This window comes from Chromobacterium indicum (assembly GCF_039708975.1).
Lineage (GTDB): Bacteria > Pseudomonadota > Gammaproteobacteria > Burkholderiales > Chromobacteriaceae > Chromobacterium > Chromobacterium piscinae.
The window spans coordinates 166,558-222,370 of sequence record NZ_JAYFSJ010000003.1 but is presented as its reverse complement, the minus strand read 5'-3'; the positions used below and the strand labels follow the sequence as shown (position 1 = coordinate 222,370).

Sequence of the window (55,813 nt, the reverse complement as noted above, 5' to 3'; positions counted from 1 at the left end):
CAGAGCGGCCGCCGAGGCCAGGTTGAGACAACCACGCCGCTTCCTCCCGCCGAGGTCGGCGAGGAGGATGGGAGTGGCCGCGCCGCTGAGAAAGGATGTGCTGGTATTCGTCGGGGCCTCTACCGGAGGAACCGAGGCGATCAAGGACTTTCTGATGGGCATGCCGGCCGATGGACCGCCCATTCTGATCGTTCAGCACATGCCCGAGCATTTCACTTTCACTTTCGCGATGCGCCTGGACAGGCTATGCCCGATACGGGTGAAGGAGGCTGAGGAGGGCGAGGCGGTGCGGCCCGGGGTCGCCTACATCGCGCCGGGCCACTCCCACATGCGGGTGGCCCCGGCCGCCGGCGGCGGTTACCGGATCGCGCTGGACCAGGGGGAGAGGGTCAACCGCCATCGCCCGGCGGTGGATCCCTTGTTCGAATCCGCGGCCAGGCTGTTGGGCAAGAAGGCCATCGGCGTGATCCTCACCGGCATGGGCAAGGACGGCGCGGAAGGCTTGTTGCAGATGCGCCACGCCGGCGCCGCCACCTTCGGGCAGGATGAGGCCAGCTGCGTGGTATACGGCATGCCGCGCGAGGCGTTCAAGATAGGCGCGGTGATGCATGTGCATCCTTTGAGCCGGTTGGCGGAAAAGGTGGTCGAGTGCCTGCAGGGCCACGCCGAAGGGGCGATTACATGAGCCATGCCGATCCGGCGCCCAGCTACAGCCACCAGTACTACGACAAGCATTTCCAGATCATGGCGGTCAAGGTGTTTCCCGGCGAGTTCCACGCCACCAACCAACCCAGGCTGCTGGTGACGCTGCTGGGTTCTTGCGTATCGGTATGCCTGAGCGACCGCCTCTCCGGCGTGGCCGGCATGAACCACTTTTTGTTGCCCGAAGGCTCGCTGGAGCTGGGTTCCGGCGCGTCTGCCGCCCGCTTCGGCGTCAACGCGATGGAGTTGCTGATCACCGACATGCAAAAGCTCGGCGCGATGCGCAACCGGTTGGAGGCCAAGATTTTCGGAGCCGGCAATGTGCTGGACGGCATGACGATGGTCAGGGTGGGGGAGCGCAACAGCCATTTCATCCGCACCTACCTGGCCAACGAGCAGATTCCCATCTTGGCCGAGGATTTATTGGGGGAGTACGCGCGCAAGGTGTATTTCTTCACGGAGACGGGCAAGGTGCTGATCAAGAAATTGAAGCGCACCAGCGCGGCGATCAAGCAAGAGCAGCCGTATCGCGGCCGCATCGTGGATCAGAACGAAGGAGCCAGGACCGGCGACATCGATCTGTTCATCTGAGCCGGCGAGCGGGCCCGGAACGAAAAAGGCGGCCGGAAGGCCGCCTCTGGTTTTGAGCGGAATGCGGGTTAGCGTTCCAGATGGGGCAGCTTGTCCTTCACGTCGGCCCAGTCCGCGTGGTCGGGCAGCGGATCGATGCGCTCGACGATGCTAGGCCAGTTCTTGGCCAGTTCCGCGTTGAGCGCGATGAATCCTTGCTGGTCCTTGGGCACGTCGTCTTCAGCGTAGATGGCGCTGACAGGGCATTCAGGCACGCACAGCGAGCAGTCGATGCACTCGTCCGGGTCTATCGCCAGGAAGTTGGGGCCTTCGCGGAAGCAGTCGACCGGGCAGACCTCGACGCAGTCGGTGTATTTGCATTTGATACAGGCATCGGTTACAACGTACGCCATTCGTGTATCCTCAGTAAGGCTGGATCGTGATTCGGGATAATCGTCATTTTAGCGGTAAATTTCCTTTCTGACGCTCCGGCAAATTCCTCAAGATGTCCAATGCGATCTACCGGGGCCGTTTCGCCCCCAGTCCCACCGGCCTGCTGCACGCGGGCTCGCTCAGCACCGCCGTCGGCAGCTACCTGGAAGCGCGCAGCCGCGGCGGCGAATGGCTGCTGCGGATGGAGGATCTGGATCCGCCACGCGAGGTGCCGGGCGCGGCCGACGACATCCTGCGCACGCTGGAGGCTTTCGGCTTCGAGTGGGACGGCGAGGTGGCGTACCAGAGCCGCCGCCATGGCTTGTACCGCGCCGCGCTGGAACGGTTGGCCGCCTCCGGCCAAGCTTACGCCTGCTGCTGCACCCGCAAGGAAATCGCCGCGCATGCCCGGCGCGGCTTGGATGGCTATGTTTACCCGGGCACCTGCCGGCGCGGCTGCCCCGGCGGCCGCGAGGGCCGGGCCTGGCGTTTGGCCGTGGCCGAAGGGGAGCGGGTGGTGGACGACAGGCTGCAGGGCGCGTACCGGCAGGACCTGGCGCGCGACATCGGCGATTTCGTGTTGCTGCGCGCCGACGGCTTCTGGGCCTATCAACTCGCGGTGGTGGTGGATGACGCGGAGCAGGGCGTCACCGACATCGTCCGCGGCGCCGATCTGCTGGTGTCCACGCCGCGCCAGCTGGCGGTTTACGACGCGCTCGGCCTGCCCGCGCCAGGTTATTGCCACCTGCCGGTGCTGACCAACGCAGCCGGCGAGAAATTGTCCAAGCAGACGCTGGCGCCGGCGATATCGACTGGCGATGCCGCGCGGCAGTTGCGCGCGGCGCTTGAGCTGCTGGGCCATGTCCCGCCGGCGGGTTGCGAGAGCCTGGACGATCTGTGGCGCTGGGCGGCGGCGAATTGGTCATTGAGCCGCGTGCCGGCCGGCCCCTTGCAACTTCCTCATTCCTGACGATTTTCCACGTTAATGACATAAGCATCTGCCTGCTAACGGTTTTTTGATGAAAAAAATCGTCAATGCGACATGTTTTTACGTCAAAACTGTGTTTTAATGCGCCCTTTTTTTGGCGCGGCGGCAGGCCGCACCCGGTTGCGGCGCAGCCGAGCGTTCTGGCTTCGGCTATCTTGAAGCCATGGCCCATAGGCCTGTCGATGCGGTTTTGACCTTTTCCGCATGTCTGACGCCGGGTGTGACTATCCCGGCGCGCGATGCTTTCGTTCCCACGGAGAGTCAGGTTTGAACGAAAACAGTTCCACTCAAAAGAAGGGCTCGCTCGGAGTCTGGATGTGCACCGCCCTGGTGGTGGGCAATATGATAGGCTCCGGCGTTTTCCTGCTACCGGCCTCGTTGGCGCCGTTCGGCGGCGTGTCGATGCTGGGCTGGCTGCTGACCTCCTGCGGCGCCATCTGCCTGGCGCTGGTGTTCGCCCGCCTGTCGGCCATTCTGCCGCGCGAGGGCGGACCTTACGCCTACATCCACGCGGGCTTCGGCGATTTCGCCGGCTTTTGGATCGCCTGGGGCTACTGGATCGCGCTATGGGCCGGCAACGCCGCGCTGGCGGTGGCGGCCACCAGCTATATGCAGGTGTTTTTCCCGGTATTGGGGCACAACGAGCCGCTGGCGGGGGCGGTCGCCATCGGCCTGATCTGGATCGTCACCTGGATCAACAGCCGCGGCGCGCGCAGCTCCGGCGTGGTGGCGGTGGTGACCACGCTGCTGAAGCTGCTGCCGTTGGCGGCGGTCACCTTCATCGGCTTCTTCCATTTCCAGCCGGAAAACCTGGCATTCAATCCGCACAACAAGCCGCTGCTGTCTTCGTTGTCCGCGACAATGGCGCTGACCTTGTGGGCCTTCCTCGGCCTGGAGTCGGCATCGGTGCCGGCCGGCGACGTGGTGGAGCCGGAGAAGACCATCCCACGCGCCACCGTGATCGGCACTTTGCTGGCCACCGTGCTTTATATCTTGTCCACGGTGTCGTTGATGGGCCTGATGCCGGCGGATACGTTGGCGGCTTCGCAGGCGCCGTTCGCCGACGCGGCCAAACTGATGTGGGGCGACTGGGGCTACTGGCTGGTGGGCTTCGGCGCGGTGGTGTCCTGCTTCGGCGCGCTCAACGGCTGGAGCCTGATGCAGGCGCACGTGCCGGCGGCCGCGGCCAAGGATGGCCTGTTCCCCAGCCGTTTCGACCAGCGCAACGCGGCCGGCGTGCCCATCTTCGGCCTGGTGCTGTCCAGCGCGCTGGTCACCATTCTGATGGCGATGAAGTATGCCGGCGGCGACAGCGGCGTGAAGATCTTCGAGTTCATCATCCTGCTGGCCACCGCCACCACGCTGTTGCCGTATGCCTTCTGCTCGATGGCGCTGATCGCGATCATGCTGATGCGCGGCAAGGAGTTCTCGCCCAAGGATTACGTCGCGCCCGGCTTCTTCGCCGGCATCGGCTTCGTCTATTCGCTGTGGGCGCTGTACGGCTCCGGCGCCGACATCGTGATGTGGGGCATGCTGCTGTTGCTGATGGGTCTGCCCATCTATGTCTGGCAGTTGAAGGAGCGGTTCGCTGGAGATTGACCGGTGTCCCGATGAGCGAAAAAGCGCAGCGCGATAGCCTGCGCTTTTTTCGTTTTCGAACCATTTTGATGCATGAAAATGAGCGGTTTTTTTCCTTGAAAAACATTTATCCAGACTGTTTGATATAGAAATAATATTGGCTTGCCAAGGCCCGGATATTGACACCATAATCGCCGGATCATACAGGAGAGAGCGGCTTTTCGGCCGCCGCCGAAGGCGCAAGCGCACCCGCAATCGCTCAGGCAAAAGGACTGTATCATCGGGCCGGCGGCAGCCGGTTCGCGCAATCTGGAGAGCGGCGCCCGCGCGGCGTCCACCGAAGGGGCTAACGGCTTATCCGGCCGGAAAATCTCAGGTGCAGGGACAGAGGGGTGTGGTTGATAGAGGATATCCACACTTTGCTCGAAGGAACCGCGCCATGACGGCCCCGAAACGTACTCCGCTGTATGAAGCCCACCTCGCCGCCGGCGCCAAGATGGTCGATTTCGCCGGTTGGGAAATGCCCATCCATTATGGTTCCCAGCTGAAAGAGCATGAGATTGTCCGCACCGACGCGGGCATGTTCGACGTTTCCCACATGACGGTGGTCGACATCACCGGCTCCGACGCCAAAGCCTGGCTGCAAAAACTGATCGCCAACGACGTTGCCAAGCTCGGCTTCGAGGGCAAGGCGCTGTATTCCGGCATGCTGACCCCGGAAGGCACCGTCGTCGACGACCTGATCGTCTATCTCACTTCCTACGGCTACCGCATGGTGGTCAACGCCGGCACCACCGAAAAAGACTTGGCCTGGATGGAGAGCCAGAAGGCCGGCTTCGACGTGGCGCTGAAGGTGCGCCGCGATCTGGCGATGCTGGCGGTGCAGGGCCCGCAAGCCATAGACAAAGTCTGCGCCGTGAAGCCGGAACTGGCCGACGCCATCCGCGCGCTGAAAGTGTTCCAGGGTCTGCCGCAGGATGAATGGTTCTATGCCCGCACCGGCTATACCGGCGAAGACGGCCTGGAAATCATGGTTCCGGCCGACCAGGCCATCGCTTTCTTCAATCAACTGCAAGCCGCCGGCGTTTCTCCCATCGGCCTGGGCGCGCGCGACACGCTGCGCCTGGAGGCCGGCATGAATCTGTACGGCCACGACATGGACGAGACCGTGTCGCCGCTGGAAGCCGGCATGGGCTGGACCATCGCCTGGGAGCCGGCCGAGCGCAAGTTCAACGGCCGCGAGGCGCTGGAGGCGCAAAAGGCCGCCGGCGTGAAGATGAAGCAGGTGGGCTTGGTGCTGGAAGGCCGCGGCGTGCTGCGCGAAGGCCTGAAGGTGGTGGTGGAGGGCGTGGGCGAAGGCGTGATCACCAGCGGCACCTTCTCGCCGACGCTGAAGCATTCCGTCGCCATCGCCCGCGTGCCGGCCGCCACCGGCGCCGCCGCCCAGGTGGATCTGCGCGGCACGCTGACCGATGTGCGCGTGGTGAAGATGCCTTTCGTGCGCAACGGCAAGAAAGTTTTCGAATAATCGGGCAGCGCCTTGAGGCGACTGCCGTCACCATTGATCTGATCTTAAGCTGGAGAACTTCAAGATGAGCAACATTCCCGCCGAACTGAAATACGTCGACAGCCACGAGTGGCTGCGCCTGGAAGCCGACGGTTCCGTCACCGTGGGCATCACCGCGCACGCGCAGGAATTGCTGGGCGACATCGTCTTCGTCGAGCTGCCGAAAGCCGGCGAGAATCTGGCAAAGGATGAGCAGGCCGGCGTGGTGGAGTCGGTGAAGGCCGCTTCCGACGTCTACTGTCCGATCGCCGGCGAAGTGCTCGCCGTCAACGAGGAGCTGGAAGGCGAGCCGGAGCTGGCCAACAGCGATCCGTACGGCGACGGCTGGTTCTTCAAGATCAAGCCGGCCAACGCCGCGGATCTGGACGGCCTGATGGACGCCGCCGCCTACGCCAAGGAAATCGGCGCCTGATGTGATACGCCCCTGGTCGTCAGACAGGGGCTTTTTTTTGGCTACGAAAACCACGGAAAACACGAAACAGGCAAACGTGCGATATTGCTTCTTTGACGGGGCTCTGCGCGCTTGACGCCATGCAGTTCGTGTTCTTTCGTGGTTTTCGTGGCAAAAGAAAGGTTTTGTATGTCTCTTGCTGCACTCTTCAATCGCCACGAATTCATCGCCCGCCACATTGGCCCGTCCGACGCCGAGCGCGCCGAGATGCTGGCCGCCGTCGGCCTGCCGTCCATCGACGCGCTGGTCGACCAGACCCTGCCGGCCGACATCCGCCTGAACCGCCGCCTGGATCTGCCCTCGCCGCAGCCGGAAGCCGAGGCGCTGGCCGCGCTGAAGGCGGTAGCGTCCAAGAACGTGGTCAACAAATCCTTCATCGGCCTGGGCTACTATCCGGTGCTGACGCCCACCGTCATCCTGCGCAATGTGCTGGAGAACCCGGGCTGGTACACCGCTTACACCCCGTACCAGGCCGAGATCGCACAGGGCCGTCTGGAAGCATTGCTGAACTTCCAGCAGATGGTGATAGACCTGACCGGCCTGGAAATGGCCAACGCGTCGCTGCTGGACGAGGCTACCGCCGCCGCCGAGGCGATGGCGATGGCCAAGCGCGTGTCCAAGTCCAAATCCGTCAGCTTCTTCGTCGATAGCCGCGTGTTGCCGCAGACGCTGGACGTGATGAAGACCCGCGCCAAGTACTTCGGCTTCGAGCTGGTGCAGGGCCATCCGGAAGAGGCCGGCAACGGCGACTACTTCGGCGCGCTGTTCCAGTATCCGGGCGAAGCGGGCGATCTGATCGACCTGACCCCGCACATCGCTGCTATCAAGTCCAAGGGCGGCGTGGTCGCCGTCGCCGCCGACGTGATGGCGCTGGTGGCGCTGAAGTCGCCGGCGGAAATGGGCGCCGACATCGCCCTGGGCAATACCCAGCGCTTCGGCGTGCCGATGGGCTTCGGCGGCCCGCACGCAGCTTACTTCGCGTTCAAGGACGAGATGAAGCGCTCGGCGCCGGGCCGCATCATCGGCGTGTCCATCGACGCCAAGGGCAAGACCGCGCTGCGCATGGCGTTGCAAACCCGCGAGCAGCACATCCGCCGCGAGAAGGCCAATTCCAACATCTGCACCAGCCAGGTGTTGCTGGCCAATATCGCCGGCCTGTACGCCGTTTACCACGGCGCGGAAGGCGTGCAGCGCATCGCCGCCCGCATCCATCGCCTGGCCGCCATCTTCGCCCACGCGGTGAAAGAGGCCGGCGGCAAGCTGGTCTTCGACCGCTTCTTCGACACCGTGCAGGTGGACGCCCCCAAGGCCGACGCCATCTACGCCGCCGCGTTGGCCGCCGGCTACAACCTGCGCCGCGTCGGCAAGACCGTGCTGGGCGTGGCCTTCCATGAGGCCGCCACCGAAGCCGACTTGGCCAAGCTGATCGAGCTGTTCACCGGCAAGCCGGCGGATATCGCCGCCTTGGACGCCGCTGCCCAGGACGCCATCCCGGCGGCGCTGAAGCGCGAATCTGCCATCCTGACCCACCCGGTGTTCAACACCCACCATAGCGAGCACGAGATGCTGCGCTATATGAAGAAGCTGGAAAACCGCGACCTGGCGATGAACCACTCGATGATCTCGCTGGGCAGCTGCACCATGAAGCTGAACGCCACCAGCGAGATGATCCCGATCACCTGGCCGGAATTCGCCAATATGCACCCGTTCGCGCCGCGCGAGCAGACCGTCGGCTATCTGCAGCTGATCGAAGGTCTGCAAACGCAGCTGAAGGCGATCACCGGCTTCGACGCGATCTCGATGCAGCCCAACTCCGGCGCCCAGGGCGAATACGCCGGCCTGTTGGCGATCAGCCGCTACCATGAGTCGCGCGGCGAAGGCCACCGCGACATCTGCCTGATCCCGCAGTCGGCGCATGGCACCAATCCGGCCACCGCGCAGATGATGAATATGCAGGTGGTGGTGGTGAAGTGCGACGATGCCGGCAACGTCGACGTGGCCGATCTGAAGGCCAAGGCCGAGCAGCACGCCGCCAATCTGGCCGCGCTGATGATCACCTATCCGTCCACCCACGGCGTGTTCGAGCAGGGCATCAAACAGATCTGCGAGATCGTTCACGCCCACGGCGGCCAGGTCTACATGGACGGCGCCAACCTGAACGCCCAAGTGGGCCTGACCCGTCCGGCCGACATCGGCGCCGACGTGTCGCACATGAATCTGCACAAGACCTTCTGCATCCCGCACGGCGGCGGCGGACCGGGCATGGGGCCTATCGGCCTGAAAGCCCACTTGGCGCCGTTCATCGCCAACCACGTGGTGGCACCGGTGCCGGGCGCGGTGGAAGGCCAGACCGCGGTGTCGGCCGCGCCGTTCGGCTCGGCCTCCATCCTGCCGATCTCCTATATGTACATCGCGATGATGGGCGCCGAGGGCATGAAACAGGCCACCGAGAACGCGCTGCTGTCGGCCAACTACCTGGCCACCCGCCTGGCCGAGCACTTCCCGGTGCTGTACACCGGCGCCAATGGCCGCGTCGCGCACGAGTGCATCATCGACCTGCGCCCGCTGAAGGCCGCCTCCGGCGTGACCGAAGTGGACGTGGCCAAGCGCCTGATGGACTACGGCTTCCACGCGCCGACCATGAGCTTCCCGGTGCCAGGCACGCTGATGATCGAGCCGACTGAGTCCGAGCCCAAGGCCGAGCTGGACCGCTTCATCGCGGCGATGGCTTCCATTCGCGCCGAGATCGACCAGGTGCAAAGCGGCGCATGGCCGGCGGACAACAATCCGCTCTGCAACGCGCCGCACAGCAAGGCCGACATCGCCGGCGACTGGAACCGCCCGTACAGCCGCGAGCAGGGCCTGTTCCCGCTGCCTTATGTGCTGGAAAACAAGTTCTGGCCGAGCGTGAACCGAATCGACGACGTCTACGGCGACCGCAACGTGGTATGCAGTTGCCCGGGCATGGAAAACTACGCGTAACCGCCTGCCGGCCTCGTCGGTTCAGCCTCAACCCGCCGGTTTTAGCCGGTGGGTTTTTTTATGTCTGATAAATGTGTAAGGGTAAATACTTAGAAATAATAACTAAGTAGTCATACGTTCGTGTGCGAACTATCACTAAGGGGGATGCAAAGCGGCCTGCGGGGATGGCGCGCAGGCGCATATCTGGGGCAAGAGACAAGCGGGAGTGAGTGGAAATGTGTGTCGCTAATTTTGATGCTTTCTATCGCGGAAACGACTCCTTTTACGGTGACAGGCCGGCGCTGTCGCTGATGTATTTCCTGGAGAAGTACGGCGTGGGCGGAGGCGGCAGGGGGCTGGACCTAGCTTGCGGCCAGGGACGCAACGCGCTGTACCTGGCGAACCGGGGATTCTCCATGTTCGGCGTGGACGAGTCGTCCGAGGCCGTGTCCAAGATGGGCGAGCAGGCCGATAGGCGGCGCCTGGATGTCAGCGGCAAGGTGGTCAATCTGACTGAGCTGGAAATCGAGCCGCAGCGTTACCGCATCATTGTCGCCTATACCGCGCTGGACCATGTCGACGCCGCCGCCGGCGAGCGGCTGGCCCAGGCGATGATGGAAGGGCTGGAGCCGGGCGGCTATCTGTTCGCCGCGGTGTTCATGGTGGACGACCCCGGCTGCGCCGGAACGGGCGGGGACGTCAGCGAGACCGCGGCTTATGTCCGCCACTACTACCAGCCGGGCGAGTTGCGCGACCAGTTTTCCGGATTGACGCCTCTGGCTTACCAGGAGGAGTTCGCGCTGGATCTCAGCCATGGGCATCCGCACCATCACAGCATGGCCAGGCTGTTCGCTCATAAGCAGGCCGCCTGAGCGCGCGATCGCAAACCAAGAAAACAGGGCGTCAGCCCTGTTTCTCATTGCGGGAATGCATAGCGGGAATGCGCATCGGGCCTGGATCGCCCGAGCCTGATTCCCCGATGAGCAAAAAACGCGTCAGGAAATGAGACGTGTTTGTTACAATGGCAAGCGCCCGCGATGGCAGTCGCGCGGCGCTTTTTTGATGAATAAATAAAAGGTTAGCGGCGGACATGCCGATAAGAAGCGTACTTTCCTGGCAGGGGGGCGACCTGGAACTGCTGGAGGCCTTGAGCCTGCCGGTATGGATTTTCGATATCGACCACAAGCGGGTGTTCTGGGCCAACGAGGCCGGGCTGCAGGTGTGGGGAGCGGCCAGCCTGCTGGAATTGCAGGCGCGCGACATGTCGCAGGACATGTCGGTGTCGGTGGCGCAAAGGCTGGCCCAGTATCAGCAGGACTTCGAACGCGAAGGCGCTTGTTTCGTGGAAAGCTGGACGCTGTATCCCAACGGCCGGCCCAGCGTGCTCAAGGTGAAGTTCCGCGGCATACGGGTGAATGGCCGGATGCTGATGTTCTGCGAGGCGCAGAACAGCCTCAGCGCCGACCCGGCGTCCCTGCGCAGCACGGAAGCGCTATTGCATACCTCGGTGCTGATCACGCTTTACGACGGCAACGGCGGCGCGCTGTATCGCAACCCCGCCTCGCGCGAGCAGGTGGCGGTGGCTGGCGAAGGCTGGCGCCAGCATTTCGTCCACGACAGCGACTGGCAGCAGTTGCGGCAAGGCGTGGCCGCGTGCGGCGAATCGCGGCTGCTGGCGCGGGTGAATACGCGGGAAGGCATGCGCTGGCACGAAGTGTCGGCCCGAGCCTGCCGCGACGCGGTCACCGGGCAAGACGCGCTGCTGGTCAGCGAGGTGGACATCACCGATCTCAAGCACGCCGAGGCGCGCGCCAGCTTCCTGGCCAATCACGACGTGCTGACCGGCTTGCCCAACCGCAACGGCATCCGCAGCGAGTTGCTGCCGCATCTGCAGCAGGCGCTGCGCAATGGCCGCCAGGTGGCGTTGATGTTCATCGACCTGGACCGCTTCAAGAACGTCAACGATTCGCTGGGCCACGCCTGCGGCGACGAGCTGCTGATCCGGATGGCCGGGCGGCTGGTCGGCTTGCTTGGCCATGACGAGAAGGCGGCGCGGCTGGGCGGCGACGAGTTCCTGGTGATGCTGAGCGCGCCGCAGGTGGCGGAGCGGGCCGAGGCGCTGGGGCGCCGCATCCTGCAGGCGCTGGCGGTGCCGATGCGGCTGGAGGGCATGGACGTCGGCGTGTCGGCGTCCATCGGCGTCAGCGTGTGCGAGGGCCGGACGCTGGACCTGGAGCAGATGATGCGCCACGCCGACCTGGCGATGTACGCCGCCAAGGACGCGGGGCGCAACAACCTGATGTTCTTCACGCCGGCGCTGGAGGCGCGCAGCCAGGCGCAATTGGCGCTGGAGAACGACATCCGCCGGGGCCTGGAGCAAGGCGAATTCATCGCCTATTTCCAGCCGCGGGTGGACATCGCCAGCGGGCAGGTGGTCGGCGCCGAGGCCTTGGCGCGCTGGCGCCATCCCTTGCGCGGCCTGTTGATGCCGGACAGCTTCATTCCCATTTGCGAGGACTGCGGCATGGTGATGGAGCTGGGCCGGCAGATTCTGGTTCAGGCCGCGCGCCAGCAGCGCCTGTGGCGCGACCGCGGGCTGGACTTGCTGGTGTCGGTCAACCTGTCCGCCAGCCAGTTTGTCGATCCCGGCCTGCCTGGCCTGGTGGAGCAGATACTCGCCGACAGCGGCTGCCAGCCGGACAAGCTGGAGCTGGAGATCACCGAATCGGTATTGCTGGGGCACGATGAGCAAACCATGCACACCTTGCAGGCCTTGCGCGCGCTGGGGCTGCGCATCGCGGTGGACGATTTCGGCACCGGCTATTCCAATCTGGCCTACCTGCAGCGCTATCCGCTTACCTCGCTGAAGATAGACCGTTCCTTCATCGCCGATCTGGACGACAAGCCGGCCATCACCGAACTGATCACGACTCTGTGCCGGATGATGGGGCTGAACATGGTGGCGGAAGGCGTGGAGACCGAAGCGCAGCTGGCCTGGCTGGCCGAGCGCGGCTGCCAGGAATACCAGGGCTATTTGTGCAGCCCGGCGCTGTCGGCGCAGGAATTTCTGCAGCGCTTGTTCTAGCGCTATCGATAGCGGGGGAGGCGAGAGCGGCCCCCGATTATTGTTTCCCCTGCATGGCCGCCGGGTGCCATGGACGGCGTCTTTATATCAATATGTGGATTAAATCGTTGGATTCGCGGCATTCTTCGCTTACCCTATGCCGGTAATGCAGGCGGCATGTTCCGGCCTGCGGCAAGGAGAATGAGATGAAGACATTGAGCGCCGCCACGCTGGCGGCCCTGCTGCCGATGGCCGCTTTCGCGGCCAAGCCCCTGACCGTATGCACCGACGCCAATCCGGAAGGCTTTGACGTGGTGCAGTACAACTCGCTGGTCACCACCAACGCTTCCGCCGACGTATTGATGAACCGCCTGGTGGAGTACGACGCCGCCGCCGGCAAGCTGCAGCCGGGGCTGGCCAGCAGCTGGGAAGTGAGCGCGGATGGCCTGAGCTACACCTTCCACCTGCGGCCCAACGTCGGCTTCCACAGCACCGACTACTTCAAGCCGACGCGCAAGCTGAACGCCGACGACGTGGCGCTCACCTTCGACCGGATGCTGAATCCGGACAATCCCTGGTACAAGACCGCGCCGGCCGGCTATCCGCATGCGCAGGCGATGCAGTTTCCCAAGCTGATCAAGGCGGTGCGCAAGCTCGATCCGCTGACGGTGCGCTTCGAGCTCAATTATCCGGAAGCCACCTTCCTGTCCAGCCTGACCATGGGCTTCGCCTCCATCTATTCCGCCGAATACATGTCGCAGCTGTTGGCCGCCGGCAAGACCGGCGAGCTCAACAGCAAGCCTGTCGGCACCGGGCCTTTCGTGTTCAAGAGCTTCGCCAAGGATGCCTTGGTGCGCTACGCGCCCAATCCGGCTTATTTCGGCGAGAAGCCCAAAGTATCCGCGCTGATCTACGCGATCACGCCGGATTCCAATGTGCGTCTGCAGAAGCTGCGCGCCGGCGAATGCCAGATCGCGCTGTCGCCCAAGCCGCAGGACGTGCAGGCGGCCAAGGCGGACGGCAAGCTGCAGATATCGCAGACGCCTGCCTTCATGACCGCCTTCGTCGCCTTCAACAGCCAGAAGAAGCCGTTGGACAATCCGCAGGTGCGGCAGGCGATCAATCTCGCCTTCGACAAGGCAAGTTATTTGAAGACGGTGTTCGGCAATGCCGCCAGCGCCGCCAACCTGGTCTATCCGCCCAATACCTGGAGCTACGACAAGACTATCAAGCCCTACGCCTATGATCCGGCGCAGGCGAAGAAGCTGCTGGCCCAGGCGGGCTACCCCAACGGTTTTGATGTTTCGGTGTGGGTGCGGCCCAGCGGCAGCACGCTGAACCCCAATCCCAAGGCTGGCGCGGAGCTGTTGCAGGCCGATTTGGCCAAAGTGGGCATCCGGCTGCAGATCAAGGTGCTGGAGTGGGGCGAGCTGATCAAGCGCGGCAAGGCCGGCGAGCACGAGATGCTGTTCATGGGCTGGGCCGGCGACAACGGCGATCCGGACAACTTCCTGACGCCGCAGTTTTCCTGCTCCGCGGTGCAGTCCGGCACCAATTTCGCTCGTTATTGCGACGGCAAGCTGGACAAGCTGATCGCCGACGGCAAGAAAACCAGCGACTTCAAGGCTAGAGCCAAGCTATATCAGGCGGCCCAGCACGCGATCCACGAGCAAGCGTTGTGGCTGCCGCTGGCGCATCCTATCGCTTATGGCCTGGCGCGCAAGGAGGTGACGGGTTACGCGGTTAATCCTTATGGACGGGTCAGTTTCACTAGTGTTGGCTTGAAATAAGCGGTTTCCCGAGTAAAAATAGACCACTCCGTTTTTATAAACGGAGTGGTCTCTTTCTTTTTTTTGGGGCTTGCGCCAAAGCAAAGCCGTATTCGTTCCGGGCGGAGATAATGCTCGTTGGCGCGCAGGATGAGTGGTTGCCGCGACAAAGTGCTTATGCTTGGCGTTGAGCCGCGTTGCCAGTTGCATGCGGGATGCCGGGATTTGGTAGTATTGCTGGAGCGGTCGCGTTTGGCGCGGCCGTCAGGAGAGAGAGGAGCGCCTTGCCGTTGGCGTGTCTTGCTTGTTCTTAGAATGTGCCCGCCCTCGCTTGAGCATGCGCTTTCGCGTATCATGCGCCGGGCTCGGGCCGATAAATGATAAAACAATAGATGCAAACTAGACGAACACAGCAAAGCCGCAGGGAGTCCACCATAGGCAAACTGGTGGAGGCGGCGATCGAATGCCTGCTGGAAAGCGGCTACCACGGCACCAGCGTGCAATTGATTTGCGGCCGGGCCGGCGTGTCCCAAGGCGCGCTGTTCCGCCATTTCGCCACCAAGAACGAGCTGATGCAGCCGGTGGGGCGGAAGGTGGTGGACGACATCTTCGAATCCGCTCTGACGCTGGCGGCGCAATTGCCGGCCGGCATGTCCGAGGAGGAGCGCATCATCGCGCTGATGAAGGCGCTGGTGATGTCGCCGCGCCACATCGTGTTGTTGGAGCTGCTGATGGCGGCGCGCACCACGCCGGATCTGCGCGACATCTTCCTGGGCAGCTCCAGCACCTATTTCCGCGACCGCTTCGTCGCGATGATGGCCTCGCTGTTCCCGCGCTATGCGATCTCCACCGGCTTCTTCGCCACGCTGCTCACCATGATGACCACGATGCACGGCATGGCGCTGTACCGCACGCTGGCCGAGCACCCGGAAGGCGACAAGATGCGCGAGCAGTGGCTGCTGTCCGCATTGAGAGCCGAGCTGGAGCGGATACGGCAGGAAGGGGCGGATACCCGCAACCCGGTGTATCAGTTGCCGTTCTGAATATCCGTTTTTCAGCTGAAAACCCCGTCGCTTGCGGCGGGGTTTTCTTTATCTATTGGATTTGGAATTGATCCGCTAGCAGGGAAGGGGCATGTGATTGTGCGGCGCTGGCCGCTCGGATTGTTCTATTCATCCATTTGAAACGGACATGAAAAAAGACCCGCCGAAGCGGGTCTTTTTTGCGTCTAAGTTCGCAGGTTCTTGCGTCGAACCAGCTATTAGAACTTGTGAACCATGTTCAGGCCGAAGGCCTTCAGGTCTTCGTTCTTGCCCTTAACGGCGATCTGGCCGTATTGAGCGCCGAAGGTGGTGCGCTTGGAGATGGCGTAGTCAGCGCCCAGAACGTACTGGTCGTACTGGGAGTTGCCCACCTTCACGCCGCCAACTTCAACCTTGTCGCCGTGCACGTAGGAGAACTTCGGAGTGATGGCGCCGAAGGTGTAGGCAGCGGTCAGAGCGTATTCGCGGGTCTTGACCTTGCCATTTACATCCGGAACGGCGGAGAAGGTCAGGTCTTTGCTAACCCGGTCGAACCAAGAAGCGCCGGCAACGTCAGCGCCGCCCTTGGCTTGTTGGTAGCCGAAGCCTACGAACAGGTTGTTGGCATTGTAACCAACTTCCAGGCGATGCTTGTCGTTGGCGGTGTTATTCAGAGTAACGCCATCGATGGAGGCGCTAACCGAAGAAGTTGCCTTGCTCTGATGGGTGTAAGCGTACTTGCCGAAGAAGCCGCTGTTCTCGTAGCCCAGGCCCAGAACGGTGGTTTCGCGATCTTCGTTAGGCTGGCCGATGGCGGTGCCCTTGTTTTCCTTCACGCCGTATTGCAGAGCGGCGGTCAGGCCCGGAACCACGGTCGGCAGATCGTAGCGCACGGAGTTCTTCAGACGGTCGCCGTCGCGGGTGAAGATGCTCAGGCCCAGAGCGTCGCTGGCGTATTCCCAAGTATCAACAGTGCCCATGTCGCTGTCCAGGAAGTTGGACACGTTGCCCAGGCGCACGGTGCCGAAGCCGCCTTGCAGACCGATGAAGGATTCGCGGTTGGCGAGGTTGCCGTTCTTGGAGGCGCTGCGGGTTTGGCCGTCGATGCCGAAACCGGTTTCAACTTGCCAGATGGTCTTCAGGCCGTTGCCCAGATCTTCAGTACCCTTGAAGCCGATGCGGGAACCCAGATCTTCAACGTTGGTTTGCTTGGTGGTGCCGTTGTCGACGTATTCAACGCCGCCTTTGATTTTGCCGTAGATGGTTACGTCGGCGAATGCGGCAGCCGGCAGGGTGGCTACCAGCAGGGCGATCAGACTCTTTTTCATGGTCAAGTCATCCTTTTTTAGGTTTAGGAATGTGAGCAAATGCTATTGGCTGGGTTGTGAAAATGCAACTTCGCCTGCCGAATTGTGTTGCTATCAAGCAACTAATGTTGTGTTTTGCACATCCTTAAATTCGATTTTGTTTGTTGTAAGTTGCTGAATTGTCAGTATTGTTACTGTGATTTTATGATGCGATGTGTGCTGTTGCAAAAAAGCATCAATGTTATGAAATGCTTATGATTATTGGGTTTTGTAAGGAGTGCTGCCTGCAATGGGCAAAAAAATAGCCCGTCCGGAAGGGGCGGGCTGAAAAATCAACGTGACTTGAAGTGAATCCAGCAGGCGCGGATTGCATCCACGTGAATTCGCTTTCAATCATGATAAAAGAAAGCGTTGACTCTGTAAATGGAGTAGATATTCCATTTTTGAATTACTTGTTAATGCAGATTGTATTCAACATATTGATTTTATTAGAAAATTTACATATTGAGTAAGTTGCATAAATACGCATCTGTCGCCGGGCGGTGATGCGTTTTGGCTACGGAATCGGGCGCATTTTGGTTGGATGGCCGCTTGGCGCGGCGGCTGGTAATGGCGGAAATCCCCTACAATGTCGCCTTCGGATCCGAGGCTGCGGCCAGGTATATATAGGTATGCAAACACTGACAGTGGTGGGGCTGGGCAGATTGGGGCGCAGCGTGGCCAAGCTGGCGGCGCTGAGCGGCGCGTATCGTCTGCTCGATGTGATGGGGCGGCGCTTGCCGCCGCTGGAGGAGGCGCGCGCCTTTGTCGGCGCCGGGCGGCTGGTGAGCGACATGAGGCAGTTGGCACCGGCCGACCTGTATCTGCTGGCGGTGCCGGATGCCGCCATCGCATCCTGCGCCCGCGCGCTGGCTGCGGCGGGCGTGACGCCTGAGGGCTCTGTGGTGTTTCACGCCAGCGGCGTGGGCGACGCTTCGTTGTTGCAGCCGCTGGCGGAGCAGGGGGCATTGACCGCCAGCCTGCACCCGGCATTTTCCTTCGCCGATCCCGGGCGGGCGGTGGAGGGCTTTGCCGGCACGCTGTGCGCGCTGGAGGGCGACGAGGAAGCCTGCCGCAGGCTGGAGGCTTTCGCGCGCGCGCTGGGCGGGCGGCCGTTCCGGCTGGCGCCCGGCGGCAAGGCCGCCTATCACGCCGGCTTGTCGGTGGCGTCCAATTTTCTGGTGGCGCTGACCGATATGGCGCGGCAGCTGACGGCCCGCGCCGGCGTGCCGCCGGAGTTGACACAGCTTTTGTTGGGCGGCTTGATGCGGCAGACGCTGGACAATGCGCTGGAGATGGGGCCGTACGACGCGCTGACCGGGCCTATCCTGCGCGGCGATATCGGCACCGTCGAGCGCCATCTGGAGGTGCTGGCCGATACCGGCTTGCTTCCCGCCTACCGCGCGCTGGGCCGCCAGGTGGTGGCGCTGGCCGGAGATCGCCTGCAGGAACCGGCGCGCCAGCAGTTGCTGGCGCTACTGTACTGAGCCGGCTTGGCGCCCTGATAAAAGCTCGCGGAGAGCCTGAGCCAAGTTGTGTCAGACGCAGGCGATGCCAGTAGGGCAGGCGCAGCGCTGGATCAGGGGGCAGCTGGCGGATCTTGGCGCGGGGCGGGCACCTTGAATACCTGGCGGAGGTAGGCGAGGAAGGTTTCGTCGCTGCACATGGTTTTGCCCGGGCTGTCGGATAGCTTGGCCACCGGCTGGCCATTGCAGCTGACCAGCTTCAGCACGATCTGCAGCGGCTCCAGCCCCATGTCGTTGGTGAAGTGGGTGCCGATGCCGAAGCTGACCTGGATGTGCGGGCTGAAGTGGCGCTGCAGCGCCAGCGCGCTGTCGACGCTGAGGCCGTCGCTGAAGGTCAGCATCTTGGTTGCCGGGTCGATCCGCAGCTTGCGGTAATGGGCGATCGCCCGCTCTCCCCATATATAAGGATCGCCGCTGTCGTGGCGCAGGCCGTCGAACAGCTTGGCGAAATAGAGGTCGAAATCGGCGAGGAAAGCGTCCATGCCGACCACGTCGGTCAGGGCGATGCCCAGGTCGCCGCGGTATTCCTGCACCCACGATTCTAGCGCCGCTTTCTGGAAGTCCCGCAGCCGCACGCCCAGCGCCTGAAATGCTTGGAAGAATTCGTGGGCCATGGTGCCGATCGGCGTGATGCCCAGCTTGCGCGCCAGGTAGACGTTGCTGGTGCCGCGGAACACCTCGGGCAGCGCGAGGTTCAGCCGCTCCACCACGTGGGCCTGCCAGTCGCGGCTGAAACGGCGGCGGGTGCCGAAGTCGGCGATCAGCAGCGGAAAGCGCTGGCCGGCGGCCTCCTCGCGCTGGAAGCGCTCCAGCTCGGCCAGCTTGGCTTCCAGCCGGCGATGGCCTTCCTCGCGCACGGCTTTGTCGTCCAGTGGGCGGAAATACAGCTCGTTGACGATGGCCAGCACGAAGATCTCGAAGAACATCGCCTGCACCATCGGGCCATTGATCCGGATGGCCAGCTGCTCGCCTTCCTCGCTCACGCTGATGAAGCGGCGTTGCAGGTGGAACAGTTCCAGATAGTCGACATAATCGCTTTTGATGAAGCGCAGGCCGCGCAGGTAATCCAGCTCGTCCTGGCTGAAGCGCAGTTCGCACAGCATGTCCAGCTGCGCCTCCAGTTGCTGTCTCAGCTGGGTCAGCGGCGTGTCCGGATGGTTGCGGCAACGGAATTCGTATTCGCCGTGAGCGGCGGGGAACTGGTGCAGCACCACTTGCAGCATGGTGAACTTGTAAAGATCGGTATCCAGCAGCGACTGGATGATGGGCGTGTTCTTGGGCATGGCGCTTCTCAGGCGGCGTGGATCACGAAGATGGCCGGCCGCTTGTGCAGATCGGGCGGGTTTTGCGGCCAGTCCTGCACCCGATGGCTGACGATGGTCTGCGTCGGCAGGGTCAGGTCGCAGGCTACCGCGAGCCGGGTCGAAGGCGCCAGCGTTTCGCGCAGCTGTTGCAGCAGCGCGTTGTTGCGGTAGGGCGTTTCGATGAACAGCTGGGTCTCGTTGTTTTGGCGAGAGCGTTGCTCCAGCGCTTTCACCAGTTTGGCCTTTTCGGCGGCGTCCACCGGCAGGTAGCCGTGGAAGGCGAAGCATTGGCCATTGGCGCCGCTGGCCATCAGCGCCAGCAGAATGGAGGAGGGGCCGATCAGCGGCTCGACGCGGATGCCGTGCTTGTGCGCCAGCGCCACCAGCTGCGCGCCTGGGTCGGCCACGGCCGGGCAGCCGGCCTCGGAGATCAGGCCGACATCGTGTCCGGCCTTCAGCGGCGCCAGCAGCGCGGCGACATCCGCCTCTTTGGTGTGCTCGTTCAGCGTGCTCATGGATAGCTCGCGGATCGGCGTCGTCACGCCCAGCGCTTTCAGGTGCTTGCGCGCGGTTTTTTCCGCCTCGACGACGAAATGGCTGATGTGGACGACTTTGGCGCGCTCGCCTTCCGGCAGCCAGGCGATGTTTTCGTCGCCCAGCGGAGCGGGGATCAGGAACAGGGCGCCGCTCATTTCAGCACCTCCACGCCCTCGTTGCCCAGCATGGAGATCAACTGGAACAGCGGCACGCCGATCAGCGCGTTGGGGTCGTCGGATTCCACTTTTTCCAGCAGCGCGCCGCCCAGTCCCTCGCTTTTGGCGCTGCCCGCGCAGTGGAGGGCGTCTGGTTCGCGGGTGAGGTAGTTGTGGATCTGAGCCTCGGTCAGCGCGCGCAGCGTGACGCGGGTGATGCCCACGCATTCCTGCAGCCGGCCGCTGTCGCTGTTGTACAACGCCAGCGCCGAATGGAAGATCACCGTGCGGCCGCTCATCCATTTCAGCATCTCCACGCCTTGTTCGAAGCCGCCGGGCTTGCCGATCTGCTTGCCGTCCAGCAGCGCCACCTGATCGGAGCCTATGATCAGCGCGCCGGGATGCTTGCCGGCCAGCGATTGCGCCTTGGTGCGGGCCAGGCGCACTGCGGTTTCCAGCGCGGTTTCGCCGGCTAGCGGCGTTTCGTCGCAGATGGGCGGTTCGGCGCTGAAGGGCAGGCCCAGGCGGGCGATGATTTCTTGGCGGTAGCGGGAGGTGGAAGCCAGTACGATATGCATGATGCGAGCCGGTTGACGGCAACGCCGGCGGCGCGGCCGAGTCGGCCGGCGGCCACGGTTCGGCCTTGCCTTGTTTCTTTTGACAAATCAGGGGAATGGATTGTACCATGCGGAGTTTATGTCTAAACCGATTTTGATCGATCCGCTCAAGTTCGCCCGGGAGGGGCGCTCGCTGTCCGGCAAACTGCCGGTTGGCGGGTTGGACGAGCGCGTTCATAGCGACCTGTCGGACACCTCTGGCGAGGTGTCTTATCAGCTCGACGGCTCTCGCGACGAGCTGCAGCGTTTTACGCTGCGCATCCGCCTGACGGCGGACCTGCGAGTCACCTGCCAGCGCTGCCTGGACGGCATGCCGTTCAGCCTGGACACCGATTCGGTGGTCACGCTGTTCGCCAGCCAGGAAAAGCTGGACGAGGCCTGCGAGCAGGATGAAGAGCTGGACGCGGTTCTCGCCGAACCCGAACTGGACGTGATTGCGCTGATCGAAGACGAAATCATCATGGGCTTGCCGCATTCGCCGAAACACGACGAATGCGACAGGGATACTCTCTCGCTCGCCAAGGCTGACAAGCCCAACCCGTTTGCGGTGCTGGCGGCGCTTAAGAGACCCAAGTCCGAGTAACCCGGATTCGCATTAGAATCTACTTGAATTTCTTAGGAGTCGACCATGGCTGTTCAACAGAACAAAAAGTCCCCGTCCAAGCGCGGCATGCATCGTGCACACGATTTTCTGACCGCTCCGGCTCTGGCAGTTGAAGCCAGCACCGGTGAAGCCCACCTGCGTCACCACATCAGCCCGAACGGCTTCTACCGTGGCCGCAAGGTTGTGAAGACCAAGGGCGAGTAATCTCCCCGTCCTCGCTTCCTTTCCTTTTTTGGTAGGCACTTTTACCGCAATCGTTGATGACTATCACCGTCGCGGTTGATGCTATGGGCGGTGACGTTGGCCTCAAGGTTACCGTCCCGGCATCGATCCAATTCCTGCAAGACCACCCCGACATCCATCTGATTCTCGTAGGCGACCAACCAGCCCTGGAGGCTGAATTGGCCCTGCATGATGGCGCCGTGCGTGAGCGCATCCTCATCCAGCACGCCACTCAAGTGGTCGGCATGGACGAGGCGCCTCAGCTCGCCCTCAAGAATAAAAAAGATTCGTCGATGCGGGTGGCGATCAATCTGGTCAAGGAAGGCAAGGCGCAGGCCGCAGTCTCCGCCGGCAACACCGGCGCGCTGATGGCTACCGCGCGTTTCGTCCTCAAGACCATTCCGGGCATCGACCGTCCCGCCATCGCCAAGCTGCTGCCCAATGTAAAGGGCACTTCCTGCGTGCTGGATCTGGGCGCCAACGTCGATTGCACGCCAGAACAACTTTTGCAGTTCGGCATCATGGGTTCCGAGCTGATGGCCTGCCTGCAAGGCAAGGCCAATCCTTCCGTCGGCCTGTTGAATATCGGCAGCGAAGATATCAAGGGCAACGACAATATCAAGAAGACTGCCGAGCTGTTGCGCCAGTCGGAGCTGAATTTCTACGGCAACGTGGAAGGCGACGACATCTGCAAGGGCACGACCGATGTGGTAGTCTGCGATGGTTTTACCGGCAATGTGGCGCTCAAGACAGCTGAGGGGCTGGCGCACATGTTCGCCGTATTCCTGAGGGAAGAGTTCGGCCGCAACTGGTGGACGCGTTTGTGCGCGTTGGCCGCGTTGCCGGTGCTGGGCCTTTTCAAGAAGCGCATCGATCCGCGCCGCTACAACGGGGCCAGCTTGCTGGGCCTGCGCGGCATCGTGGTGAAAAGCCACGGCGGCGCCGATGTCACAGGATTCCGTTACGCGTTGGCGCAGGCATGCGAGGAGGCCGGTTCCGACGTGATTGCACACATCGCCGATCGGGTTGCCAAACAACTAGACAACCTCAAGCAATCCGAGGCGGAAGCGAACTGAAAAATATGGGCTATTCCCGCATTCTCGGCACCGGCAGCTTCCTGCCGTCCCAGGTGCTCACCAATGCGCAATTGGCCGAACGGGTGGAAACCAGCGACGAGTGGATTGTCTCTCGCACCGGCATCCGCGCGCGCCATATTGCCGACGAAGGGCACAAGACCAGCGATCTGGCGCTGAGGGCGGCGGAAGCCGCCATCGCCAGCGCAGGCATCGACAAGGGCGAGATCGACCTGATCATCGTCGCTACCACCACTCCCGACATGATTTTCCCCAGCACCGCCTGCATCCTGCAGGAGAAGCTGGGCTTGCCCGGCGTGCCGGCTTTCGACGTGCAGGCGGTGTGCGCCGGCTTCGCTTACGCGCTGGCCACCGCCAACGCCTACATCAAGAGCGGCATGTCGAAGAAGGCGCTGGTGATCGGCGCCGAAATCATGTCGCGCGTGCTGGACTGGGATGATCGCCGAACCTGCGTGCTGTTCGGCGACGGCGCCGGCGCGGTGGTGCTGGGCGCGTCCGACGAGCCCGGCATCCTGCATGCCAAGCTGGCGGCCGATGGCCGTTATCAGGGCTTGCTGAATACTCCGGCGCAAATTTCCGGCGGCAAGATCCAGGGCATGCCCTATCTGCACATGGACGGCCCGGCCGTATTCAAGTTCGCCGTCAAGTCGCTGTCCGAAATCGCCGCCGCCACGCTGGCGGAGGCCGGCGTCGACAAGGCCGATCTGGATTGGCTGGTGCCGCATCAGGCCAATCTGCGCATCATCGAGTCCACGGCCAAGCATCTTGGCCTGCCGATGGAGAAGGTTGTCGTCACCTTGCCTGAGCAGGGCAACACTTCGGCCGCCTCCATTCCGCTGGCGCTGGATGTCGCGGTGCGCGACGGGCGCATCCGGCGCGGCCAGACCGTGATGCTGGAAGGCATCGGCGGGGGATTTGCCTGGGGCGCGGTGCTGCTGACCTTCTGATTGGAATTCCGCAAAGTGGCTTTTTCGCCGCATGATCGCCGATAATGACAGAGTTTATTGATCGGCGGCGTGGCGCGAGCGGCCGCTTTGCGTCATCCTTTGCGTCGAATTCTGTGGAGTCGACTATGGCTTTTGCTTTTCTTTTTCCGGGACAGGGCTCGCAGAGTCTGAAGATGATGGACGGCTTCGCCGACCTGCCCGTGGTGCAGCATACTTTCGCCGAGGCGTCCGACACGCTGTCGCTGGACCTGTGGGCGATGCTGCAGGCGGATGGCGCCGACGCGATCAACGCCACCGTGAACACCCAGCCCATCATGCTGGCCGCCGGCTACGCCACGTATCTGGCGTGGCAGGAGTTGAACGGCAAGCAGCCGTCCATCGTGGCTGGCCATAGCCTGGGCGAGTACACCGCCCTGGTGGCCGCCGGCGCGCTGCCGTTCGCCGAAGCGGTGAAGCTGGTGCGCTTGCGCGCCGAGGCGATGCAGGCCGCGGTGCCGGCCGGCGTCGGCGCGATGGCCGCCATTCTGAGCCTGTCTGACGACGACATCCGCGCAGCCTGCGCGGAGGCCGCCCAGGGCGAGGTGGTGGAAGCAGTCAACTTCAACTCCCCGGGCCAGGTGGTGATCGCCGGCAACAAGGGCGCGGTCGAGCGGGCGATGGACTTGTGCAAGGCCAAGGGCGCCAAGCGCGCGCTGCCGTTGCCGGTATCGGTGCCGTCGCATTGCTCGCTGATGCGGCCGGCCGCCGAGCGCCTGGCCGAGGCGCTGCGGGGCGTGCACTTGAACGCGCCGGCAATCCCGGTGCTGCACAACGCCGATGTGGCCAGTTACAACGACGCGTCGCAAATCCGCGACGCGCTGACCCGTCAGCTGTACATGCCGGTGCGCTGGACCGAAACCATCCAGAAGCTGGCCGCCGACGGCGTGACCATGATGGCGGAGTGCGGCCCGGGCAAAGTGTTGGCGGGCCTGGCCAAGCGCATCGACGGCAACGTCAAGTGCCTGGCGCTGACCGACCGCGCGGCGCTGGAAGCCGCGCGCGCAGAACTGGTTTGACGCGAAATTCCGGCGGACCGGCCCAGGCCGGACCGCCATCGCCCCTTTCGGCGAGAGCCGCGCGGGGCGTTGAAAACAAGGAGACATATTGATGAGTCTGCAAGGCAAAGTGGCGCTGGTGACCGGCGCCTCGCGCGGCATAGGCGCGGCGATCGCCGACGCGCTGGCCGCCGAGGGCGTCGTGGTCATCGGTACCGCCACGTCGGAATCCGGCGCGGCCGCCATTCATGAGCGCCTGTCCACCGCCGGCGGGGCCGGCCGCGTGCTGAACGTCACCGAGGAGGGCGCTGTCGAGGCGTTGGTAGAATCGGTGGAGAAGGAGTTTGGCGCGGTGGCGATTCTGGTCAACAATGCCGGCATCACCCGCGACGGCCTCCTGATGCGGATGAAGGACGAGGATTGGGACGCGATCATGGACACCAACCTGAAGTCGGTGTTCAAGACCTCAAAGGCTGTAATGCGTGGCATGATGAAGGCCCGCAGCGGCCGCATCATCAACATAGCCTCCGTTGTAGGGGTGATGGGCAATGCGGGCCAGGCCAACTATGCGGCCGCCAAGGCGGGCATCATCGGCTTCACCAAGTCGATGGCGCGCGAGGTCGGCAGCCGCAACATCACCGTCAACTGCGTGGCTCCTGGCTTCATCGATACCGACATGACCCGCGCGCTGCCGGAAGCGCAGCGCGAGGCGCTGGTTGGCCAGATTTCGCTGGGCCGTTTGGGTGATGCCAAGGACATCGCCGATGCCGTGGTATTCCTGGCGTCGGATCGAGCATCCTACATTACGGGCCAGACTTTGCACGTGAATGGCGGCATGCTGATGCCTTAATTCCTGTCCGGCTGGTCCCGGATAGAGATTTAGGTAGGCTGCTCTAATTTTTTTTTGTAGAATACCGGGGTTTTGCGATCCCGAATCAGAAAGGTCAAGGGTTTAAACAAATGGAAAACATCGAACAGCGCGTAAAGAAGATCGTCGCCGAGCAACTGGGTGTGAACGAAGCCGAAATCAAGGTGGAAAGCTCCTTCGTCGACGATCTGGGCGCCGATTCCCTGGATACCGTTGAACTGGTGATGGCACTGGAAGAAGAGTTCGAGTGCGAGATCCCGGACGAAGAAGCCGAGAAGATCACCACGGTTCAACAAGCCATCGACTACGTGACTGGCCATCTGAACAAGTAATCCCCTTTTTCGGGACCAGGACCTCTGCGTGGTGGCGCTTCGGCTCGCCTGCAGAGGTTCTTTTGTTAAGAAGGTTCCAAACGCGCGTTTGAACCTGGCTTGTGCTTGTCAGGCGCGCGTGGTTTCATCGGGAGACTGCCCTCCCATCTATCACGGAGATTCTTCGTGTCCAAACGCAGAGTAGTAGTCACCGGCCTGGGCCATGTGTCCCCGGTCGGCAACGATGTCGCCACCGGCTGGGCCAACCTGTTGGCCGGCAAGAGCGGCATAGCCAAGATCACCCGATTCGACGCCAGCGACATGGCTTGCCAGATCGCGGGCGAGGTCAAGGACTTCAATATCGGCGATTACATTTCGCCGAAAGAAGCGCGCCGCAACGACCTGTTCATCCACTACGGCATCGCCGCGGCCCTGCAGGCCGTCGCGGACGCGGGGCTGGATGAGGTCCCGGATCTGGACAAGACCCGCGTCGGCGTCAACATCGGTTCCGGCATCGGCGGCCTGCCGCTGATCGAGGATACCGGCGTGGCGCTGATGGAGGGCGGTCCGCGCAAGATCGGCCCGTTCTTCATTCCGGGCTCGCTGATCAACCTGATCGCCGGCCAGGTCTCCATCCTGAAGGGCTATCAGGGACCCAGCTACGGCATCGTGTCCGCCTGCACCACCGGCGCGCACTGCATCGGCGACGCAGCTCGCCTGATTCAGTACGGCGACGCCGATGTCATGGTGGCGGGCGGTTCCGAGGGTGCGATTTCGCGTCTGGGCATCGGCGGCTTCGCCGCGATGAAAGCGATGTCCACCCGCAACGACGACCCCGAGGCCGCGTCCCGCCCATGGGACAAGGGCCGCGATGGTTTCGTGATGGGCGAAGGCGCCGGCGTGCTGGTGCTGGAGGACTATGACCACGCGGTGAAGCGCGGCGCCAAGATCTATGCAGAGCTGATCGGCTTCGGCATGAGTTCGGACGCGCACCACATCACGGCGCCTAGCTCCGAGGGCCCGGCCCGCGGCGTGACCAACGCGCTGCGCGATGCCGGCATCAACGCCGACGCGGTGCAGTACGTGAACGCTCATGGCACGTCCACTCCGCTGGGCGACGCCAACGAAACGACTGCCATCAAGATGGCGTTTGGCGATCATGCCAAGAAACTCGTGGTCAACTCCACCAAGTCGATGACCGGCCATTTGCTGGGCGGCGCCGGCGGCGTGGAGGCGATTTACACCATTCTGGCGATCCACAACCAGGTGTCCCCGCCGACCATCAATCTGGTCGAGCAGGATCTGGAAGCCGGCTGCGATCTGGATTACGTAGCCAACACCGCGCGCGACATGAAGATCGAGGTGGGGATTTCCAACTCCTTCGGTTTCGGCGGCACCAACGGCACCCTGGTGTTCAAACGGGTCTGATCGTCGCCGCAGGCGATTGACAGAGCGAACCGCTGCGTTACACTCGCAGCGGTTTTTCTTTTTTCGCCGCCGCTCAAGGTGGGCGGCGGTGTTGCAAATCAGTGCCGGGCCTTGCCGGCCCAGGATCGTAGATGTTCACTCAGAAACTCGACTTCATTCCCGATCTGTTGGCGCTGCATGCCGCCGATCGCGAAAACTTTCCCTATCTGATGCAATCGTCCGGCGACGGAGGCTGGGATCTGCTGCTGATGCAGAGCGAGCGGCGCGTGTTCATGGCGGGCGAGGGGCAGGCTTTTCTGGACGAGGTGCGCGCATTCAGGCCGCAGGTGGTGTCCAATCCGCACGGCCTGCCTTTCGTCGGCGGCTGGTTTGCCTATCTTGGCTATGACCTGCTGTCTGAGTTCGAGCCGCATGTGCCGGCCGCCTTGCCGGACAGCTTTCCGCTGGCGGTGTGGGCGCGCGCGCCGGCCGCGGTGCTGGTGGACCGCGCCAAAAACGAAGCCTGGCTGGTCGGCGAGACCGCCGACGACTGGCACGCGCTGGAACGCTTGGTGGCGGCGAAGCCCGCTTTCGCGCCCAAGGCGGTGGCGCTGGCCGGTCTGGAGGAGGATCCGCCCGAGTGGTATACCGACGCGGTGGCCCGTCTCAAGCGCTATATCTACGAAGGCGACGTGTTCCAGGTGAATATTTCGCGCGGCTGGCGGGCCGAGCTGGCCGAGGGCATCGCCGCGCCGGATCTGTTCGCCGCGCTGCGCCGGGCCAATCCGGCGCCGTTCTCTGCGCTGGCGGACTTCGGCGACGCGCAGATCGTCAGCTCGTCGCCGGAGCGGCTGGTGCGGGTGAAGGATGGCTGGGCCGAGACCCGCCCCATCGCCGGCACCCATCCGCGCTCCAAAGACCCGGCTGAGGATGCCGAGCTGAAAAAGCGGCTGATCACCAGCATCAAGGAGCGCGCCGAGCACGTGATGCTGATCGATCTGGAGCGCAACGATCTGGGCCGCATCAGCCGCCCGGGCACGGTCGAGGTCAGTGAGCTGATGGCGGTGGCTAGCTACGCCTATGTCCATCACATTGAGTCCAATGTCCGCGGCAAGCTGCGCGACGACGTCGCGCCGGCGGACGTGCTGCGTGCGCTGTTCCCCGGCGGCACCATCACCGGCTGTCCCAAGGTGCGGACCATGCAGATCATTCGCGAGCTGGAAAACAGCGCGCGCCGGGCCTATACCGGCAGCCTCGGCTATCTGAACCGCGACGGCACCATGGACTTCAACATCCTGATCCGCACCTTCATGCAGGAAGGCGGCAAGCTGCGCTTCCGCGCCGGCGGCGGCATCGTCGCCGATTCCGATCCCGAGCGCGAATTGCAGGAAACCCGCCACAAGGCGCGGGGCCTGCTCAGGGCGCTGGGCGTGGAGCAGGCCTGATGGCGATGCTGGTCAACGGTCTGCCGGGCGAGGCGGTGTCGGCGTTGGACCGCGGCTTCAATTACGGCGACGGCGTGTTCCGGACCATGCAGCTGCGCCGCGGCCGGCCATGGATGTGGCGCTGGCAGTACGCGCGGCTGGCGGATGATGCCGCGCGGCTGGCATTGACGCTGCCGGACGAGCAGTTGCTGCTGGACGAATTGATGGCGCTGGGCCGCGAACACGCGTTGGCGGTGGGCAAGATCGTGATCACCCGCGGCGTCGGCGCGCGCGGCTACGCGATGGCCGGCGCCGGCGCGCCGACGCGCATTGTGTCGGCGACGCCATGGGCCGGCTACCCGGCGGAATATGGCGAACAGGGCGTGGCCGCGCGCTGGTGCGAACTGAGGTTGTCCTTGCAGCCGCGGCTGGCCGGCGTCAAGCACCTGAATCGGCTGGAAAGCGTGCTGGCGAGGTCCGAATGGAACGACCCGGCGATACAGGAAGGCCTATTGCTGGACCAGGACGGCTGGCTGGCCGAGGGCACGATGAGCAATGTCTACCTGCTGCGGGAGGGGGAGATCCAGACCCCTTTGCTCGATCGCTGCGGCGTGAACGGCGCGGTGCGGGATTGGTTGACGGATAATATTTCAAATTTCGGACTTAAATTTTCAGAAAAGCGACTTTTCGCTGCCGATTTGATTGACGCTGACGCGGTGTTTCTCTCCAATAGCCTGATAGGCATCTGGCCACTGGCTCGCCTGGGCGAGCGCGTCTGGATGCCTTCACCTTTGCTGCAGGCATTGCGGCAAGTCTTACTACAACAAGCCTGATGCATGGCGCCGGGGAACGTCGGCGCGATGTTCCGCTTGCCGCGCCGGCCGGCTCCCTCTCTTCTTCCGAATCGATCCGATCGCGCCGGAGCGGACGGGTTTTGTCCGGCGTCGCGCCAGGCGCGGCGGGCTGGATAACCCGGAAGAGGTTGCCTGTGAAATTGATTCTTAAACTGCTGGCCGGCATGGCGGTCGGCCTGCTGCTGGGTCTGTACGCGCCCGTACCGCTGCTGACGCTGATGCTGACTTTCAAAGGACTGTTCAGCCAGTTCATCGGCTTCATGATCCCGCTGATCATCGTGTTCTACATCATGAGCGGCATCGCCGCGCTGGAGACCGGGTCCGGCCGCATGCTGGGCTGGACCGTGGGCCTGGCTTACGCGTCCACCATTCTGTCTGGCGCGCTGGCTTTCACCGCCGCGTCCGCACTGTTGCCGCAATGGTTGGGCGCGGCAGCCGCCGCGCCGGTAGCCGCGAACAAGCTGGCGCCGCTGTTCAAGCTTGAGATCAAGCCGCTGTTCGACGTGATGACGGCGCTGATGCTGGCCTTCGTCTTCGGCCTGGGCATCGCCGCCACCGGCGCGGCGCGGCTGCGCGAGATCGCCGAGCAGGGCAAGGACATCGTCGAGATGGTGCTGGCGCGCGTGCTGGTGCCGCTGCTGCCGGCCTACATCGCCTGCGAATTCGCCGACATGGCTGCCGCCGGCACCGCCTTCGCCACGCTGAAAACCTTCGGCGTGGTGTTGCTGATGGCGATTGCCCTGCACTGGCTGTGGCTGGCCGTGCTGTACGGCGCCAGCGGCGCGCTGCTGGGCCGCAATCCGCTGTCGCTGCTGCGCGCGATGCTGCCGGCCTATTTCACCGCGCTGGGCACCATGTCGTCCGCCGCCACCATCCCGGTGGCGCTGCGCTCGGCCGGCAATATGAAGGTGTCGCCGCCGGTGGTGAATTTCGTGATGCCGCTGTGCGCCACCATTCACCTGTGCGGCTCCACCATCACTCTGGTGAGCTGCGCCACCGCGGTGATGCTGATGACCCATGGCCTGGAAGTGCCGGGCTGGGACGTGATGCTGCCCTTCATCCTGCTGCTGGGCGTGACCATGGTGGCCGCCCCGGGCGCGCCGGGCGGCGGCGTGATGTCGGCGCTGGGCATCCTGTCCAGCGTATTGGGTTTCCCCGAAGCCAGCCTGGCGCTGATGATCGCGCTCTATCTGGCGCAGGACAGCTTCGGCACCGCCTGCAATGTGGCCGGCGACGGCGTAGTCGCGCTGTGGGTGGACCGCCTGGTGGGCCGCGCTACGCAGCCTGCCGGCGAGGCGGCCGTCCAGCGCGGCTGACGGTGATTTGCTAAGCAGAACAAGTGATTTGGGAGAATGGGCGGCGCTGGTTATAGTGTTGGCCTGACCGTTTGGCTGCCGCCTCAGCGCGGGGGTTTCGGTTTCTCTCGTTAATCGTGTTTGTTTTGGCCGGGCCGCGCGCCCGGCTTTTTCTTGCCCGTCCGTTTTGCGGCTATAGCGGCTGAAACCATTCCTCGCTGGCCGGCAGGGACAGACCATGGCGCAGGCGGGCCGCCTGCCAGGCCGAGCGGAATGCGTCGCGGTCGGCGATGCCGGGGTAGACCTCCATCCAGGTGTCGGCGTCGTCGCAGCGGCGCAGCAGCTCGCCGGTCCAGCCGGCGGCGGCCAGCTCCATCTGCAGCGCGCGGAATCTGCCCAGCACGGTTTCAGGCTCGGAAGGCGCCTTGAAGTAACAATACAGCGTCGCGGTCATCCAAATCTCCAGACTGGCCATGGCGGCAAAATTGTTTATGATAGACCTTCTCGCCGCGGAAGTGGCGGCAGGACAAGGGGGATGCAGGTGCAGCAGCAGATAGACACCCTGGTGGTGGCGGGCGTCGGCCTGATCGGCGGCTCGTTCGCGTTGGCGCTCAAGCGCGCCGGCAGGGTGAAGACCGTGATCGGCGTCGGGCGCACGCTGGCCAATCTGGAAAAAGCGCTGACGTTGGGCGTGGCGGACGAGATCAGCCAGGACATCGGCGCTGTCGCCCATCGCGCCGACATGGTGCTGCTGGCGTCGCCGGTGGGCCAGATGGGCGCGTTGATGGCGGCGCTGGCGCCGGAGCTGCGTCCGGGGACGGTGGTCACCGACGGCGGCAGCACCAAGAGCGACGTGGCGGCGCTGTATCGCCAGCACCTGCCCGGCCATCTGCCATGGTGCGTGCCGGCCCACCCGATCGCCGGCTCCGACATGTCGGGCGCGGTGGCCGCCCAATACGGTCTGTACGAAAACCGCCGCGTGGTGCTGACGCCGCTGGCGGAAACCGCGCCCGAGGCGGCGGAGACGGTGGCTGAGCTGTGGCGCGCCTGCGGCGCGGAAATCCACTGCATGGACGCCGCCGAGCACGACTCGGTGTTCGCCAGCGTCAGCCACCTGCCGCATCTGCTGGCTTTTTCCTATGTGGACCGGGTGGCGGCCAAGGCCAATGCCGAGCGCTGCTTCGATTTCGCCGCCACCGGCTTCCGCGATTTCACCCGCATCGCCGGCAGCCATCCCGAGATGTGGACCGACATCAGCCTGGCCAACCGCGACGCGCTGCTGGCCGAGCTGGCTGATTACCGCGCCGGACTGGATCGCCTGGCCTCTTTGCTGGAGGCCGGCGACGCGGATGGCCTGAACCGGCTGTTCGGCGAGGCGCGCGCCGCGCGCACCCGCTGGCATCAGCAATTCTTGAGGAAGGGCTAGCGATGGACGGCAAGGTGGCATTGGTGACCGGCGGTACGCGCGGCATAGGCGCGGCTGCCACGCGCTTGCTGGTCGCCGCCGGTTGGCGGGTGGCCGCCAATTATCGTTCGGACGAGGCCAGCGCCGCCGCGCTGAAGGCCGAGCTGGGCGAGGCTGTGGAGCTGTTCCGCGCCGACGCGTCAGAGGAAAAGGCCATCGTCAGGCTGTTCGATGACGCGATGTGCCATTACGGCCGGCTGGACGGGCTGGTCAACAACGCCGGCGTCACCGCGCCGATGTGCCGGCTGGAGGATTACAGCGCCGAGCGGGTGGAGCGGGTGCTGCGCGTCAATGTGCTGGGGCCGCTGCTGTGCTGCCGCGAGGCGGTGCGGCGCATGTCCACCCGCCATGGCGGCGACGGCGGCGCCATCGTCAACGTGTCCTCGGCCGCGTCGCGGCTGGGCTCCGCTGGCGAATACATCGATTACGCCGCCAGCAAGGGCGCGATAGACACGCTGACTCTGGGCCTGGCGCGCGAGGTTGCGGAAGAGGGCATACGCGTCAACGCGGTGCGCCCCGGCCTGATCGAGACCGATATCCACGCGGCCAGCGGCGAGGCGGGCCGCGTGGCGCGGCTGGCGCCGACAGTGCCGATGCGGCGCGGCGGCCAGCCGGAAGAGGTGGCGGAGGCCATCGTCTGGCTGCTGTCCGACGCCGCCTCATTCTGCACCGGCAGCCTGCTGGACGTGTCGGGCGGCCGTTAGTCTCCCCGCACCCCGGCCAGGAAATTGGCGACCAGCGGCGAGTTTTCGTCGCGGCGGACGGCGATGCCCATCGACAGATAAGCGCCGTCGTCCGACAGCGGCACGTAGCGCACCGCCGGTATCTGCACGCACTCCAGCGGCGAGGGCAGGATGGCGATGCCGACGCCGGCCGCCACCAGGCCGATCTGGGTGATCGCCTCGCCCGCCTCCTGCACCATTCTCAATTCCAGTCCGTTTTGCAGAGCCAGCTGGCGTACTACATCGCTGAGGCCGGAGCCGGATTCGCGCGGATAGCCGATCAGCGGCTCGCCGGCCAGCCGGCTCAGCGCCAGCGCTTTTTCCGCGGCCAGCGGATGGGCGCTGGGCACCACCGCCAGCAGCCGGTCGCGGTGCAGCTCCTCCACCCGGATCAAGGGGCTGGGCGTCGGGCCGTTGAAACGGACGAAACCCAGGTCCAGCTGGCGGCGCTCCAGCGCGTCGAATTGGCCGGCGGTGAACATTTCGCTTAGCGTCAGCCTGACTTCGGGATAGTCCCGACGGTAATGCTGCAGGCTGTGGTGCAGGATGGGCGTCAGCGGCAAGGACGAGGTGAAGCCGATGCGCAGCTCGCCGGTTTCGCCGTCGGCGGCGCGGCGCACCGCGGCGGCGGCGGCCGCGCTGTCGGCCAGGATCTGGCGCGCGCGCGGCAATAGCTGTTGCCCGGCGGGCGTCAGCTCCACCTTGCGCTGGTGGCGGCGGAACAATGGCGCGCCCAGCTCTGCCTCCAGCGCCTGTATCTGCTGGCTCAGCGGCGGCTGGCCGATGTGCAGCCGCTCGGCCGCGCGGGTGAAGTGCAGCTCTTCGGCCACGGCGATGAAGTAGCGCAGATGGCGCAGTTCCATATTGATATTTTAAAAGTATTAATCGTGGTTGAAATATATATTGGACTGAGGTTTTTCCCAAGCCTAAGCTGACGGTGTCGTTGAAGAAGAGATTGATGCCGTGTCCGCCCCCTCCGTTGCGCTGCAAGACAGCCAAACCATTTCCGAGCCGCCCGCCGCCAAGCTGCATGCCGGCACGCCGGCTTTCCGCTCTACCGCGCGCGCCATGTTCATCGGCGGTTTCTGCACCTTCGCCATGGTTTACGGCACCCAGCCCTTGATGCCGCTGTTCGCCCATGATTTTTCGCTGACGCCGGCTGCGGCCAGCGGCGTGGTGTCGATGTCCACCGGCGCGCTGGCGCTGGCCTTGATTCCGGCCAGCCTGCTGGCCGACCGCTTCGGCCGCCGCGTTTTGATGAATTTGGCGCTGGCGCTGGGCGCGGTGTTGATGCTGATGTCGGCCTTCGTCGCTGGCTTTGGCGCTTTTCTGCAATTGCGGGCGGTGTTCGGCCTGGTGATGGCCGGTTTGCCGGCGGTGGCGATGGCTTACCTGAGCGAGGAAGTGGACGCCAGATCGCTGGGCCACTCGATGGGGCTCTACATCGCGGGCAACGCGCTGGGCGGCATGTGCGGCCGGCTGTTGGCTTCGCTGTTGGCCGATCATGTCGGCTGGCGCGGCGCGGTGCTGGCGCTGGCCGTGATCGGCTGCGTCGGCGCCTGGCAGTTCTGGCGCTGGTTGCCGGCCTCGCGCCATTTCCAGCCGCGCCGCCACGACTTCGCCCGCATGGGGCGCGAGCTGCGCGGCATGTTGCGCGACGGCGGGCTGCCTTGGCTGTTCCTCACCGCCTTCCTGTTGATGGGTTGTTTCGTCAGCCTGTACAACTACCTGGGTTTCCGCCTGCTGGCCGCGCCGTTCCGTCTGAGCCAGAGCGCGCTGGCGCTGGTGTTCTCGCTGTACGTGGTGGGCATTTGGTCATCGGCCTGGGTGGGGCGGCTGGCCGATGGCCTGGGTCGGCGCAATGTGTTGTGGATGATGGTGCTGATGATGCTGGCGGGACTGCTGCTGACGCTGGGCGACACCTTGTGGCTGCTGGTGCCGGGCGTGGCGCTGTTCACCTTCGGCTTCTTCGCCGCCCACTCGGTGGCCAGCAGCTGGGTGGGCCTGAGAGCCCGCGAGGGCCGGGCCCTGGCCTCGGCGCTGTATCTGACTGCTTACTATCTGGGCTCCAGCGTGTTCGGCTCGATGTCGGGCTTGATGTGGGGGCGTGGTGGCTGGCATGGAGTGGCCACGGCGCTGGCTCTGGCCTTGCTGGTCCTGATGGGGGTCAGTTTATGGCTGAGGCGGCTGCAGCCCTTGCCGCAGGCTTGAGCGGCCCGTGAAAAAGCCCCGCGTCGCGGGGCTTTTTTATTGCGAGGCTTAGCGGATGATGCCGCCGCCCAGGCAGATGTCGCCGTGGTAGAGCACGGCCGACTGCCCCGGCGTTACCGCCCATTGCTTTTCCGCGAAGGTAAGCGTGGCCTGGCCATCGACGATGGGCGACAGCGAACAGGCGGCGTCCGCCATCCGGTAGCGGTTCTTGGCGCTGTATTCGCCAGGCTGCGGCGCGTCCGGCAGCGTCCAGCTGAGGTCGGCCATCGCCAGCGTCGGCTTCAGCAGCAGCGGGTGGTCATGGCCCTGGACCACGATCAGCCTGTTGCCCGGAATGTCCTTGCCGGCGACGAACCACGGCTCGCCGTTGCCGTCGCGCGAACCGCCTATGGTCAGGCCCTTGCGCTGGCCCAGCGTGTAGTACATCAGGCCGATGTGCTCGCCCACCACCTTGCCATCCGGCGTCACCATCTGGCCGGGCGAGGTGGGCAGGTAGCGCTGCAGGAATTCGCGGAACGGGCGTTCGCCGATGAAGCAAATGCCGGTGGAGTCCTTCTTGGCCGCGGTCGGCAGGCCGGCCTGTTCGGCCAGCTGGCGCACTTCGGTCTTGCGGATGTCGCCCAGCGGGAAGATGGCCTTGGCCAGCTGATGCTGCTGCAGGCGGTACAGGAAGTAGCTCTGGTCCTTGGTGTGGTCCACCGCCTTCATCAGATAGTGGGTGCCGTCTTGTTCCAGCTTGCGCGCGTAGTGGCCGGTGGCGATGCAGTCGGCGCCCAGTTCCATCGCGTAGTCGAGGAAGGCCTTGAACTTGATCTCGGCGTTGCACAGCACGTCCGGGTTCGGCGTGCGGCCGGCCGAGTATTCCTTCAGGAAGTACGAGAACACGCGGTCCTTGTATTCCTTGGCGAAATTGACGATTTCCATGTCGATGCCGACGATGTCGGCCACGCTCATCGCGTCCAGCGCGTCCTGCTTGATCGAGCAGTATTCGTCGTCGTTGTCGTCTTCCCAGTTCTGCATGAACACGCCGATCACTTCATGGCCTTGCTGCTTCAGCAGCCAGGCGGTCACCGACGAATCCACGCCGCCGGACATGCCGACGACTATGCGTTTCTTACCCGTCACGGGGCGTTTCCTTCCTTGCTTTTGCTTGCCTGTCTGACAGGCTCGGATACGGCCGGGGGCTCGTATCCCGTCATCCAAACTGAAAGGGGAACCACCACGGGCGGTTCCCCGAAATCCTTGAACCAGGTGTCCACCGCCCAATCCTGATTGGCGGCGTTGTCGTGCAGCACGCCGGTGTAATGCAGATCCAGAATCCACGGCGCGCGCCATTCAGGTGGCGCCGCGCGGTGGAATTTCAACCACCCCTGCCGCTGCAGGTAGTTGAGGAAAGTGGTGACGTTGCTGCTGTGGTCCACGCAGTCCATCCGGCCTTGGGCCGGGCCGTCGCGGAAATTGCCGCCCTTGTCCTGCCAGATCGGCGTGTCGCGCGCGGCGATGCGATACAGCGTCAGCACGGCGTCGGCCACCGCTTCGCGCTCGGACGCGGCGGAGTCGGACCGGCTCATGCGCGCGGCCAGCCAGTCATGCTCCTCGTCGGAGATGTCGAATTGGGCGTGTCTGGAACATCCGTAATGATAACAGATGTTTAGCCCGTCGGCGCGCGCGGCGGGAAGGAGCAGGGCAAGCAGCAGCGGTATCAATAGTCGCATCGGGCATCCTGTGGCGGGCGGGTCAGCGCAGGTCGCGTATCAGTTGCAGAGGATACGCGATGCCATTGCGATAGTCTGCCAGGCATTGCAGCACCACCGGGCTGCGCAGCCGCGCCGTCTGCGCGGCGATGTCTTCGTAGGCCAGCCAGTGGACGGCGACGATGCCTTCGTCCAGCTGTGGCGGGGAGGAGGGCGGGACGGCGTCGCCATGGAAGGCGAAACGCATATAGGTGATGTCGCCATCCTGGGCGTCGGCCAGGTAGATGCCGGTGAGGCCGCGCGGCGTGAACAGCCAGCCGCTTTCTTCCCGGGCCTCGCGCGCCACCGCTTGCAGCAGCGTCTCGCCGCGCTCCAGATGGCCGGCAGGCTGGTTGAGCCGCAGGCCGCCCGGCGTTTCCTCCTCGATCATCAGGAAACGGCCGTCGCGCTCGATGATGGCAGCGACTGTTGCATTTGGCTTCCATTGACGCGCTTTGTTATTGACAATCATTCTTGTTTATTTCTATGATGATGATAATTATTCTTGATTGTAAGCCAGAGGGGGCTTCCGATGTATGTCTGCTTGTGCAATGCAGTGACCGACAGCCAGATCCGCCAGGCGGTTCATGGCGGTGCCACGCGCATGTGCGACCTGCGTCGGGAACTGGGCGTCGCCTCCGATTGCGGCAAGTGCGCCTGCATGGCCAACCAGATACGCAAGGACGCGCAAAGCGAACTGACCGTCTGCTCGGTGGCCCGCACCGCCGCCTGATCTTCTCCCAAAGGGGCAACGCCCCTCCTGCCAGCCTGCGAGCTGGCTATCCCCATTTATGCCTTGAGCTATGCGCCTGCTGTGCCATAATGCCTGAACGATTTTTCAGGAGAATATGACATGCAAGGCGACAAGAAGGTCATCAAGTACCTGAACCAGATTCTCAAGAACGAGCTTACCGCGATCAACCAGTACTTCCTGCATGCCCGCATGTACAAGAACTGGGGTCTGAAGAAGCTGAACGAGCACGAGTACGAAGAATCCATCGATGAAATGAAGCATGCCGACAAGCTGATCGAGCGTGTGCTGTTCCTGGAGGGGCTGCCCAATCTGCAGGATCTGGGCAAGCTGCACATCGGCGAGAATCCGAAGGAAATGCTGGAGTGCGATCTGAAGCTGGAAATGGAGGCACTGCCATTGCTGCGCGAGGCGATCGCTTACTGTGAAACCTCCAAGGACTACGTCAGCCGCGACATGCTGGAAGACATTCTGGAGAGCGAGGAAGAGCACGTGGACTGGCTGGAGACCCAGCTGGGCCTGATCGAGAAGGTCGGTCTGCAGAACTACCTGCAAAGCCAGATGGAAGACGCTTCCTGATTTTGCGGGAGCGCAAGAAAAAAGGGCTGTCGTTGCGACAGCCCTTTTTTTGCGTCCGGCTTATTTCTTCGCCGCAGGCTTGCTTGGTTCCGCGGCGGGAGCGGAGGCGTCGATGGTTTCTTCGTGCTCCTCCCACGGCAGCGGCACCTTCTGCTGGTGTATGGTCAGGCCCTTGGCGTCGTATTTCAGGTCGGTGGAAATCTGGCCGTTGTCCTCCACCAGGTAGCCGCCCGATTTCCATTGCGACAACTGGCTGTCCAGCAGGCTTCTGGCCAGGTCTTCCACTTCCTGCATGTTCGGCTGCTCTTCGGCGCTCTGGTCGACAGTGAACAGGTTGCGGGCCTGGGTTAGCACCAGTTCTTCCAGCGTCTGGCGCGGCAGGCTCAGCTTGGCGTCGGCCTCGATGCGCTTGGCCAGCTGCGTGATGTCGTTCAAGTCCGCCGGCGTGAAGCCGTTGATGCCCAGGCTGCCTTGCAGCTTGGCTTCGCCGGCCGGCATCTTCAGGTAGAACTCGTTGATCAGCAGCTTGGGATTGTTTTCCAGCAGCGGGATCGCGTTCTTCTTGATGGTGTCGACGTATTGCTTGCGCAACACCGCCGGATCCACGCCTTCGAACGGAATCTCGCTGATCGCCTTGTCCAGCTTCACCAGCGTCGGGCCGTGAAGGTGGTTGGCGGACACGTCCAGCCGCAGCGGGCCGTAGCGGTTGGCGTTGAAGCTCAGCTCTGCGAAGTTCACCTTGCCGCGGGTGTTGACGAATTCGTCCTGCTCGCTGGTGACGATCTGGTAGCTGAAGTTCTTCAGCACCACCGACGACGGCTTGAACTCGCCGGACGGATTGACGAACTCGCCGACGCGGACGCGGGTCATCAGGTAGATCAGCTCGTTCAGCTTGATGCTGTACGGCACGCTCTCGCGCGAGCTCAGCTGCACATTGCCTATGGTCAGTTCGCTGGTGCCGAGCTTGATGCCGGTGTTGCCCGGACGCATGTCGGACACATAACGCACGCCTTCGAACGAGATGCTGCCCTTGCTGGCGGCTTCCAGCAGGAAGCCGGGCGACAGCGCCTCGGTTTTGTATTCCTTGTAGCCGTTGGCGTAATCGACCTTGAGGTCGAAGCCTTTCCATTTCATCTTGACGCCGGACAGCGCCTCTTCGTAGTCGAAGGCGGGCACCGCCACTTCCAGCAGGCCGCCGCCGCCGAAGCCGATGCGGTTGGTGATGGCGATCGGCTCCTTGTCGCCGAAGAAGGTCTTCAGCGTCTTGCGGGTGGCGTCGCTCATCGCGAACTCGGTGCGCACCAGCGCGCGGCCCGGGCGGAAGTCAAAGCCGGCCAGGCCCGGCAGCGGGCCGTGCTTGACGTTGTTGGTGAACTTGATCGTGGAGTTCAACAGCGGCTTCATATTGTCCGGCAGCATGTTCTCGTACGGGCCGGACAGATGGCGGTTGAACACCAGCTCGGTGGTCTCGGTGGACGAGAACCAGCCGCGCTGATAGCTGTGCGATTTGACCTTGAACAGCGGCAGGCCGGAGAGCATCCGGTACTGCTCCTGCAAGGTTTCCTCGGCCTTGACGCCGGCCCAGTAGCTGGAGCCCGCGTACAGGACGAACAAGCCGCCGATGGCGGCGCCGGCAATGATCAGTCGACGTTTTGGCAACACTAGTATTTTTCTGAACTAGGGTGAAATGATGCCCTATGGTACACCAATGCACCGGCGGATGCGCTCCCGCCGCGCTTGACTGGAAAATTTGGTTCTGCATGGCGGCAGGGCTTGTTATAGAATAGAGCTTTGTCTCTAAGTCGACGGACGCATCGAATACATGAACCTGAACTGGCTCAACGGTCTGTTGGATCTGCCATGGTGGGGCAATATCGTCGCCGCCCTGATCCTGACCCACATCACCATCGCCGCGGTCACGATTTTCCTGCACCGCCACCAGGCCCACCGCGCGCTGGACCTGCACCCGATTCCCAGCCACTTCTTCCGTTTCTGGTTGTGGCTGACCACCGGCATGGTCACCAAGCAGTGGGCGGCCATCCATCGCAAGCACCACGCTCGCTGCGAAACCCAGGAAGACCCGCACAGCCCGCAGGTGCTCGGCATCAAGAAGGTGCTGTGGGAAGGGGCCGAACTGTACCGCGCCGCCTGCAAGGACCAGTCCATCATGGACAAGTTCGGCCACGGCACGCCTGACGACTGGCTGGAGCGCAATGTCTACAGCAAGCACAACGCCAAAGGCATCGTGCTGATGCTGCTCATCGATCTGGCGCTGTTCGGGCCGATCGGCCTGTCGATCTGGGCCGTGCAGATGGTGTGGATTCCGTTCTGGGCCGCCGGCGTGATCAACGGCCTGGGCCACTTCTGGGGCTACCGCAACTTCGAGAACGAGGACGCCTCCACCAATCTGGTGCCTTGGGGCATCCTGGTGGGCGGCGAAGAGCTGCACAATAATCACCATACCTTCGGCACCTCGGCCAAACTGTCGTACAAGTGGTACGAGTTCGACATCGGCTGGATGTACATCCGCATGCTGGAAATCTGCGGTCTGGCCAAGGTGCGCAAGGTGGCGCCGCAACTGGCCCACGATCCGTCGCGCCCGCAGCTGGATCTGGAGCACCTGCAGGCCATCATCGCCAACCGCTACGCGATCGCCTCGCGTTACGCGCGCGAGCTGAAGGCCGAGTGCGGCGCGGAATTGGCCAAGCTGAGCCTGCCCGAGTTGCCGCAGGTCAACCTGCCGCGCAAGATGAAGGTGTGGCTGAAGCAGGACGCCAAAGACCTGCCCGAGTGCGACCGCGACCAACTGGCCCGCATCCTGGAGCAGAGCCACGTGCTGGCGACCATCTACAATATGCGCCAGGAGCTGACCCGTCTGTGGGAGCGTTCCAGCCTGACCCGCGAGCAATTGCTGCAGGAGTTGCAAGACTGGTGCGCGCGCGCCGAAGCGTCCGGCATCGCCGCGCTGCAGCGTTTCTCGCAGAATCTGAGGCAGACCGCGCTGGCCTGACGCCTGATTCCCGTTTTCATTGCCAACCCCGCATCCGACGATGCGGGGTTTTTTATCGTCCGGCATGCCGTTAGAGTTTTTTTCTATATTCAAATAGAAAATAAAGTTTGATTTCAAAATAGCTGAAAGAAATATAATGATGGCCTGTTGCTATTCGAGCGAGGTCATCGAGATGAGTGCATTGCAATTGACGCAGACGCAGTCCGATCTGCCTTACATCCACGGGTTTTCCGCCACCGAGCAGGCGAGGCTGGTACGCCAGGCGCGCTTTTCCGAGGCGATGGTGTACCGCGACGTCGATTTTTCCGGCGTGCAAAAGCTGCTGGAGGTCGGCTGCGGCGTGGGCGCGCAGACCGAGATTCTGCTGCGCCGCTTCCCAGAGGTGGACATCACCGGCCTGGATTTCAGCCAGCGGCAGCTGGCGGTGGCGCGCCAGCGCTTGCAAGGCAGCCCCGAGCACGGCAGGGCGACGCTGCTGCACATGGACGCCGAGGATCTGGACTTCCCGCCCGCCAGCTTCGACGGAGCCTTCCTGTGCTGGATTCTCGAGCATGTGCATTCGCCGGAGCGCGTGCTGGCTGACGTGAGGCGGGTGCTGAAGCCCGGCGCTAGGCTGTACGCGACGGAGGCGATGAACGCCACCTTCTTCCTGGCGCCGTATTCGGCCAATCTGCAAAAGTACTGGATGGCTTTCAACGACCACCAGCTGTCGGTGGGCGGCGATCCCTTCGTCGGCGCCAAGCTGGGCAACATCCTGATGCGGCTGGGCTTCCGCCATGTGGAGACCAAGGTGAAAACCTGGCATCTGGACAGCCGCGAGCCGCACCGGCGCCAGCAGGTGCTGGATTACTGGACCGAGCTCTTGCTGTCCGCCGCCGACCAGTTGATAGAAGCGGGCAGGGTGGATGCCGAGCTGGTCGAGTCAATGACAAAGGAATTAAGGTTGCTTAGGAGCGACCCGGAACTGGTATTCTTCTACAGCTTCATGCAGGCCAGTGCGGTGGTGTGAAGGCTTATTATATTTAGTAGGACTACTTTGATTTTGTAGAAGATTTTGCAATTTTTATATAACAAAAAATTACTAAAAGTAATTTTAAAATAGCCAGGAGTATGGAAATGCAGGACAATAGCGTTCTATCGTTGATCGGCAATACGCCGCTGGTCCGCGTCAGCCATCTGGACACCGGCCCGTGCGAGTTGTATCTGAAGCTGGAAAGCCACAATCCGGGCGGCTCGATCAAGGACCGCATCGCGCTGACCATGATCGAGGCGGCCGAGCGCGACGGCAAACTGAAGCCCGGCGGCGTCATCATCGAGGCCACCGCGGGCAACACCGGGCTCGGCCTCGCGCTGGTGGCGGCGCAGAAGGGCTATCCGCTGACGCTGGTGGTGCCGGACAAGATGAGCCGGGAAAAGATTCTGCACCTGCAGGCGTTGGGCGCCCAGGTGGTGCTGACCCGCTCGGATGTCGGCAAGGGCCACCCGGAGTATTACCAGGACATGGCGGCGCGCATCGCCAGCGAGACTCCGGGCGCTTACTACATCGACCAGTTCAACAATCCGGCGAATCCGCTGGCGCATGAAACCACCACCGGACCTGAGATCTTCCGCCAGATGAACGGCGAAGTGGACGCGGTTGTGGTCGGCGTCGGCTCCAGCGGCACGCTGACCGGCCTGACCCGTTTCTTCCGCGCGCAATCGCCTGCCACCGCCTTCGTGCTGGCCGACCCGGTGGGCTCGGTGATGGCCGATTACGTCGAGACCGGCAGTTTCGGCCAGGCGGGCAGCTGGCTGATCGAGGGCATAGGCGAGGATTTCATTCCGCCGTTGACCGATCTGTCGATGGTGAAGCGCGCCTTCCGCATCAGCGACCAGGAAAGCTTCGACACCGCGCAGCAATTGTTGAGCAGCGAAGGCATTCTGGCCGGCTCGTCGTCCGGCGCGCTGCTGGCGGCTGCGTTGCGTTACTGCCGCGAGCAGACCGTGCCCAAGCGGGTGGTAACGCTGGTGTGCGACAGCGGCAACAAGTATCTGTCCAAGATGTACAACCGCGACTGGCTGGTGGATCAGGGCATGCTGCGGCTGCCCGAGGTGGGCGGGTTGACCGACCTGATCGTCCGCCGCCATCAGGACGGCAGCACCGTGTCGTGCCATCCGGACGAGCCGCTCAACGTCGCCTACCAGCGGATGCGGCTGCACGACGTGTCGCAGATGCCGGTGCTGGACGACGACAAGGTGGTTGGCGTGCTGGACGAGTGGGATCTGCTGCTGTCGGTGCATGGCGAGCCGGAGAACTTCCGCCAGACCGTGGCCACGGCGATGAGCGGCCATGTGCGCACGCTGTCGCCGCAGGCCTCGCTGCAGGATCTGCTGCAGGTGTTCAACGACGGCCACATCGCGCTGATCGTCGACAAGGGACGCTATCTGGGCCTGATCACCCAGGCCGACCTGCTGTCGTTCTGGCGACGCCAGCCGCGCGCTGCTTAAACCGATTTTCCGCCCTGGCGCTATGCGCCGGGGCGCATGATTTTGAGAAAGGATAAAACATGACCGATTTCCACACTCTGGCCGTGACCGCAGGCGCCCACGAGGATCCGTTCGGCGCGGTGATGCCGCCGATCTACGCGACCTCCACCTACCGCCAGAGCGCGCCGGGCGAACATACCGGCTATGAGTATTCCCGCTCGCAGAACCCGACCCGCGAAGCGCTGGAGCGGGCGGTGGCCGAACTGGAAGGCGGCGTTCGCGGCTACGCCTTCGGTTCCGGCCTGGCGGCGATTTCCACCGTGCTGGAGCTGCTGCCGGCCGGCAGCCACCTGATCGCGGTCAACGACCTGTACGGCGGCACCTACCGCCTGTTCGAGAAGGTGCGCAAGGCCAGCGCCAATCTGGAAGTGACCTATGTCGCCTCCGAGGACAGCGCCGCGCTGGAAGCCGCCATCCGGCCGAACACGCGGATGATCTGGGTGGAAACGCCGTCCAATCCGCTGAACCAGCTGGTGGATCTGCAGCAGGTGTCCGCCATCGCCCGCCGCCACGGCTTGATCGGCGTGGTCGATAACACCTTCGCCTCGCCGGTCAACCAGCGGCCGCTGGACTTCGGCTTCGACATCGTCGTCCACTCCGCCACCAAGTACCTGAACGGCCATTCCGACGTGGTGGCCGGCGTGGCCGTGGTCAGCCGCGACAAGCCGGAGCTGGCCGAGCAGCTGGCCTTCCTGCACAACGCGGTGGGCGCCATCCTGGACGCCTTCCCCAGCTTCCTGGTGCTGCGCGGCCTGCGCACGCTGGCGCTGCGCATCGAGCAGCACAACCGCAACGGCCTGGCCATCGCGCGCTGGCTGGAAGCGCAGCCCTGGGTGGAGAAAGTGTTGTATCCGGGCTTGGAGAGCCATCCGCAGCATGAGCTGGCGCGCCGCCAGATGCAGGGCTACGGCGGCATCGTGTCGTTCTACCTGAAGGGAGACGTCAAGGCCTTCCTGTCCAGGCTGAAACTGTTCACGCTGGCCGAGAGCCTGGGCGGCGTCGAGAGTCTGGTCTGCCTGCCGGCGGCGATGACCCATGCGTCGATTCCAGCGGAACGCCGCGCGGCGCTGGGCATACACGACAACCTGATCCGCCTGTCGGTCGGCGTCGAGGGCGAAGCGGCGCTGATCGCGGATCTGGAGCGGGCGCAGCGGGACAGCTGAGCGCTTTATCGCTAGAATCAGCCGTCATGCCCACCCACTTATCCAATAAGGAGAACGATATGAGCATTTACCGTCACAAGCAGGGCGCCCGTCTAGCCGAAGCCGTGGTCACTAATGGCCTGATCTTCCTGGCGGGCCAGGTGCCGGAAAACACCGACGCCGACGCGCGCGGCCAGACCGAGAATGTGCTCGCTCAGATCGACGCCCTGCTGGCAGAGCTGGATTCGGACAAGAGCAAGATCGTCGACGTCACCATTTTCCTGGCCAACCTGGCCGATTACGACGCGATGAACGCCGCCTGGGACGCCTGGGTGCCGGCAGGCAACGTGCCCGCCCGCGCCACGGTGGAAGCCAAACTGGCGAATCCGGCGTGGAAAGTGGAAATCAAACTGGTGGCCGCGCGCTGATCAGCCGCGCAGTCCTGCCGGGGGATTGACGGCGGGGACGCCGGTCCCGTCGGGATTCGAAAGCCCGGAGCCTGCATCGCAGGTTCCGGGCTTTTTCATTTGGTCAGCGCACCTGTTGATCCCGGGCGGTTGACAGTCGTCTTCCATTTTCTCTTTACCGCAGCGGCGCGCCCAGCTTGGATTTGATTGGTCTATGGAAACATTCCTAAGTAATTTCAATTAGTTATTTTTTAATTGAAACGTCATTTTGTCTTCGCTAGAACGGATACAGGCGCTTCATTCAAGCCGGCAGGCAGGGATGGGCGCCTTTTTCATATCCGGCTGTTTGATTTTCCGGCCGGGAAGGCTTCTAGGGAGATAAGCACAATGTTCATCCTCAAACCGATTGCCGTCGCATCGATTCCGCTTGTCGCGTTGCTGGCCAGCGGAGCCAGCCAGGCGCAAAACGCGCTTCCCGTCGACGTGGCGCCGACCTGTACGGTGACCCCAGGCATGTTCCAGAGCTGGTTCCTGCTCGACCGGGTGACGCCCAACGGCGCGGTCACGCCGGCCAACAGCGTCAAGTTCAACCACGACACCGTCAATCCGCCGGCCAGCAACAAGACCATCAATTGCAATTTCTACCAGTGGTCGCAGCGGATGTTTCTGTGGCTGACGTCCTCTCCGATGCGCATGTACGGCGGCAACGGCACGGTGATGGACTCGGTGGCGTTCTACAGCGTGCTGGATAGCGACGACGGCAAGGCGCGTTGCCTGGTCAACCGCGAACTGGGGGTGAACACCTGCGGCGGCAAGCCGGCCTCGGTGTTCAACATCAGGGTGAACAAGCCGCGCTTCGACAAGACCGATACCGTAGACAATGACAGCGCCGTCAACCAGGCCGACGGCAGCGGGCCGAAGCAGGCGGACGGCGCGGCCTTGATGGCGCAGGGCGGCAAGATGGTCTACTACACCATCCTGGTCAACGACGTGTACGCCTTTTTCGCCTCGGCCAGCGGCACCAAGAACCCCAGGCTGCGTTTTCCCACCACCCAGGCCGAGCTCGACAAGGTGCTGGCCTGGGCCAAGCAGCACCACCATCAGGTGCCGGACGCCGACGCGCTGGCGCTGGAGCTGAAGGCTTCCTGGGTGGACGCCGGCGGCCTGGACACCAACCGCTACATCACCACGGTGGGCGAGATTCCGGTGTTCGATACCCGCGATCCGCAGAAATGGGTGCAGACCGGCAGCCGCCAGGCGTTGCTGGCGCTGGTGGGGCTGCATGTGGTCGGCAGCGCGGCCGGGCATCCGGAAATGATCTGGGCCACCTATGAGCACGACAACAACTCGCCCAACGGCGCTTATTCCTATGTCAACGCCAAGGGCGCCACCGTGGCGGTGCCGCAGGAAGTGCCGCGCGGCATGCTGTTTTCGGCCAATGGCGCGACCGGTCCGTTCAACGTCCAGCACATGTACGTCGATCCGGATGCCAGCCCGCTGACGATCAAGGCCAGCACCGGGCAAACCATCTCGCCCAGCGATACCTTGCGCACCTTCCCCTGGGGCGTGTCCGCGGCCTTGCCGATACAGCCGGCGCAAAGCGCGGCGCAGGCCAACAGCGAGGTGATTTCGATCAACAACAGCGTGCGCAGCCTGCTGAAGCAGGGCGACATCCGGCGCAACTATTTGTTGATCGGCTCCACCTGGACCAATGGCGGCAACGATCCGTACAACCCGTTCCAGCCGGTAGGCGGCAACAACCAGCCCAATCATGTCGGCGGCAACGCGCTGGCCAATTCGACGATGGAAACTTACGTCACCCTGGGCAACAAGCTGTACAACTGCTTTTCCTGCCACAACGTCGGCAAGGCCACCAACACCAATGCCAAGGCCACGGTGGGCGTCAGCCATATCTACGAGAGCATCAAGCCGTTCACCGATCCCAAGCTGAACCAGCTGTGGGAGCGCGCTTTGACCAAGTGAGCGCGTAGCCGCGGCGCGGTCCGGACGGGCCGCGCCGCGCCGTTTTTATTCCGGCATCAGGAAGGACGCCATCCGCGCGGCTCATTGCGGCGGAGGCGGCTTGCCGTTCGGCGGCGGAGGAGGATGGTCGGGCACCGCCGCCATCCGGGCCGGCATCATCTTGCACTTGCCGGTCATTTTTTCGCCGCGGGGCGTGGTGAACGACACGGCGTCGCCGGCTTGCTTGCCATTGCAGGCCTGGAACGCCTCGTCGGGCGGCACTCGCTGGTGGTCCGGAGCAGGGGCGGCCTGGATCGATGCCGCGGCCAGCAAGGCCGACAGGAGCGGCGGAATGGCGATGCGCATGGAGCGTCTCCCGGGAAGATGTTTCACGATAGGCGGACGTTTGCATGAAGAACAAGACGACTCCTGATCTTCCGAACAGTTTTTGTCTGATTTTTTACTTTAAAAACATCATGCAAGTAAATGTAATCCATTGATTTTTTATTGAAAATTCAATGAATTGGACCTTGTTGGCAAATTTGAACCGAAGATTTTCGGCCGCTAAGACTATTGGTATGCGTTTGGTATTGATGGCGCAGCGAACCGAAACCGCATTCCCAGCAAGGAGAGTCCAGCCATGCAGTCGAAATCCGCAATCATTCTGGCGGCCGCGCTCGGCCTGGCCGCCATCACCGCCGGCGCCGTGTTTGCGCAGCCGCTTTTCGCATCAGGCGTAGTCCAGGAGCGGGGCATCGCCGACGCCGCCCGCCAGGGCCTGACCGGCTTCGTCAAGCAGAACCTGGCCGAATACGGCGTCCGCCTGCCGGATGGCTTTCCGCTCTCGGTGGCGGATGGGCGGGAACTGGCCTCGCTGCGGCTCGGCCGGGGATTTCCGGTGTACAGCGTGAATCCGCAGCGCCTGCTGGCCGCCGATGCCGACCTGAGCGGCTTGATGGCGCCCACCGGCAGCTGGCGCTTCGTGGCGTTGTCCGGTTCGCGGCCGGTGGGTCTGGTTACCGTGGAGAAGGTGGAGGGGCGCTGGCAGGCGATTGCCTTCGGCGCCGCCGAGCTGGCCAAAAATGTCGAGGCCGCGCAAGCCGGCCATGCCGGCCAGACCCGCTTCCTGCGGGTCTACCAGGCCCAGTCCGATTTTCTGGAGGTGGCGCAGGCGGACGGCAAGCCGCGTTTCGCCGCGCTGATGTCCGCCCGCGAGACGCTGTCGCTGAAAAAGCAGCCGGCGCTGCTGGACGGCGCTGACCTGATCGAGCCGCTGCGCGCCGCGGTGCGCGCCAATCTGGCCAGCTTCCGTTGAGGAGGGAGTGAACATGAACAAGCGCTTGAACACGACGATTCTGGCGGCGGTCTTGCTGGCGGCGACGGCCGCCGCTCAAGCAGACAGCAAGGTGCTGGGCGTGCCCCTGACGGTGCAGGAGCACAGCCAGTGGTGCTGGGCCGGATCGAGCAAGGCAGTGCTGGCGTGGTACAAGCAGACGCCCAGCCAGTGCGCCATCGTCAACTGGGCCTTCGGCATCAACTATGCCTGTGGCAACAGCAATTTCAACTGGAACAGCCAGGCCAACAGCCCCAACAATATGTTCGGCGGCGGCGGTAGCCTGCAGGACATCTTGAGCAACTGGGGGGTGTCCAACTTTACCGTCTACGACTATCTGTCATGGGCCCATGTACAGCAGGATATCCAGGCCAACCGCCCCTTCGTGATCCGTTACGGCTGGACCAATGGCGGCGGCCACTTCATCGTCGGCCGCGGCTATCAGACCGGCAGCGGCAATTACCTGTACATGATGAACCCGTGGCCGGGCGAGGGGATGACCTACGCCTCGTACAACAGCGTGGTGTCGGCCAGCGATCATGATTGGACCCACACGCTGAGGATGAGCGTCAGTCCCTGAGTGGGAATGCGGATGCGAGAACGGCGGGCCGAGCCCGCCGTTTGCCGTTCAGAAACCGCCATCGTAGCGCAGCGATCCGGCCGGCGGGCGGCCGGCCAGGAAGTCGTCCACCGCGTCGCCGAGCAGCGTGGCCAGACCGTCTCGCTGCGCGTCCACCGGGATCACGTCCAGGCTGCGCGTCCAGGTCAGCTGGCGCTTGGCCAGCTGGCGGGTGGCGGCGACGCCGCGCTCGACGAATTCGTCCAGGCCGTAGAGACCGTCCTGATGTTCCCAGGCCTGGCGGTAGCCGACGCAGCGCATCGAGGGCAGATTCAGCGTCAGCTCCGGATATTGCGCGCGCAGCCGGCTGACCTCGTCCAGAAAGCCTTGCTCCAGCATGATGCGGAAGCGTTCGGCGACGCGCGCGTGCAGCCAGCCGCGCTCGCGCGGCACCAGCGCCAGCGGCAGGAAGCGGAAGCCGGCGGCGGCTTCCTTGCCCTGGGCGATCAGCTCCGACATCGGCCTGCCGCTGAGCAGGCAGACTTCCAGCGCGCGGTGGATGCGTTGCGAATCGTTGGGATTGAGCCGCGCCGCGGTGGCCGGGTCCAGCTCGGCCAGGCGGGCGTGCATCGCCGGCCAGCCCAGCAGCGCGGCGTCGGCGTCCAGTTCGGCGCGCAGCGCGGCGTCGGCTTGCGGCAGGTCGGACAGGCCTTCCAGCAGCGCCTTGTAATAGAGCATGGTGCCGCCCACCAGCAACGGCAGCCGGCCGCGGGCCTGGATCTCCTCGATCAGCCGGTTGGCGTCGGCGTGAAACTGCGCGGCGGAATAGCTTTGCAGCGGGCTGATGATGTCTATCAGATGGTGGGGGCAGGCGGCCATTTCCTCGGTGGAGGGCTTGGCGGTGCCGATGTCCATGCCGCGGTAGACCAGCGCCGAATCGACGCTGACGATTTCGACGGGAAAACGACGGGCCAGCTCCAGCGCCAACCCGGTCTTGCCGGAGGCGGTGGGGCCCATCAGCAGTATCGCTTGCGGGGTGTCGCTCATGGTATTGCTCGTTGCGGTCAGGGGGCGATTGTCGCATAGCCGGCGGGGACATGCGCGAAAGGCTTGACCTTGCCGCTCAGCTGTTTACGATGTGAGTATCGACCCTGGGAGGCGTCAATGAAAATCGAAGCAGCCAGCGAGCAGCATCTGTCCGTCTATCGCCGCTATTTTCAGGCTTGTCGCGATGAGGACTTCGAATACTATCGCGGCCTTCCCTGCGACGCCGATGGCTGGCTGCACAAGGTGGTGCAGCATGCCGACGGCGAGGCGCTGCCGGATGGCTGGGTGCCTTGCCAGACCTGGTTTCTGTTGAGCGACGACGGCGAGATCGCCGGGGCGGCGAGGCTGCGGGAGGGCGAGACCGCAGTGATCCAGGACGTGATCGGGCACATCGGTTTCGAAGTCCTGCCGCGGTGGCGGGGCAACGGCTATGGCCGGGTGCTGCTGCAGTACGTGCAGGCGATGGCGCCGCCGCCGGCCTGCGGCAACTGGGTGCTGGTGTGCGACGCCGACAATCAGGCGTCGGTGCGCACGATAGAGGCCTGCGGCGGCCAGCGGCTGGAAGACATGCCGCAGCCGGACGGCCGGGTGCTGAGGCGTTACAGTCTGGCGTCGTTGGGACTGATGCAATAGTTTCGCGCGCGGCGGAAGTCGTGTAGAATCCTCGGCTTCCCGCGCTTAAACCCCAGAACTCCCCGGCACCCCGGTTTAATGTCCACCATTACCGATTTAAAGTATTTGAAGATTGTGCTGGAGACGGCTTTGCTGACAGCGCAGGAACCCTTGTCGGTTTCCCAGTTGAAACGGCTGTTCACCGAGGACGTCAAGGCCGCGTTGATCAACGACATCCTGGAAGATATCCAGGGCGACTGGCGCGGCAGGGGCATAGAGCTGGTCAAGCTGGCTTCCGGCTGGCGCTTCCGCGCCCGGGCCGAATTCACGCCGTATTTGAACCGGCTCAACCCGGAAAAGCCGCCTCGCTACTCGCGGGCGGTGATGGAAACCCTGGCGATCATCGCCTACAAACAACCTGTGACCCGCGGCGACATCGAAGCGATACGTGGAGTATCGGTGTCCACCAATGTGATGCAGACCCTGCTGGAGCGGGGCTGGATCGAAGTCATCGGCCATAAGGACGTACCGGGCCGCCCCGGCCTGTACGCCACCACACGCAAATTTCTGGATGATCTGAGCTTCGTCTCGCTGAACGACCTGCCGCCACTGGCGGAGTTGGGCAGCCTGGTGGTGCCGGACAGCCAAACGCAGGACGACGGCCCCGATGCGGGCGCAGACGATCTCCCCCTCGACGATGAGGCGGACAATTTAGAGCCAGTCGCGGAATAACGCTTCCGCCAGTTGCTCGCATGGAAAGAGCAAGCACATGTCTACAAAAGGACAACGTAACCACGCGCGCCAACCGGTCGCGCGTGCCAAAGGTCATGAAACCTCGCAGCCGCGCCAGAATGCCGGCCGCAGCCAGAGCCAGTCGCGCCAGGGCCAGGGCAAGAACACCGCCGCCGGCGCCCAGCCGCGCTTCCCGCAGCAGCAAGCGCAACAAGGCCAGCAGGGCCGCCGAGGCGGTCAACAGCGCCAGGCGCGCGACGCTTACGGCAACCCCATCGCGCCGACGCAGAACGGCGCGCCGCTGTTCAAGCTGAGCCGCCGCGAGCAGGAGCAGCAGGCGCTGGCCGCAGGCAACCGCAAGCCGCAGTATCAACGCGATAGCAATGGCGACGTCAACGGCAATGTGGCGCTGGACCACGAGCAGCGTTTCGGCAACAAGAACGCCGCGCGCCCGGCCGCCAATGGCAATGCCGCGAGGGGCCGCAAGCCCGCGGCTGGCCAGGCCCAGTCCGGCCAGGCTCCGGCCACGGAAGCCAAGCCGCGCGGCGACGCCAAGCCCAAGCTGCAGGTGCAGAAGGCCAAGAAACTGCGTCTGCGCAGCCCCAGCCAGGACATCAAGAACAAGGCGCAGAAGCTGAAGGAAGTGCGCGTCGATCTGAACGAGATCGAGCCGGTGCGCTTGCAGAAGGCCCTGTCCTCGTCCGGCGTCGGCTCCCGCCGCGAGATGGAAGAGTGGATCGAGGCCGGCCTGGTCACCGTAAACGGCAAGAAGGCCAGCCTGGGCGACAAGGTGGGTCCGCAGGACAAGGTGCTGGTCAAGGGCGACCAGATCAAGCTGAAGTGGCCGGACCGCCTGCCGCGCGTGATCATGTACCACAAGGAAGAGGGCGAGATCGTCACCCGCGACGATCCGGAAGGCCGCGTCACCGTGTTCGACCGCCTGCCGCAAGCCAAGTCCAGCCGCTGGGTGGCCATCGGCCGCCTGGACGTCAACACCGCCGGCCTGCTGCTGATCACCACCAGCGGCGAGCTGGCCAACCGCATGATGCACCCCAGCTTCGAAGTGGAGCGCGAGTACTCGGTGCGCGTGCTGGGCGACCTGACTCCGGAAATCATGAAGGAAATGACCAAGGGCGTGGAGCTGGAAGACGGCGAAGCCCGTTTCGACCGCATTTTCCAGACCGGCGGCCAGGAAGAGTCCGCCAACCAGTGGTTCAACGTGGTGATCAAGGAAGGCCGCAACCGCGAAGTGCGCCGCATGTTCGAGCATTTCGGCCTGACCGTCAGCCGGCTGATGCGCGTCCGTTTCGGCAATATCGGTTTGCCTCCTCGCCTGAAGCGCGGCCAGTTCTATGAGCTGAACGCCGCCGAGGTCGCCGCGGTGATGAAGTGGTCCAACCTGACTGTCACCGGCGGCAAGAAGACCGGCGGCCAGCGCCGCGGTTCGCCTCGCAAGCCCAAGGCCGTGCGCAGCGAGTAAGCCGGGTTTCCGCGAGAGCGGAATCCGCGTCGAAGATATGGGCGACCGCCGAGAGGCGGTTGCCCGTTTTGTTTTTCGGGAGGTCTGTTGGAAGAATTCGGTCAATGCCAAGCCGGCCTGCCCTTGCCGGCGCCGGAGCGAAAACAGCGCGCGTCCATCGTCATCATCGAGGACGGCAGGGTGCTGTTGATGCACAGGGTCAAGCCGGGCAAGGACTATTACTCGCTGCCCGGCGGCAATATCAAGCGGAGCGAGACGGCGGCGATCGCCTGCGTGCGCGAGACGCGCGAGGAAACCGGCTTGAACGTCTGGCTGGAGGTCGGCCCGCTGTGCGTGCTGGAGAGCGAGAGCCGGACCGAGCACGTGTTCGTCGCCCGCGAGCATCGCGGTATGCTGAGGCTGGGCGGCCCGGAGCTGGCCAAACTGTCGCCGGATAATCTCTACGAACTGGTCTGGCTGGACGCCGAGGCTTTGGAGCGGGTCAGGCTGCGGCCCAAGTCGCTGCGTCCGCATTGCCTGGCCCTGCTGGAGGCGGCGGGACAGGCTGGGGCATAATGGCGCAACCCGTATCAGGATGAACGACATGAGCAAGGCGTTTACCAAAGAAGACGAGCAGCAGGACGACGACCTGCCGGCCGAGCGCCGCCTGCCGGCCTCGACCAAGAACTACATCACTCCGGCCGGCTGGCAGCGGCTGAAGGACGAGCTGTACCACTTGGTCAACCGCGAGCGTCCGGAGATGGTGCAGGTGGTGAACTGGGCGGCGAGCAACGGCGACCGCTCGGAAAACGGCGATTACTTGTACGGCAAGCGCCGGCTGCGCGAGATAGACCGCCGCATACGCTTCCTGACCAAGCGGCTGGAGATCGCCGAAGTGGTGGACCCGGAAGCGCGCGAAGCCACCGATCAGGTGTTCTTCTCCGCCACCGTGCTGATCCAGCGCGGCGACGGCAACGAGCAGCGCCTGTCCATCGTCGGCGTCGATGAGATCGACCTGGCGCGCGGCCGCATCAGCTGGATCTCGCCGATCGCGCGGGCGCTGCTGAAGTCGCGCGAGGGCGACAGCGTGCTGTTCCGCGGTCCGGACGGCGACGAGGATATCGAAGTGCTGGAGGTCTGCTACGTCCGCCTGGACTGAGGCGGAACGCGGATGGAAAAACAGCGGCCCGGAATATTCCGGGCCGTTTCTGTTTGGGCGGCGGGCGGGATCAGGGCTGCATGTGCTCGGACAGCTTGCCGTTGATCATGAACCAGTCGCGGGTGGCCTTGTCGCCACAATCGTCGAAGGCATTCTGCAGCACCCGCTGCTGCTCGCGGTGAAGGGCTTCCTCCAGCCTGAGGCCTTCCTCGCTCAGCGTCAGTTGCTTGACGCGCTTGTCGTGCGGAGCCGGCTGGCTGAGAACCAGCTCCATTTCCATCAGTTGGCGCAGCGGGATGTTGATCGCCTGCTTGGTGACGCCGAGGAAGGACAGCAGATCCTTGACCGACAGCTTGGGATAGCGCGCCACGAAGAACAGGATGCGGTGGTGGACGCGGGCCAGGCCGCGCCGGGCCAGCATTTCGTCCGGTTTGGCGGTCAATGCCTTGTACGCGTAGTAGAAAATCTCGATCGCTGCCCGGGTGTCCAGACCGGTTTCCGCCTCCTTATTTGCAACAGACTGGCTCATGTCGTGTCCTGTTCAGATTGATGGGCGCCGGCGGCGGCCGGCATGAATGAATGGCTTCAGCGCTGGCGAATCACCACGTTGACGCTGGAAAGCGGGTGGGAGCTGATTTCCCCGACCGCGACCGATACCCAGGTGTCGTCCTTGTGCGCCACCAGATAGCGGTCGGTCTTGTGATAGACGATGAAGGATGAATTCTGGGCGGTTTGCCAGAGATTCGGGTCGTTGGCGCAAGGCTTGTCGCAGACGAAATCCAGCGTGTAGCCGTTCTGGCGCAGCTGGCTCTGGTAGGCGGCCCACACCTGCATCGTGCTCTGGGTTTCCGGGTGTTCGTACAGATCCTTGTAGACCTGGCCGCGCAGCAATTCGGATTTCACCACGCGGATCGAGCCGTCGTTGTTCAGATTGGGGCGGCTCAGGAATACGGTCTGCTCGTCCAATTCCTTGTAGCTGTGATGGTATTCATCCAGCTTGGCCGGCAGCGGCGATGCGACCGGCGACGGCTGGCTCAGCCGCAGCCTGGGCGTGGTGGATTGGTCGCCGGTCTGGTTGGAGCCAATGGCGCCGCCTACGCTCTTGACCGTGTCGACGGCCTGGTTGACCGAATTGAGCACCGAGCCCAGGTCGAAGGCCTGGGCCTGGCTGCAGGATAACGCCGAGAAGGCAAAGCAGGCAGCGGCGAAGCGGCGCATGCGCGTCTCCATTGGAAGAGGTTTGTCACGGATGCGTCAGTATCCCGGCAGCGACCGAATAGATCAATGACATTTTCATTTCCACGCCGTGGGGAGGGGGATGAGTGTTGCGGCTCGGCTGCGGGGCCGGGTTTGTTAGCGCTAATCCTGGCGTCGCGCCCTCCGGTGAGGCTGCTTCAATGCGGGACGCTGGACTGGCGCGACGTGCCAGGCGCCAGTCCGCCAGCGCGCTCTAGCTTGCCAGTCCTCTTTTTTTCAACATGGCCTGCGCCGATGGTTCCCGTCCGCAGAAAGCCTGGAAGGCCTGCCGCGGGTCGCGGGCGTTGCCGGCGCTGTAGATGTGGCGGCGCAGCGCGTCGGCGAGCCCGGCGTCGAACAGGTCGCCGCTTTCCTCGAAGCGGGCGAAGGCTTCGGCTTCCAGCACTTCCGCCCATAAGTAGACGTAGTAGCCGGCCGCGTAGCCGCCGTTGAACAGGTGATTGAAGTGGGGCAGCGAATGGGCGAGTTCGGCCTCAGCCGGCAGGCCGTAATGCTGGC

57 protein-coding genes and 2 riboswitches (2 of these 59 running past the window's edge) are annotated in these 55,813 nt (G+C 63.7%); of the genes, 41 read left to right on the top strand and 16 right to left on the bottom strand.

Going from position 1 to position 55,813, the window contains the following annotated elements; genetic code table 11:
- A protein-coding gene (locus VA599_RS05840; protein WP_346787917.1) for a protein-glutamate methylesterase/protein-glutamine glutaminase crosses the window boundary here: on the top strand, window positions 1-685 show its 3' portion. The gene continues 392 nt to the left of window position 1, outside the view; 685 of the gene's 1,077 nt are visible here — the last part of the coding sequence; the start codon falls outside the window, past its left edge; the stop codon is at window positions 683-685.
- Complete coding sequence (gene cheD / locus VA599_RS05835; RefSeq protein WP_021478571.1) at window positions 682-1,293, top strand: chemoreceptor glutamine deamidase CheD; 612 nt, start codon at window positions 682-684, stop codon at window positions 1,291-1,293. Before VA599_RS05840 ends, cheD begins: the two co-directional genes overlap by 4 nt.
- A gap of 68 nt (window positions 1,294-1,361) precedes the next feature.
- On the opposite strand, the gene fdxA is transcribed toward cheD, so the two are convergent.
- On the bottom strand, window positions 1,362-1,685 hold the full coding sequence (gene fdxA, locus VA599_RS05830) for a ferredoxin FdxA (protein WP_021478572.1): 324 nt from the start codon (window positions 1,683-1,685) through the stop codon (window positions 1,362-1,364).
- A 104-nt stretch (window positions 1,686-1,789) separates the two neighbouring features.
- On the opposite strand from fdxA, the gene gluQRS reads away from it, so the two are divergent.
- The 9 genes from gluQRS (at window position 1,790) to VA599_RS05785 (ending at window position 15,125) form a co-directional block, all read left to right on the top strand.
- Window positions 1,790-2,674 carry a tRNA glutamyl-Q(34) synthetase GluQRS gene (gluQRS, locus tag VA599_RS05825; RefSeq protein ID WP_346787993.1) on the top strand — a complete coding sequence of 295 codons (885 nt, stop codon included), beginning with the start codon at window positions 1,790-1,792 and terminating at the stop codon, window positions 2,672-2,674.
- Window positions 2,675-3,007: 333 nt separating this feature from the next.
- Entirely contained in the window at window positions 3,008-4,291 is a 1,284-nt protein-coding gene (locus VA599_RS05820; protein WP_021478574.1) for an amino acid permease, read from the top strand.
- Window positions 4,292-4,464: 173 nt separating this feature from the next.
- Window positions 4,465-4,555, top strand: a riboswitch (glycine riboswitch).
- 14 nt (window positions 4,556-4,569) lie between these two features.
- Window positions 4,570-4,668, top strand: a riboswitch (glycine riboswitch).
- Window positions 4,669-4,709: 41 nt separating this feature from the next.
- Window positions 4,710-5,798, top strand: coding sequence for a glycine cleavage system aminomethyltransferase GcvT (gcvT, locus tag VA599_RS05815; protein WP_346787916.1), 1,089 nt, complete (start codon window positions 4,710-4,712; stop codon window positions 5,796-5,798).
- 64 nt (window positions 5,799-5,862) lie between these two features.
- Entirely contained in the window at window positions 5,863-6,249 is a 387-nt protein-coding gene (gene gcvH / locus VA599_RS05810) for a glycine cleavage system protein GcvH (RefSeq protein ID WP_346787915.1), read from the top strand.
- Window positions 6,250-6,417: 168 nt separating this feature from the next.
- Entirely contained in the window at window positions 6,418-9,270 is a 2,853-nt protein-coding gene (gcvP, locus tag VA599_RS05805; protein ID WP_346787913.1) for an aminomethyl-transferring glycine dehydrogenase, read from the top strand.
- Between the two features lie 290 nt (window positions 9,271-9,560).
- On the top strand, window positions 9,561-10,121 hold the full coding sequence (locus tag VA599_RS05800; RefSeq protein WP_346787912.1) for a class I SAM-dependent methyltransferase: 561 nt from the start codon (window positions 9,561-9,563) through the stop codon (window positions 10,119-10,121).
- Between the two features lie 218 nt (window positions 10,122-10,339).
- Window positions 10,340-12,334: a putative bifunctional diguanylate cyclase/phosphodiesterase gene (locus tag VA599_RS05795; RefSeq protein ID WP_021478580.1), complete on the top strand. Its 1,995-nt coding sequence runs from the start codon at window positions 10,340-10,342 to the stop codon at window positions 12,332-12,334.
- Window positions 12,335-12,519: 185 nt separating this feature from the next.
- Complete coding sequence (locus VA599_RS05790; protein WP_346787911.1) at window positions 12,520-14,103, top strand: ABC transporter substrate-binding protein; 1,584 nt, start codon at window positions 12,520-12,522, stop codon at window positions 14,101-14,103.
- A 371-nt stretch (window positions 14,104-14,474) separates the two neighbouring features.
- Window positions 14,475-15,125 (top strand): TetR/AcrR family transcriptional regulator, encoded by a 651-nt coding sequence (locus VA599_RS05785; protein WP_082106974.1) that lies wholly within the window; start codon window positions 14,475-14,477, stop codon window positions 15,123-15,125.
- 218 nt (window positions 15,126-15,343) lie between these two features.
- Here the strand turns inward: VA599_RS05785 and VA599_RS05780 are convergent, their stop codons facing one another.
- The gene (locus VA599_RS05780; protein WP_346787910.1) at window positions 15,344-16,432 is read right to left on the bottom strand and encodes a porin; all 1,089 of its coding nucleotides are present in this window, start codon (window positions 16,430-16,432) and stop codon (window positions 15,344-15,346) included.
- A gap of 650 nt (window positions 16,433-17,082) precedes the next feature.
- Here VA599_RS05780 and VA599_RS05775 point away from each other — a divergent pair.
- Entirely contained in the window at window positions 17,083-17,937 is an 855-nt protein-coding gene (locus VA599_RS05775) for a Rossmann-like and DUF2520 domain-containing protein (protein WP_346787909.1), read from the top strand.
- 92 nt (window positions 17,938-18,029) lie between these two features.
- On the opposite strand, the gene pncB is transcribed toward VA599_RS05775, so the two are convergent.
- The 3 genes from pncB to VA599_RS05760 are packed head-to-tail and all read right to left on the bottom strand — an operon-like array spanning window position 18,030 to window position 20,550.
- Window positions 18,030-19,259 (bottom strand): nicotinate phosphoribosyltransferase, encoded by a 1,230-nt coding sequence (gene pncB / locus VA599_RS05770; RefSeq protein WP_346787908.1) that lies wholly within the window; start codon window positions 19,257-19,259, stop codon window positions 18,030-18,032.
- Between the two features lie 8 nt (window positions 19,260-19,267).
- Window positions 19,268-19,972, bottom strand: a complete 705-nt coding sequence (locus VA599_RS05765; protein ID WP_021478586.1) for an SAM-dependent methyltransferase — start codon at window positions 19,970-19,972, stop codon at window positions 19,268-19,270.
- Complete coding sequence (locus VA599_RS05760; RefSeq protein WP_021478587.1) at window positions 19,969-20,550, bottom strand: Maf family protein; 582 nt, start codon at window positions 20,548-20,550, stop codon at window positions 19,969-19,971. Before VA599_RS05760 ends, VA599_RS05765 begins: the two co-directional genes overlap by 4 nt.
- 118 nt (window positions 20,551-20,668) lie before the next feature.
- Between VA599_RS05760 and VA599_RS05755 the strand changes: the two genes are divergently transcribed.
- The 11 genes from VA599_RS05755 (at window position 20,669) to VA599_RS05705 (ending at window position 30,670) form a co-directional block, all read left to right on the top strand.
- On the top strand, window positions 20,669-21,172 hold the full coding sequence (locus VA599_RS05755; RefSeq protein ID WP_021478588.1) for a YceD family protein: 504 nt from the start codon (window positions 20,669-20,671) through the stop codon (window positions 21,170-21,172).
- Window positions 21,173-21,217: 45 nt separating this feature from the next.
- Entirely contained in the window at window positions 21,218-21,397 is a 180-nt protein-coding gene (gene rpmF, locus VA599_RS05750; protein WP_011136965.1) for a 50S ribosomal protein L32, read from the top strand.
- Between the two features lie 56 nt (window positions 21,398-21,453).
- Entirely contained in the window at window positions 21,454-22,491 is a 1,038-nt protein-coding gene (plsX, locus tag VA599_RS05745) for a phosphate acyltransferase PlsX (protein ID WP_031296850.1), read from the top strand.
- Window positions 22,492-22,496: 5 nt separating this feature from the next.
- A complete protein-coding gene (locus VA599_RS05740) occupies window positions 22,497-23,456 on the top strand; it encodes a beta-ketoacyl-ACP synthase III (protein ID WP_021478591.1) in 960 nt (319 codons plus the stop codon).
- 125 nt (window positions 23,457-23,581) lie between these two features.
- Window positions 23,582-24,511 (top strand): ACP S-malonyltransferase, encoded by a 930-nt coding sequence (gene fabD, locus VA599_RS05735; protein ID WP_346787907.1) that lies wholly within the window; start codon window positions 23,582-23,584, stop codon window positions 24,509-24,511.
- Window positions 24,512-24,602: 91 nt separating this feature from the next.
- Window positions 24,603-25,340 (top strand): 3-oxoacyl-ACP reductase FabG, encoded by a 738-nt coding sequence (gene fabG, locus VA599_RS05730; RefSeq protein ID WP_346787906.1) that lies wholly within the window; start codon window positions 24,603-24,605, stop codon window positions 25,338-25,340.
- 110 nt (window positions 25,341-25,450) lie between these two features.
- Entirely contained in the window at window positions 25,451-25,690 is a 240-nt protein-coding gene (acpP, locus tag VA599_RS05725) for an acyl carrier protein (RefSeq protein ID WP_021478594.1), read from the top strand.
- 165 nt (window positions 25,691-25,855) lie between these two features.
- Complete coding sequence (fabF, locus tag VA599_RS05720) at window positions 25,856-27,097, top strand: beta-ketoacyl-ACP synthase II (protein WP_021478595.1); 1,242 nt, start codon at window positions 25,856-25,858, stop codon at window positions 27,095-27,097.
- 131 nt (window positions 27,098-27,228) lie between these two features.
- On the top strand, window positions 27,229-28,521 hold the full coding sequence (locus VA599_RS05715) for an aminodeoxychorismate synthase component I (protein WP_346787905.1): 1,293 nt from the start codon (window positions 27,229-27,231) through the stop codon (window positions 28,519-28,521).
- Entirely contained in the window at window positions 28,521-29,333 is an 813-nt protein-coding gene (gene pabC / locus VA599_RS05710) for an aminodeoxychorismate lyase (RefSeq protein WP_346787904.1), read from the top strand. Before VA599_RS05715 ends, pabC begins: the two co-directional genes overlap by 1 nt.
- Before the next feature lie 155 nt (window positions 29,334-29,488).
- Window positions 29,489-30,670 carry a dicarboxylate/amino acid:cation symporter gene (locus VA599_RS05705; protein WP_346787903.1) on the top strand — a complete coding sequence of 394 codons (1,182 nt, stop codon included), beginning with the start codon at window positions 29,489-29,491 and terminating at the stop codon, window positions 30,668-30,670.
- A gap of 172 nt (window positions 30,671-30,842) precedes the next feature.
- Here VA599_RS05705 and VA599_RS05700 read toward each other — a convergent pair whose 3' ends face one another.
- On the bottom strand, window positions 30,843-31,103 hold the full coding sequence (locus VA599_RS05700) for a DUF4936 family protein (protein ID WP_104947805.1): 261 nt from the start codon (window positions 31,101-31,103) through the stop codon (window positions 30,843-30,845).
- A gap of 81 nt (window positions 31,104-31,184) precedes the next feature.
- Between VA599_RS05700 and VA599_RS05695 the strand changes: the two genes are divergently transcribed.
- Window positions 31,185-32,075, top strand: coding sequence for a prephenate dehydrogenase (locus VA599_RS05695; protein ID WP_021478600.1), 891 nt, complete (start codon window positions 31,185-31,187; stop codon window positions 32,073-32,075).
- 2 nt (window positions 32,076-32,077) lie between these two features.
- Entirely contained in the window at window positions 32,078-32,818 is a 741-nt protein-coding gene (locus VA599_RS05690) for an SDR family oxidoreductase (protein ID WP_021478601.1), read from the top strand.
- On the opposite strand, the gene VA599_RS05685 is transcribed toward VA599_RS05690, so the two are convergent.
- Complete coding sequence (locus tag VA599_RS05685; protein ID WP_346787902.1) at window positions 32,815-33,699, bottom strand: LysR family transcriptional regulator; 885 nt, start codon at window positions 33,697-33,699, stop codon at window positions 32,815-32,817. The two genes, VA599_RS05690 and VA599_RS05685, sit on opposite strands and share 4 nt — an antisense overlap.
- 100 nt (window positions 33,700-33,799) lie before the next feature.
- On the opposite strand from VA599_RS05685, the gene VA599_RS05680 reads away from it, so the two are divergent.
- Window positions 33,800-35,047, top strand: a complete 1,248-nt coding sequence (locus VA599_RS05680; protein ID WP_021478603.1) for an MFS transporter — start codon at window positions 33,800-33,802, stop codon at window positions 35,045-35,047.
- Window positions 35,048-35,095: 48 nt separating this feature from the next.
- On the opposite strand, the gene mnmA is transcribed toward VA599_RS05680, so the two are convergent.
- Genes mnmA through VA599_RS05665 form a run of 3 tightly spaced genes read right to left on the bottom strand, consistent with a single transcriptional unit; the run spans window position 35,096 to window position 37,252 of the window.
- On the bottom strand, window positions 35,096-36,172 hold the full coding sequence (gene mnmA / locus VA599_RS05675; RefSeq protein WP_346787901.1) for a tRNA 2-thiouridine(34) synthase MnmA: 1,077 nt from the start codon (window positions 36,170-36,172) through the stop codon (window positions 35,096-35,098).
- Window positions 36,169-36,762, bottom strand: a complete 594-nt coding sequence (locus VA599_RS05670) for a hypothetical protein (RefSeq protein ID WP_115618187.1) — start codon at window positions 36,760-36,762, stop codon at window positions 36,169-36,171. Before VA599_RS05670 ends, mnmA begins: the two co-directional genes overlap by 4 nt.
- A 22-nt stretch (window positions 36,763-36,784) precedes the next feature.
- A complete protein-coding gene (locus VA599_RS05665) occupies window positions 36,785-37,252 on the bottom strand; it encodes an NUDIX hydrolase (RefSeq protein WP_346787900.1) in 468 nt (155 codons plus the stop codon).
- Window positions 37,253-37,312: 60 nt separating this feature from the next.
- Here VA599_RS05665 and VA599_RS05660 point away from each other — a divergent pair, with 60 nt between their 5' ends.
- Together VA599_RS05660 and bfr are read left to right on the top strand one after the other, a co-directional pair.
- The gene (locus tag VA599_RS05660; protein WP_021478607.1) at window positions 37,313-37,513 is read left to right on the top strand and encodes a (2Fe-2S)-binding protein; all 201 of its coding nucleotides are present in this window, start codon (window positions 37,313-37,315) and stop codon (window positions 37,511-37,513) included.
- Window positions 37,514-37,633: 120 nt separating this feature from the next.
- Window positions 37,634-38,110 (top strand): bacterioferritin, encoded by a 477-nt coding sequence (bfr, locus tag VA599_RS05655; RefSeq protein WP_021478608.1) that lies wholly within the window; start codon window positions 37,634-37,636, stop codon window positions 38,108-38,110.
- Window positions 38,111-38,170: 60 nt separating this feature from the next.
- Here bfr and VA599_RS05650 read toward each other — a convergent pair whose 3' ends face one another.
- Window positions 38,171-39,772 carry a YdgA family protein gene (locus VA599_RS05650; RefSeq protein WP_021478609.1) on the bottom strand — a complete coding sequence of 534 codons (1,602 nt, stop codon included), beginning with the start codon at window positions 39,770-39,772 and terminating at the stop codon, window positions 38,171-38,173.
- Window positions 39,773-39,932: 160 nt separating this feature from the next.
- Here VA599_RS05650 and VA599_RS05645 point away from each other — a divergent pair, with 160 nt between their 5' ends.
- The 6 genes from VA599_RS05645 to VA599_RS05620 all read left to right on the top strand — a co-directional run bounded on the left by VA599_RS05645 (window position 39,933) and on the right by VA599_RS05620 (window position 47,178).
- On the top strand, window positions 39,933-41,120 hold the full coding sequence (locus VA599_RS05645) for a DesA family fatty acid desaturase (protein WP_021478610.1): 1,188 nt from the start codon (window positions 39,933-39,935) through the stop codon (window positions 41,118-41,120).
- Between the two features lie 172 nt (window positions 41,121-41,292).
- The gene (locus VA599_RS05640) at window positions 41,293-42,129 is read left to right on the top strand and encodes a methyltransferase domain-containing protein (protein ID WP_346787899.1); all 837 of its coding nucleotides are present in this window, start codon (window positions 41,293-41,295) and stop codon (window positions 42,127-42,129) included.
- Window positions 42,130-42,236: 107 nt separating this feature from the next.
- Complete coding sequence (locus tag VA599_RS05635; RefSeq protein ID WP_043149371.1) at window positions 42,237-43,607, top strand: pyridoxal-phosphate dependent enzyme; 1,371 nt, start codon at window positions 42,237-42,239, stop codon at window positions 43,605-43,607.
- 59 nt (window positions 43,608-43,666) lie between these two features.
- Complete coding sequence (locus tag VA599_RS05630) at window positions 43,667-44,809, top strand: trans-sulfuration enzyme family protein (protein WP_346787898.1); 1,143 nt, start codon at window positions 43,667-43,669, stop codon at window positions 44,807-44,809.
- A gap of 59 nt (window positions 44,810-44,868) precedes the next feature.
- Entirely contained in the window at window positions 44,869-45,216 is a 348-nt protein-coding gene (locus tag VA599_RS05625; RefSeq protein WP_021478614.1) for a RidA family protein, read from the top strand.
- Between the two features lie 366 nt (window positions 45,217-45,582).
- Entirely contained in the window at window positions 45,583-47,178 is a 1,596-nt protein-coding gene (locus VA599_RS05620; protein ID WP_346787897.1) for a hypothetical protein, read from the top strand.
- A gap of 81 nt (window positions 47,179-47,259) precedes the next feature.
- Here VA599_RS05620 and VA599_RS05615 read toward each other — a convergent pair whose 3' ends face one another.
- On the bottom strand, window positions 47,260-47,523 hold the full coding sequence (locus VA599_RS05615; RefSeq protein ID WP_021478616.1) for a hypothetical protein: 264 nt from the start codon (window positions 47,521-47,523) through the stop codon (window positions 47,260-47,262).
- Between the two features lie 274 nt (window positions 47,524-47,797).
- Between VA599_RS05615 and VA599_RS05610 the strand changes: the two genes are divergently transcribed.
- Both VA599_RS05610 and VA599_RS05605 read left to right on the top strand, forming a co-directional pair.
- Entirely contained in the window at window positions 47,798-48,472 is a 675-nt protein-coding gene (locus VA599_RS05610) for a hypothetical protein (protein ID WP_346787896.1), read from the top strand.
- Between the two features lie 13 nt (window positions 48,473-48,485).
- Complete coding sequence (locus VA599_RS05605) at window positions 48,486-49,070, top strand: C39 family peptidase (protein ID WP_346787895.1); 585 nt, start codon at window positions 48,486-48,488, stop codon at window positions 49,068-49,070.
- A gap of 48 nt (window positions 49,071-49,118) precedes the next feature.
- Here VA599_RS05605 and miaA read toward each other — a convergent pair whose 3' ends face one another.
- Entirely contained in the window at window positions 49,119-50,096 is a 978-nt protein-coding gene (miaA, locus tag VA599_RS05600) for a tRNA (adenosine(37)-N6)-dimethylallyltransferase MiaA (RefSeq protein ID WP_346787894.1), read from the bottom strand.
- 117 nt (window positions 50,097-50,213) lie between these two features.
- Here miaA and VA599_RS05595 point away from each other — a divergent pair, with 117 nt between their 5' ends.
- The 5 genes from VA599_RS05595 (at window position 50,214) to greB (ending at window position 54,058) form a co-directional block, all read left to right on the top strand.
- Window positions 50,214-50,729, top strand: coding sequence for a GNAT family N-acetyltransferase (locus VA599_RS05595; RefSeq protein WP_104947797.1), 516 nt, complete (start codon window positions 50,214-50,216; stop codon window positions 50,727-50,729).
- 78 nt (window positions 50,730-50,807) lie between these two features.
- A complete protein-coding gene (scpB, locus tag VA599_RS05590; RefSeq protein ID WP_021478621.1) occupies window positions 50,808-51,440 on the top strand; it encodes an SMC-Scp complex subunit ScpB in 633 nt (210 codons plus the stop codon).
- Between the two features lie 403 nt (window positions 51,441-51,843).
- Window positions 51,844-52,920 carry a pseudouridine synthase gene (locus VA599_RS05585; protein ID WP_346787992.1) on the top strand — a complete coding sequence of 359 codons (1,077 nt, stop codon included), beginning with the start codon at window positions 51,844-51,846 and terminating at the stop codon, window positions 52,918-52,920.
- Window positions 52,921-53,007: 87 nt separating this feature from the next.
- The gene (locus VA599_RS05580) at window positions 53,008-53,475 is read left to right on the top strand and encodes an NUDIX domain-containing protein (RefSeq protein ID WP_021478623.1); all 468 of its coding nucleotides are present in this window, start codon (window positions 53,008-53,010) and stop codon (window positions 53,473-53,475) included.
- A 28-nt stretch (window positions 53,476-53,503) separates the two neighbouring features.
- Window positions 53,504-54,058, top strand: a complete 555-nt coding sequence (greB, locus tag VA599_RS05575) for a transcription elongation factor GreB (RefSeq protein ID WP_021478624.1) — start codon at window positions 53,504-53,506, stop codon at window positions 54,056-54,058.
- 70 nt (window positions 54,059-54,128) lie between these two features.
- On the opposite strand, the gene VA599_RS05570 is transcribed toward greB, so the two are convergent.
- The 3 genes from VA599_RS05570 to VA599_RS05560 form a co-directional block, all read right to left on the bottom strand.
- The gene (locus tag VA599_RS05570; protein WP_021478625.1) at window positions 54,129-54,587 is read right to left on the bottom strand and encodes a MarR family winged helix-turn-helix transcriptional regulator; all 459 of its coding nucleotides are present in this window, start codon (window positions 54,585-54,587) and stop codon (window positions 54,129-54,131) included.
- A gap of 56 nt (window positions 54,588-54,643) precedes the next feature.
- Window positions 54,644-55,276 (bottom strand): hypothetical protein, encoded by a 633-nt coding sequence (locus VA599_RS05565; RefSeq protein WP_021478626.1) that lies wholly within the window; start codon window positions 55,274-55,276, stop codon window positions 54,644-54,646.
- Window positions 55,277-55,508: 232 nt separating this feature from the next.
- On the bottom strand, window positions 55,509-55,813 hold the 3' end of the coding sequence (locus VA599_RS05560) for a M3 family metallopeptidase (RefSeq protein ID WP_346787893.1). Its footprint extends 1,711 nt past the window's final position; the window shows 305 of its 2,016 coding nt (coding positions 1,712-2,016); its start codon lies off the right edge, out of view; it ends in the stop codon at window positions 55,509-55,511.

Coding starts and splice junctions, on each gene's coding strand:
- cheD (WP_021478571.1), top strand. CDS start 682: ATGAGCCATGCCGATCCGGCGCCCAGCTACAGCCACCAGTACTACGAC.
- fdxA (WP_021478572.1), bottom strand. CDS start 1,685: ATGGCGTACGTTGTAACCGATGCCTGTATCAAATGCAAATACACCGAC.
- VA599_RS05820 (WP_021478574.1), top strand. CDS start 3,008: ATGTGCACCGCCCTGGTGGTGGGCAATATGATAGGCTCCGGCGTTTTC.
- gcvT (WP_346787916.1), top strand. CDS start 4,710: ATGACGGCCCCGAAACGTACTCCGCTGTATGAAGCCCACCTCGCCGCC.
- gcvH (WP_346787915.1), top strand. CDS start 5,863: ATGAGCAACATTCCCGCCGAACTGAAATACGTCGACAGCCACGAGTGG.
- gcvP (WP_346787913.1), top strand. CDS start 6,418: ATGTCTCTTGCTGCACTCTTCAATCGCCACGAATTCATCGCCCGCCAC.
- VA599_RS05800 (WP_346787912.1), top strand. CDS start 9,561: ATGTATTTCCTGGAGAAGTACGGCGTGGGCGGAGGCGGCAGGGGGCTG.
- VA599_RS05795 (WP_021478580.1), top strand. CDS start 10,340: ATGCCGATAAGAAGCGTACTTTCCTGGCAGGGGGGCGACCTGGAACTG.
- VA599_RS05790 (WP_346787911.1), top strand. CDS start 12,520: ATGAAGACATTGAGCGCCGCCACGCTGGCGGCCCTGCTGCCGATGGCC.
- VA599_RS05785 (WP_082106974.1), top strand. CDS start 14,475: ATGCAAACTAGACGAACACAGCAAAGCCGCAGGGAGTCCACCATAGGC.
- VA599_RS05780 (WP_346787910.1), bottom strand. CDS start 16,432: ATGAAAAAGAGTCTGATCGCCCTGCTGGTAGCCACCCTGCCGGCTGCC.
- VA599_RS05775 (WP_346787909.1), top strand. CDS start 17,083: ATGCAAACACTGACAGTGGTGGGGCTGGGCAGATTGGGGCGCAGCGTG.
- pncB (WP_346787908.1), bottom strand. CDS start 19,259: ATGCCCAAGAACACGCCCATCATCCAGTCGCTGCTGGATACCGATCTT.
- VA599_RS05765 (WP_021478586.1), bottom strand. CDS start 19,972: ATGAGCGGCGCCCTGTTCCTGATCCCCGCTCCGCTGGGCGACGAAAAC.
- VA599_RS05760 (WP_021478587.1), bottom strand. CDS start 20,550: ATGCATATCGTACTGGCTTCCACCTCCCGCTACCGCCAAGAAATCATC.
- VA599_RS05755 (WP_021478588.1), top strand. CDS start 20,669: ATGTCTAAACCGATTTTGATCGATCCGCTCAAGTTCGCCCGGGAGGGG.
- rpmF (WP_011136965.1), top strand. CDS start 21,218: ATGGCTGTTCAACAGAACAAAAAGTCCCCGTCCAAGCGCGGCATGCAT.
- plsX (WP_031296850.1), top strand. CDS start 21,454: ATGACTATCACCGTCGCGGTTGATGCTATGGGCGGTGACGTTGGCCTC.
- VA599_RS05740 (WP_021478591.1), top strand. CDS start 22,497: ATGGGCTATTCCCGCATTCTCGGCACCGGCAGCTTCCTGCCGTCCCAG.
- fabD (WP_346787907.1), top strand. CDS start 23,582: ATGGCTTTTGCTTTTCTTTTTCCGGGACAGGGCTCGCAGAGTCTGAAG.
- fabG (WP_346787906.1), top strand. CDS start 24,603: ATGAGTCTGCAAGGCAAAGTGGCGCTGGTGACCGGCGCCTCGCGCGGC.
- acpP (WP_021478594.1), top strand. CDS start 25,451: ATGGAAAACATCGAACAGCGCGTAAAGAAGATCGTCGCCGAGCAACTG.
- VA599_RS05715 (WP_346787905.1), top strand. CDS start 27,229: ATGTTCACTCAGAAACTCGACTTCATTCCCGATCTGTTGGCGCTGCAT.
- pabC (WP_346787904.1), top strand. CDS start 28,521: ATGGCGATGCTGGTCAACGGTCTGCCGGGCGAGGCGGTGTCGGCGTTG.
- VA599_RS05700 (WP_104947805.1), bottom strand. CDS start 31,103: ATGACCGCGACGCTGTATTGTTACTTCAAGGCGCCTTCCGAGCCTGAA.
- VA599_RS05695 (WP_021478600.1), top strand. CDS start 31,185: ATGCAGGTGCAGCAGCAGATAGACACCCTGGTGGTGGCGGGCGTCGGC.
- VA599_RS05690 (WP_021478601.1), top strand. CDS start 32,078: ATGGACGGCAAGGTGGCATTGGTGACCGGCGGTACGCGCGGCATAGGC.
- VA599_RS05685 (WP_346787902.1), bottom strand. CDS start 33,699: ATGGAACTGCGCCATCTGCGCTACTTCATCGCCGTGGCCGAAGAGCTG.
- VA599_RS05670 (WP_115618187.1), bottom strand. CDS start 36,762: ATGCGACTATTGATACCGCTGCTGCTTGCCCTGCTCCTTCCCGCCGCG.
- VA599_RS05665 (WP_346787900.1), bottom strand. CDS start 37,252: ATGATTGTCAATAACAAAGCGCGTCAATGGAAGCCAAATGCAACAGTC.
- VA599_RS05660 (WP_021478607.1), top strand. CDS start 37,313: ATGTATGTCTGCTTGTGCAATGCAGTGACCGACAGCCAGATCCGCCAG.
- bfr (WP_021478608.1), top strand. CDS start 37,634: ATGCAAGGCGACAAGAAGGTCATCAAGTACCTGAACCAGATTCTCAAG.
- VA599_RS05645 (WP_021478610.1), top strand. CDS start 39,933: ATGAACCTGAACTGGCTCAACGGTCTGTTGGATCTGCCATGGTGGGGC.
- VA599_RS05640 (WP_346787899.1), top strand. CDS start 41,293: ATGAGTGCATTGCAATTGACGCAGACGCAGTCCGATCTGCCTTACATC.
- VA599_RS05635 (WP_043149371.1), top strand. CDS start 42,237: ATGCAGGACAATAGCGTTCTATCGTTGATCGGCAATACGCCGCTGGTC.
- VA599_RS05630 (WP_346787898.1), top strand. CDS start 43,667: ATGACCGATTTCCACACTCTGGCCGTGACCGCAGGCGCCCACGAGGAT.
- VA599_RS05625 (WP_021478614.1), top strand. CDS start 44,869: ATGAGCATTTACCGTCACAAGCAGGGCGCCCGTCTAGCCGAAGCCGTG.
- VA599_RS05620 (WP_346787897.1), top strand. CDS start 45,583: ATGTTCATCCTCAAACCGATTGCCGTCGCATCGATTCCGCTTGTCGCG.
- VA599_RS05615 (WP_021478616.1), bottom strand. CDS start 47,523: ATGCGCATCGCCATTCCGCCGCTCCTGTCGGCCTTGCTGGCCGCGGCA.
- VA599_RS05610 (WP_346787896.1), top strand. CDS start 47,798: ATGCAGTCGAAATCCGCAATCATTCTGGCGGCCGCGCTCGGCCTGGCC.
- VA599_RS05605 (WP_346787895.1), top strand. CDS start 48,486: ATGAACAAGCGCTTGAACACGACGATTCTGGCGGCGGTCTTGCTGGCG.
- miaA (WP_346787894.1), bottom strand. CDS start 50,096: ATGAGCGACACCCCGCAAGCGATACTGCTGATGGGCCCCACCGCCTCC.
- VA599_RS05595 (WP_104947797.1), top strand. CDS start 50,214: ATGAAAATCGAAGCAGCCAGCGAGCAGCATCTGTCCGTCTATCGCCGC.
- scpB (WP_021478621.1), top strand. CDS start 50,808: ATGTCCACCATTACCGATTTAAAGTATTTGAAGATTGTGCTGGAGACG.
- greB (WP_021478624.1), top strand. CDS start 53,504: ATGAGCAAGGCGTTTACCAAAGAAGACGAGCAGCAGGACGACGACCTG.
- VA599_RS05570 (WP_021478625.1), bottom strand. CDS start 54,587: ATGAGCCAGTCTGTTGCAAATAAGGAGGCGGAAACCGGTCTGGACACC.
- VA599_RS05565 (WP_021478626.1), bottom strand. CDS start 55,276: ATGCGCCGCTTCGCCGCTGCCTGCTTTGCCTTCTCGGCGTTATCCTGC.